This window comes from Pseudomonas sp. GW821-FHT09C08 (assembly GCF_059418125.1).
This window is the reverse complement of record NZ_JBWKPG010000005.1, coordinates 504,681-560,671: the sequence shown is the minus strand read 5'-3', so window position 1 is coordinate 560,671 and position 55,991 is coordinate 504,681. Positions and strand designations below refer to the sequence as shown.

Genomic DNA, 55,991 nt, shown 5'->3' with positions numbered 1-55,991 from the left:
CGGTCGCACCATGATGACCCTGGGCCTGACCGGTAAAGTCGTGCCTTACTCCGCTGGCATGGGCCTGATGCCTGGCGGCGTGTTCCGCGCGCTGTACCCGAACGAGCTGCACGGCGTGAGCGTCGACGACTCCATCGCCAGCATCGAACGCATCTTCAAGAACGATGCCGAGCCGCGTGATATCGCCGCAATCATCATCGAGCCGGTACAGGGCGAAGGCGGTTTCTACGTCGCGCCTAAAGCCTTCATGAAGCGCCTGCGCGAACTGTGCGACAAGCACGGCATCCTGCTGATCGCCGACGAAGTGCAAACCGGTGCCGGCCGTACCGGGACCTTCTTCGCCATGGAACAGATGGGCGTTGCTGCCGACCTGACCACCTTCGCCAAATCCATCGCTGGCGGCTTCCCGCTCGCCGGTGTGTGCGGCAAGGCCGAGTACATGGACGCCATCGCCCCAGGCGGCCTGGGCGGCACCTATGCCGGTAGCCCGATCGCTTGCGCCGCGGCCCTGGCCGTAATGGAAGTGTTTGAAGAAGAGCACCTGCTGGACCGCTGCAAAGCTGTCGGCGAGCGCTTGGTGTCTGGCCTCAAAGCCATTCAAGCCAAGTACCCGGTGATCGGCGAAGTGCGTGCCCTGGGCGCGATGATCGCAGTCGAGCTGTTCGAAGACGGCGACAGCCACAAGCCAAACGCTGCCGCTGTTGCCTCGGTGGTTGCCAAGGCGCGTGACAAGGGCCTGATCCTGCTGTCCTGCGGCACCTACGGCAACGTATTGCGCGTACTGGTCCCGCTGACCTCGCCGGACGAGCAGTTGGACAAAGGCTTGGCGATTATCGAAGAGTGCTTCTCCGAGTTGTAATCACAAGCTGCTCTGATCGACAGAAAAAACCCGCCTTGGCGGGTTTTTTGTGCCCATTGCGGCACATTCAGGTGTTGTTCATTGTACGTAGGTGCCTGCATTGTCTAAGGTGCAAGCATTGCCGATGGAGCGTGCAGATGACTGCTGTTGATTTACCCGCTGTACCCCGAGTGTTGATCGCCGAGGCAGACCCTTGGTCACGGGATCTGCTCAAGCAAGTGTTACTGACTGTGCGCTGTGACGCACGGTTGGACGTGTGTGCCGATGGGCAGCAAGCGGCCACGCTGCTGCGCGAAAAGGCCTACGACCTGATCCTGGCGGATTGGGAGCTGCCCGGCATTGATGGCCTGAGCTTGTTGCGTAGCGTGCGCCAGAAGCGCCGTACGCCGGCCTTGCCGTTTATTCTGCTGAGCAGTCGCAATGACAGCGCCAGCGTGCGCGAAGCCTTGCCCCTGGCGCCCACCGCCTATCTGACCAAACCGTTGAACATGGAAGGCCTGACCCAGCGCCTGCAAGACCTGCTGCTCAACGAAGGCGAGAGCGTGTATTGCGAGATTCCGCCGCTGGCGCCTGGCATGACCTTGCCTGTCTTCCTTGAGCGCCGCCGTGATGCCTGCGACGGCGCGCCATTGCGCGTCGACGTCAAGGCGGCCGTGCAGCACAGTCTCGGCGCCGACGGCCTGGACCTCAAGCGCCTGGAAGACCAGGTGCGCATGGACCCGCAAATCACTGCCGTGCTGATCGCCGCTGCCAACAGCGCCGGCCACCACGGCACCCCGGTACAGACCCTGCCTGCGGCGCTGCACAAGCTGGTGGCCGGACAGAGCATGAACCTGATCCTGGGGTTGGCCCTCAAGCACAACGTGGTGTTGGGCGACCCGGCGCTGGTGGCCTATGCCGAGCGCCACTGGCAACTCTCGCAGGACACTGCCGACTACGCCCGGCGCCTGGCGCGCATGCTGGAGCTGGATCACGAGCGCTGCTACACCGCCGGCATCCTGCATCGGCTGGGCGATCTGGCCTTGTTGCGCTGCCTGGAAGACTGGCGACAGGGCGGTGGTGCGCTGGATGACGAAGCGATTGGTGAGTCGCTGTATGCCTTTGGCGCCGCCTATGGCTCGGCGCTGCGTGCACGCTGGCGTTTGCCGCTGGAGCTGCGTCAATTGATTGCGGCGATCTATTCCCTGGAAGGCGGGGTGTATGCGCGGGACGCGCTGGTGGTGAACCTGGCCGCGCAAATGGCGCGGTTGACCGAGCATGAAGGGCTGGAAGCTCTGGCCGCGAGCAAGACTGCGCGGTTGCTCAAGGTGGGCCTGTCCGAACTGACCCGAGTGCGCAAATCCTGAAGCCCGCGCCCCCTCTTTAGGAGCCGGCTTGCCGGCGATAGCCGTGGTAACTGACACACCGAAATCGCCAGCAAAGCCGGCGCCTACAGTTGATCGGGGTTAGCCCGCGATCACGCGGTTCTTGCCCAGCCGCTTGGCCTCGTACATGGCGGCATCGGCGCGGGCGAACAGGCTGTCCAGGGTCGAGTCTTCCTCTTTGAGGCTGGCCAGGCCCTGGCTGATCGTCACGCTGAAGGCCTGGCCTTCATAGCTGAAGCTCAGCTCCTGAATCTCCCTGCCCAGGCGTTCGGCCACTTGCAGCGCCATTTCTGGTGCGCAGCCTGGCAGTACAGCGGCAAATTCCTCGCCGCCAATGCGCCCGAACAAGTCGCCACGGCGCAATACACCGCGACCGCTTTCGGCGATACGCCTGAGCACCTGATCGCCTTCCAGGTGGCCGTAGGTATCGTTGACGTCCTTGAAATCATCGATGTCCAGCAGCAGGAAAGCCAGCGGCGCCCCCTGGGCGCAGGCGCTGTCGAAGGCCTGGTTGGCGCACTCGAAGAAGTGCCGGCGGTTGCTGCTCTGCGTCAGCACGTCGGTGGTGGCGAGGCGATGCAGCTCTAGTTCCATTTGCTTTTTTTCAGTGATGTCCTCGGCCATGCCCACCACGATCACCGGTTCGCCGGGCTCGACCTGCTGGTTGATGTAGCACTTGTCGCTCAGCCAGCGGATCTGGCCATCCGCGGTGATGATGCGGTACTCGCGGTCCTCCACGGCACCTTGCTCCAGCACGCGGGCCATGCTGTGCTCGGCGTAGTCGAGGTCTTCGGGGTGGATACTGTTGCGCCATTCCCGATGGTCGGCCAGCAGCAGGCCGGCGGAACGGCCGAAAATACGCTCGTAGGCCGGACTCACGTACAGCACGCGGCGCGTTTCCCAATCGATGGCCCACAGCACAGCGTTGACGCTGACCAGCAGCGAACTCAGCAACTGCTCGCGCTCACTCAGCCGCTCGACTTCACCCTGGGCATGCATCAGCGCCAGCAGGGTCGCCGCCGCTGCTGGGCGCGGATGCTCAGCAGTGGGGGCGTCGTGTAAGTAGGACTTTTCGTGAACCATCGGCACAACTCTCTCTGGGCGCGCCGCAGGATGGAGCAGCGGTCACTACAAGGGGCCACCATGATGGCGAAGTGTTCATTGAGAGAGGGGAATTGCAGTGAAGTTCCGTCAACTGGACCGATTGACGGTGACCGAGAAATGACGCCAAAAAGCTGATTGGCGGGAGGGAAGGCCCTCCCGCCGCACTCTCAGACGGCTGCAGGACGCAGCGAGTAGGTCTTCAATTGGTGGGCAAAATCGCGCAGGGATTGGATGCCGCTGGCCTCGGCTTCATGCACCCATTCCTTGATGGCTGCGAGCATATCGTGGCCATTGGAGCTGGTCTTGAGCCAGATCTGTTGCAGTGCCAGGCGCTTTTCGTAGATCACCTGAAGCGCATGGCTGTGCTCCAGCATGCTCTGGATGCGCACGTGGTGGCGGTCATCCAGCAAGCTGGTCTCGCGGGACAACAGGCGCTTGGCGCGATGGAACTGGTGGCGCACCGAGTGATCGACCTTTTCCAGCTCCTGCTTGACCAGCGGGCCAATCACCAACTTGCGGTACTGGGCCATGATCTGGAAGCGGTTGTTGAGGATCGCCATGGCGGTGTCCATGTCCAGGTGGCCCTTGCCCTCGACGCGGTGCGCGATCGGCGCGACACGCTGCACCTTGGCCAGGCGCAGGAAGCTGAACACTTTGATCCACGCCCAGCCGAGGTCGAACTCCCACTTCTTCACCGACAACTTCGCCGAATTGGGGTAGGTGTGGTGGTTGTTGTGCAGTTCTTCGCCGCCGACGATGATGCCCCACGGCACCAGGTTGGTGGCGGCGTCGCGGCATTCGAAGTTGCGATAGCCGACGGCATGCCCCAGGCCGTTGATCACGCCGGCGGCCCAGAACGGGATCCACATCATCTGGATCGCCCAGATGGTGATGCCGATGGTGCCGAACAGCAGCAGGTCGATCACGCCCATGATCGCCACGCCCAGCAGCGGGTAGGGCGTGTAGATCTTGCGTTCGATCCAGTCGTCCGGGCAGTTCTTGCCGTAGATGCGCAGGGTTTCAGGGTTTTCTGCCTCGGCGCGGTACAGCTCGGCGCCTTTGCGCAATACGGTGGACAGGCCCTTGATCACCGGGCTGTGCGGGTCATCGACGGTTTCGCACTTGGCGTGGTGCTTGCGGTGGATAGCGGTCCACTCGCGGGTGTTCTGCGCCGTGGTCAGCCACAGCCAGAAGCGGAAGAAGTGTTTCAGGCCAGCATTGAGTTCCAGGGAACGATGGGCTGAATAGCGGTGCAGATAGACGGTGACCGCGACGATGGTCACGTGGGTCATCAACAGAGTGACTGCCACCAGTTGCCAGGCTGACAAGTCAAGAAAACCGTTGTACCACATAGGCTGTATGGCCCTCAGAAAAAGAAAAGAACAGCTCACGCATTATCACTAAGCCTACAGAGAAAACCAGCAGCCCTTTCAGATAGGAGTGACTGGATGTTTCTTATTCTATAATCCGCAGCCTTTGTAGGGCGATTGTGTTTTTTGGGTAAGGATTACTGACCATATGCTGTTTTCATACCGAGGTGCCCTGCGTGCAGGGCTGGTATACCTGCTGGTTTCCATTGTGTGGCTCCAGCTCAGCAACCATTTATTGATCAACTTTCTCGATGAACCGCGGGAGTTGGGGCGCTGGCTGCAGGTGCGCGGGTACGTGTGGGTCGCCGTGAGTGCACTGGCCATCTACCTGATGTGCGCGCGATTTGCCCGCGCGCATCAGTTGCAGCAGCCACTCAAGGAAAACCGCGAACGCCTGCGCCAGGCCGCCGCAGTGTTTGATTGCACGCGTGAAGGCGTGCTGGTGACCGATGCCCAGGGGCTCATCGTGCACGTCAACCGGGCCTTCATGGAGATCACCGGCTATCGGCGCGAAGACGTCATGGGCCAGCAGCCCAGCCTGTTCAAGTCCGGACGCCATTCGTCGCATTTTTACCAGCAGATGTTCCAGAGCCTGGAACGCACCGGCGAATGGAGCGGTGAAATCTGGAACCGGCGCAAAAGCGGTGAAATTTATCCACAGTGGCAAACCATCCGTGTGATCCACGATGACCAGGGCAGCGTCAGCCATTACGTCGCGGTGTTTTCCGACATCAGTGCCATCAAGGATTCCGAGCACGAACTGGCCCACCTGGCCCATCACGACCCGCTGACCGACCTGCCCAACCGCCTGCTGTTCACCGACCGCGCCGAGCAGGCGCTGGCCTCGGCGCAACTGCACAAGCGCGGCTGCGCCCTGCTGCTGATGGACCTCGACCACTTCAAGATCATCAATGACAGCTTGGGCCACAACGTCGGCGACCAATTGCTCAAGCTGGTCGGCGAGCGGCTGCAGGGCCTGTTCGGGCCCGGCGTGACCCTGGCGCGGCTGGGCGGGGATGAGTTCGCCGTCCTCGCGGAAAGCTGCTCGCAGGTGGTCCAGGCGGCCGCATTGGCGCAGCGCATGCTGGAGGCGATGAAACAGGCGTTCATTTTCGACGGCCACCAATTGTTTATCAGCGCGAGTATTGGCATCAGCCTGTTCCCCAACGACGCCCTGAGCGCCGAACAGCTGCTGCGCAACGCCGACTCCGCGTTGTTCAAGGCCAAGAGCGCCGGGCGTGAAGGCTACGCGCTGTACACCGAAGAACTCACCGCCCATGCGCAGAACCGTGTGGAAATCGCCAGTGAGCTGCGGCGTGCCCTCGACCAGCAGGAACTGCGCGTGTACTACCAGCCGGTCCACGATCTGCACACCAGCCGGCTGATCGGCGTCGAGGCGCTGGTGCGCTGGCAACACCCGGAACGCGGATTGGTGCCGCCGGGCGAATTCATCCCCATCGCCGAGCGCACCGGGCTGATTGCCGACATCGATGGCTGGGTGATGCACCAGGCCTGTCGGCAGATGTGCCAGTGGCTGGCCGAGGGTACGCCGTTGAGCTTTATCGCGATCAATGTGTCCAGCCGCTTGTTTGCCCGGCGCGAACTGTACGAACAGGTCGCCCAGGTGCTGCATCAAACCGGCCTCGACCCGGCCTTCCTGGAGCTGGAAGTCACCGAAAGCGCGGTGATGGACGACCCTGAAGTGGCCCTGGAACAACTGCATCGCCTGCGTGAGCTGGGCTTGCGCCTGGCCATCGACGACTTCGGGACCGGCTATTCCTCGCTGCTGCGCCTCAAGCGCCTGCCGGTGCAGAAGCTCAAGATCGACCAGGGTTTTGTTGCCGGGCTGCCGTGGGACGAGGATGACGCGGCGATTGTGCGTGTAGTGATCGCCCTGGCGAAGAGCATGGGCATGCAAGTGCACGCCGAGGGGATCGAGCAGGTGGAGCAGGCACGGTTTCTGTTGGAGCAGGCGTGCGACCTGGGGCAGGGTTACTGGTTCGGGCGGCCGATGCCGGCGCAGGAGATTGATTGGGCAAGGGCGCCTGCCATTCGTTAGGCACACCGCGGTCAATGTCCGGGCCGAGCTTGCCGGCGATGAGGAACTGTCAGGCGAAATATTCGCTGCCTGACACACCGCCATCGCGGGCGAGCCCGGCTCTCACAGGGTTCAGCGGCGCCTGTGCGTGAGTATTTTCATGGCCAAAGTCCTCGCAACCCCGCGCCCCACCAGAAAATTCTTTCTGGTTATATAAACATTCTTAAATAGTATTTTTAAGAATATCCCTGCTTATCTACTATCGCCCTCACGCCGCAAGCAGTGCCGCCACTGCGAGGCACTATTCATTTCAGGAGCGAGACCATGAGCGCATCTCTACGTAGCGTCGACGGCCAGGACGAAGCAGCCATTTTGCGTGAGATCCAGAGCGCCCTGCGCGATCTGCGGTTTGGCGCGGTGGAAATTACTGTGCACAACGCCCAAGTGGTACAGATCGAACGCAAAGAAAAATTCCGTTTGCAGAACCCGGGTAACAAACCGAGCTAAGCAAAAACGGCGATTCGCATGCTAGACCCGCAACTATAAGAAAAAGCCAACACCCAAGAATTTCAGGAGCCTTCTATGTCGTCGATTCGCCGTTATGCCCTGGCCGCCCTGGCCAGTGCCGTGTTTGCCGGTTCCGCTGTTGCCAAGGACTACGAGTTGCTCAACGTCTCGTACGACCCGACCCGTGAGCTGTACCAGGACTACAACGCTGAGTTCACCAACTTCTGGAAACAGTCCCACCCAGGTGACAACGTCAAGATCCAGCAATCCCACGGTGGCTCGGGCAAGCAAGGCCGGGCAGTGATCGACGGCCTGCGCGCCGACGTAGTGACCCTGGCCCTGGCCGGCGACATCGACGAAATCGCCAAGTTGGGCAAGACCCTGCCGGAAAACTGGCAGACCCGCCTGCCGGACGCCAGCACCCCATACACCTCGACCATCGTGTTCCTGGTGCGCAAGGGCAACCCTAAAGGCATCAAGGATTGGGGCGACCTGATCAAGAAAGACGTTTCGGTGATCACCCCGAACCCGAAAACCTCCGGCGGTGCGCGCTGGAACTTCCTCGCCGCCTGGGCCTACGGCCTGAAATCCGGTGGCAGCGAAGCCAAGGCGCAGGAATACGTGAAAGAGCTGTTCAAGCACGTGCCGATCCTCGACACCGGCGCCCGTGGCTCGACCATCACCTTCGTCAACAACGGTCAGGGTGACGTGTTGCTGGCCTGGGAAAACGAAGCGTTCCTGGCCCTGAAAGAAGACGGCGGCGCCGACAAGTTCGACATCGTCGTGCCTTCCCTGTCGATCCTCGCGGAGCCGCCAGTGGCCGTGGTTGACAAGAACGCCGAGAAAAAGGGCAATACCGAGATCGCGACCGAATACCTCAAGCACCTGTACAGCCCGGCTGGCCAGGAGATTGCGGCGAAGAACTTCTACCGCCCACGCGATGCAAAAGTTGCCGCCAAATACGCCCAGCAGTTCCCGAAACTGGACCTGGTGACTATCGACAAAGACTTCGGCGGCTGGAAAACTGCCCAACCGAAATTCTTCAATGACGGTGGCGTGTTCGACCAGATCTACACGGCGCAGTAAGCCAAACTACCGGTAGGAGCCCGCCTCTCGGCGGGAGCTGGGCTTGTGTGGGAGCGGGCTTGCCTGCGATAGCATCACCTCGGTGCGACTGATACACCGAGGTGCCTGCATCGCGGGCAAGCCCGGCTCCCACAGAAGCGCCAGCTCCTGCAGGAAGCGCGCTCCTACAGTGGTATCTACCCGCTAACCAAGGACTCTTATGTCGCGTCGTATTTCCCCCGTCATACCCGGCTTCGGGCTGACGCTGGGCTACACCGTGGTGTACCTCAGCCTGATCGTACTCATCCCCCTCGCGGCGATGTTTGTACACGCCGCTCAACTCACTTGGGATCAGTTCTGGAACATCATTTCCGCACCGCGCGTGCTGGCGGCGTTGAAACTGAGCTTCAGCACCGCGCTGTATGCCGCTCTGATCAATGGCGTGATCGGCACGCTGCTGGCCTGGGTGCTGGTGCGCTACACCTTCCCCGGACGCAAGATCATCGATGCGATGATCGACCTGCCGTTCGCCCTGCCCACCGCCGTGGCCGGTATCGCGCTGACGGCGCTGTACACGCCGACCGGCCTGGTCGGCCAGTTCGCCACTGACCTGGGCTTCAAGATCGCCTACACCCCGCTGGGCATCACCCTGGCGCTGACGTTCGTCACCCTGCCGTTCGTGGTGCGCACCGTGCAGCCGGTACTCGCCGATATCCCCCGGGAAATCGAAGAAGCCGCCGCCTGCCTGGGCGCCAAGCCGCTGCAAGTGTTCCGCTACATCCTCGTGCCCGCGCTGCTGCCTGCCTGGCTGACCGGTTTCGCCCTGGCTTTTGCCCGTGGCGTCGGCGAGTACGGCTCGGTGATTTTCATCGCCGGCAACATGCCGATGAAAACCGAGATCCTGCCGCTGCTGATCATGGTCAAGCTCGACCAGTACGATTACCACGGCGCCACGTCCATCGGTGTGCTGATGCTGGTGGTTTCCTTTATTTTGCTGCTGCTGATCAACTTGCTGCAGCGTCGCATCGAACACCCATAAGGAGGCGCGGAACATGTCCCAATCGTCTATTTCCGCCGCGTCCTCGGCCAACGCTGCCCGTCGTGGCAGCGCGGTGTCGCGACGCATCCTGATCAGCCTCGGCTGGCTGGTGTTCTTCCTGTTCCTGCTGCTGCCGCTGTTTATCGTGGTGTCCCAGGGGTTGAAGAATGGCCTCGGCGCGTTCTTCACCGCGATCCTCGAACCCGACGCGCTGTCGGCGCTGAAACTCACGGTTATCGCCGTGGTGATTTCGGTACCGCTCAACGTGGTGTTCGGGGTCAGCGCCGCGTGGTGCGTGAGCAAGTACTCGTTCCGTGGCAAGAGCATCCTGGTCACGCTGATCGACCTGCCGTTCTCGGTCTCGCCGGTGATCGCGGGCCTGGTCTATGTGCTGATGTTCGGCGCCCAGGGCTTCTTCGGCCCATGGCTGCAAGACCATGACATCCAGATCGTGTTCGCCTTGCCCGGCATCGTGCTCGCGACCATTTTTGTCACCGTGCCCTTCGTTGCGCGTGAACTGATCCCGCTGATGCAGGAGCAGGGCACCCAGGAAGAAGAGGCCGCGCGCCTGCTCGGCGCCAACGGCTGGCAGATGTTCTGGCATGTCACCGTGCCGAACATCAAATGGGGCCTGATCTACGGCGTGGTGCTGTGTACCGCACGGGCCATGGGTGAGTTCGGCGCGGTGTCGGTGGTGTCCGGCCACATTCGCGGCGTGACCAACACCCTGCCGCTGCACGTCGAGATTCTCTACAACGAATACAACCACGTCGCTGCGTTTGCGGTGGCGAGTCTGTTGCTGATCCTGGCGCTCTTCATCCTGCTGCTCAAGCAGTGGAGCGAGAACCGTATTAATCGCCTGCGTGCCAGTGCGGCTGAGGAATAAGTCATGTCGATCGAAGTCCGTAATGTCAGCAAGAATTTCAACGCCTTCAAGGCCCTGAACAGCATCAATCTGGACATCCAGAGTGGCGAGCTGGTGGCGTTGCTCGGCCCGTCCGGCTGCGGCAAGACCACCTTGCTGCGCATCATTGCCGGCCTGGAAACCCCGGATGACGGCAGCATCGTGTTCCACGGTGAAGACGTCTCCGGCCACGATGTGCGTGATCGCAACGTCGGTTTTGTGTTCCAGCACTACGCGCTGTTCCGCCACATGACGGTGTTCGACAACGTCGCCTTCGGCCTGCGCATGAAGCCGAAAAACCAGCGCCCGAGCGAAAGCCAGATCGCGGTCAAGGTGCATGAGCTGTTGAACATGGTGCAGCTGGACTGGCTGTCGGATCGCTACCCGGAGCAACTCTCCGGTGGCCAACGCCAACGTATCGCCCTGGCCCGCGCCCTGGCGGTGGAACCGAAAGTGCTGCTGCTGGACGAACCTTTCGGCGCTCTCGACGCCAAGGTGCGTAAAGAGCTGCGCCGCTGGCTGGCGCGCCTGCACGAAGACATCAACCTGACCTCGGTGTTCGTGACCCACGACCAGGAAGAGGCGATGGAAGTCGCCGACCGTATCGTGGTGATGAACAAGGGCGTGATCGAGCAGATCGGCTCACCGGGCGAAGTGTATGAAAACCCGGCCAGCGATTTCGTTTACCACTTCCTCGGCGACTCCAACCGCCTGCACCTGGGGGAAGACAAGCACGTGTTGTTCCGCCCGCATGAAGTGTCGCTGTCGCGGCATGAACTCGAAGATCACCATGCGGCTGAAGTGCGCGACATTCGCCCACTTGGCGCTACCACGCGGGTGACCTTGAAGGTGGAAGGCCAGAGCGAGCTGATCGAAGCTGAAGTGGTCAAGGATCACGACAGCCTGACCGGCTTGGCGCGCGGTGAAACGTTGTTCTTCAAGCCCAAGGTCTGGCAAAAAGCCTGAGGGCACCGCAACACCCAATGTGGGAGCGGGCTTGCTCGCGAATGCGGTCTATCAGTACCCCATGTACTGACTGACACACTGCATTCGCGAGCAAGCCCGCTCCCACATTCAGGCCTCGCCAGGCTTTAGATCCCGGCGTACCACCGGCCCCGACCGCTCTTCAATCTCCTGCTTGAGCCCCTGGCGCAGCCCCAGCAAAAACGCCAGCTCCGCCACCACAAACAGCGGCCCCACAATCAGCCCCGAGACGTCATCTACAAACGCCGGCTTCCTGCCCTCGTAATAGTGGCCGACAAACTGAATCACCCAGCCCACCACGAACATCCCAATACCGCTGCTGAGCCACACCAGCGTGCTTTGCGCCGCCAGCACATGCCCGGCCCACACGGATAAACCCATCAGTACCGTCATCAGCACACCCAGTGCCAGTTCCAGGCGCAGGTAAAACCACGCCGAAAACAGCGCGACAAGCACCGCCGGCGACAGCCACAGGCTGCCCACCGGCCATTCGGGACGTGACAGCAGCACGGCCACGGCCACCACGATCAACGGGATGCCGATAAAGTGGCTGGCAATATTGCGCGGGTCGCGGTGGTAGGCAGCGTATTGACTGAGGTGGTCGACGAGGCTTTTCATTGTTGTTCCTCCTGTAGGATGTTTGATCATGCCCTGTCCGCCTGTGACTAACTGTCAGCTGGGCGACAATCTTCGGAGTTCGCATGGACGTAGAGCAATGGCGCTCCCGGTTGGCCACCGGTCACTGGTTCAGCCACCTGCCCGCACCGTTTCAGCATAGCCTGCTGGCGCATGCCCGGTTGCGCCAGCTGGCGCCGGGGCAGTACCTGTTCAAGCGCGGTGATCCGCCCTGTGGCCTGTATGCGGTGCTTGAGGGCACGCTGCGCGTCAGTGCGGTGAATGAGCACGGCAAGGAGGCAGTGTTGAGCCTGGTGGAGCTGCCCTACTGGTTCGGCGAAATCTGCCTGTTCGACGGTTTGCCGCGCACCCACGACGCCTGCGCTGTCGGGCCGTGCACGCTGTTGCAGGTGCCGCAGCAGGCACTGCTGAAAGTCCTCGATGAACACCCCCGTTACTGGCGTGACCTCGCATTGCTGATGAGCCAGAAGCTGCGCCTGAGCTTTATCGGCCTGGAGCAACTGAGCCTGATGCCGGCCTCGGTGCGCCTGGCTCATCGTTTGTTGATGATCGTCGAGGGTTATGGCGATATCGAGCACTCCAGGCGCGTGCTGCAATTGCCCCAGGAAGACCTCGCGGCGATGTTGAGCCTGTCGCGCCAGACCACCAACGCCTTGCTCAAGGACCTGCAAGCCCAGGGCGTCGTGCGCCTGGGGTACGGCGAGATCGAAATCCTCGACGCCCGGCGGCTGCGGGAGGCGGCGCAGACCTGAGGGTGGTAGCCTGCACACCTGATCAATCGAGGTGTGTTATGCGCGTGCTGTTAGTGGAACATGAATCCGAAGAGGCACAGCGGATGGCCCAGGGCTTGAACGAGGCGGGCTACAGCGTGGAAGTCGCCGCCAACGGCATGGCGGCGCAGCGTTTTGTCGAAAGCACCGAGTACGACCTGGTAATCCTGGACGTGATGCTGCCCGGGCTGAATGCCTGGAAATTGCAGCAGGCGATCCGGCAGAAGGGCGCCACGCCGCTGCTGTTCCTGACCACGCCAGGCGGGATTGAAGACCGCCTGCGCGGCCTGGAGCTGCATGAAGATGATTACCTGCTCAAGCCGTTCGAGAGCAAGGCGTTGGTGGCGCGGGTGAAGAAGCTGCTTCGGCGGGACCGGAGCCGGCAACTCTAGTGCCTGAACCATTGCTATCGCAGGCAAGCCAGCTCCCACATTGGCAGGTGTTCACAGATCAAATGTGGGAGCCGGGCTTGCCCGCGATGCGGCCTTGAAGGATCAGGTAAGGGGTGTCTGGTCCGTCGCTTTCGCGAGCAAGCCCGCTCCCACATTGGCAGGTGTTCACCGATCAAAAAGTGGGAGCCGGGCTTGCCCGCGATGAGGTGTTGAAGGATCAGGGTAAGGGGTGTCTGGTCCATCGCTTTCGCGAGCAAGCCCGCTCCCACATTTGGAATGCATTCCCCTGTGGGAGCGGGCTTGCTCGCGAAGGGGCCATCACACACACCACAGATTTACTTAGCGCAAGCCATCCCGAAACTGCCCCGGCGTCATCCCCGTCCAACGCTTGAAGGCGCGGTTGAAGCTGCTGGTATCGGCAAAGCCGAGCAAATGACTGATCTCGGCCAGTGAGCACTGCAGGTCGCGCAGGTGCAGCAAGGCCAGGTTCTGCCGGCATTCATTGAGCAGTGCATCAAAGCGACAGCCTTCATCCGCCAGGTGCCGCTGCAGGCTGCGCAGGCTCAAGTGCAAGGCCTGGGCAACGCGCTCGGCACTCGGTTCGCCGTCGGGCAATTGCGCCTCGATGGTTGCACGGACCTTGCGCTCCCAGGTCAGCGGTTGCAGCTGGGCGAGGGTGCGCTTGAGTACGGTTTCGTTGTGCTCGGCCAGTTCCGGGTTGGCGTCGTCCAGGTGGCTGTCGAAATCGTGCGCGGCGAATTCAATACGGTCTTCCTCGGCGGCAAAGAACACCGGTGCGCGAAAGACCGTGTGCCAAGGCGTGGGATCGGCCGGTGGTGGTCGGCGCAGGTACACCGCCAACGGTGCATAGTCGCGGCCGAGGCGGTTGCGGCAGGTGCGCACATAGATCGCGGCAAACGCGTCGATGGCTTCCAGCGCCGGCGCCGGGCTGCCGGGCGGTTGCAGCAGGCGAAAACGGTAACGCTCGCCGTCGCCGCTCAGCTCAAGCGCGAGGGCGTCGCTGACCACTTGGTGATAGCGCACGATGCGCTCGAACACCTCGCGCAGGCTGCCGCTGGCCACCAGGGCATACCCCAGCGCATGAAACGTGGTGGGGCTGACGAACCGCGACACCCGCAGCCCAATCGCCGGATCGCCGCTGGCCTGCACCGCCAATTCCCACAACCGCGTGGTGGCTGACAGCGGGTAGCGCGCATTCGGGTCGTCCATCTGCTGTGGGTCGAGCCCGGCCTCGGTGCACAGTGCGGCGCTGTCGAGGCCCAGGGCGTCGAGCTGCTTGCGCAGGGCGCGGGTCCAGCTGGCGAGGGACGTGGGTTCGGTCATGACGATTGGCGCTTGCGGTCAACAGGTTGGCGTGTGCGGCTAGCGTCCGGCAAGAGGGCTTGGTGCAGGATGTAGCCATCAATGAACAAGAGGATGGAAGCATGGACGGTACTTCTGCAAGTCCCCAGCAGATGAACGCACAACAACGCTCGGCGCATATCCGTGAAGTGGTGCTCGCCGAAGGCGTCCGGTTGCGCCGGCAGCACCCCTGGCTGCTGCATCAGGACGCGTTGGGCGCGGGCATCCTGGCCTTTGCGCTGCTCGGCATGGTCGGCTCGGCGGCGCTGTATATCACCGGGCATATGGCCTGGTGGGTGTGCCTGCTGCTCAATGCCTTCCTGGCCTCACTGACCCATGAGCTGGAACACGACCTGATCCACAGCATGTACTTTCGCAAGCAGCGCCTGCCCCACAACCTGATGATGGGCCTGGTGTGGCTGGCGCGGCCGAGCACGATCAACCCGTGGATCCGCCGGCATCTGCACCTCAACCATCACAAGGTGTCGGGCACCGAGACCGATATGGAAGAACGCGCGATCACCAACGGCGAGCCCTGGGGCATCGCGCGTCTGCTGATGGTCGGGGACAACATCATGTCGGCGTTCATCCGCATGCTGCGCGCCAAGACCTGGAAGCACAAACTCAGCATCCTCAAGCGCTCTCTGCTGGTGTACGCGCCGTTGGCGCTGCTGCATTGGGGCGCCTGGTACGTCTTTCTCGGCTTTCATGCCGCCAACGGCATCGCCAGCCTGCTGGGCACGCCCATCGACTGGTCGGCCAGCACTGTGCAGATGATGCAGGTCATCGATATCGCCGCCGTGGTGATCATCGGCCCCAACGTGCTGCGCACCTTTTGCCTGCACTTTGTCAGCTCCAACATGCACTACTACGGCGATGTGGAGCTGGGCAACGTGATCGAGCAAACCCAGGTGTTGAACCCTTGGTGGCTGTGGCCGTTGCAGGCGTTCTGCTTCAATTTCGGCAGCACCCACGGCATCCACCACTTTGTGGTGAAGGAGCCGTTTTATATCCGCCAGATGACGGCCAAGGTGGCACATAAAGTCATGGCCGAGATGGGCGTGCGCTTCAATGATTTCGGGACGTTTGCGCGGGCCAATCGGCTTGGCTTTCCACCGCCAGCAGCGTCTCGATCAGCGCCTTCGCCGCAGGCGACAAGCGCACCCCAGCGCGGCTGATCACGCCGCAGCGGTTGCTCAGGCTGTCTAGGGCGTGGGGCAGGTTGCGCCAGTGCAATACGCGCAATTCACCGCGGGCAAAGGCGTCGACGAAGGCTTCTTCGGCGCCTAGGCCAATGGCGTCCGACTGGCGCACGATGCTGGCCAGCGCGGCAAACTGCTCGAGTTCGATGGCAGGCGCAAAGTCGACGCGCCCGCTCAGATTGGCCAACAGCTTGCGAATGCCGGGCGCGATCAGCGGCGTGGCCAGCGGGTAGCCGAACAGGTCGTTGGTGGACAGGCTGTCCTTGGCCAGCAGCGGGTGCCCGTCGCGGCAGAAAAACGCACTGCGGCGCGGCGTCAGGGCCTGGGTCTGGAAATTCGGGTCGGCTTCGAAATGGCGCACATCGGCAATAAAGAATTCGATCTCTTCGCGGTTCAGGCTGCGCCCGAGTTTTTCCCAGTTATCCACCTGCAACGCGGTGCGCACCTTGGGGTAGGTGGTGATAAAACGCGCCATGGCCTGGGGCACCAGGTTCACCGCTGCCACGGCGTCACTGCCCAAGCGCACTTCACCGGCGTCGAGCTTGGTCATGCGCGTGACCTCATGACTGAGCAGCGCCGCGCCTTGCACCAGGCTCAACGCGTGTTGCAGCACCACCTGGCCTTCCGGGGTCGGGCGCAAGTCTTTGTTGGCGCGATCCACCAGCACGCAGCCGAACTCCTGCTCCAGGCCCTGGATGCTGCGGCTGAAGGCCGGCTGGGTGATACCCATGGCATCCGCCGCACGCACGAAACTGCGGTGCTCGTTGAGCGCGATGAAGTAGCGCAGTTGGCGAAGATCCATGGTGTGCCCGGCATCCTGTAGGAGAACCGGGATTTTAAGGCGGCTGCTTATTCCGTCAACGAAGCATTATTGTTTTATCTAGATCTTAAATGCATATCTATAGAGCGGGGGCCGTGCGGTAGGTCGCCGGGCTGAACACCCGCGTTACCACCAGCATCGTCACCACGGTCACGGTCAGCACGACCCAGGCACTGACGAAGCTGCCGGTCAGTTCACGCAGCCAGCCGGTCAGCCAGGGCGAGAGGGCATTGATCAAGAACCCCACGCCCTGCACAAAGGCCGCCAGTTGCCCGGCCTGGCGCGGGTCGCGATGGTGGTCGAGGGTCAGCAGCAGGCTCAGGGCGAAACACGCACCGAGACCGAAACCGCACAAGGCCACCCACAGGTGCGGATAATCCTGCGGCGCGAGGATCAGGCCGAGGTAACCCACGGTCTGCGCCAGCAGGCTGATGCCAAGCAGGGGCCGGCGGTCGATCCCGCGTTGCGCCAGCACCGGCATCAACAGCGCGGCGATCACCTGGAAGATCGTCATGAACGCCAGCAACGAACCGCTGGGCAACACGCCCCAGCCCAGTTGCTGGTAGTAGGCCGGCAGCCACGCCACCATGCTCATGTAGCCGCAATTGACCAGGCCGAAATACAGCGCCAGCAGCCAGGCGCGGCGATTGCGCAGGCCCTGGAACGCCGGCGCCACCTGAGGATTTCGCGCCGCGCCGAGGGGCAACCAGGCCCACAACAGCAACGCCCCCAGCGCCGGCAGTAGCCACACGCCGAGCCCCGCCTGCCATTGCTGGAAGTGCGTGGCCACCACCGGGCTGAGCAGTGCCGCCAGCCCGCCACCGGCCATCAGCGAGGCCGAATACACGCCCATCGCCACCGGCACACGGTGATGAAACTCGCGCTTGATCATCGCCGGCACCAATGCCTGGATCAGCGCCACACCGGCGCCTCCCAGCAGTGCCGTGACCAGCAGTGCCGAACCCTGGCCCATCAGCCAGCGCGCGAGGCACGCCAGCAGGATCATCATCAGGCCCAGGGCGATGCCACGCCGCTCACCCAGGCGTGCCTCCACGCGCACCCCCACCAGCGCCACCAGGCCCATGCACACCACCGGCAGGCTGGTCAGCAGGGCGCTGCTCTGGAAACTCAAGCCGGTGGCCTGGCGAATCTCGCCAAGCAACGGGCTGATCGAGCTGAGGATCGGCCGCAGGTTCAGGCCGAGCACCACCAGCAGGCCCCAGCCGGCGAGGGATTTATTCAGGCTCATGCAGGGTTTTCCACTGGTGGTACAACTGGGTCATCGCCGGGTCCGGCAGGTGCTGGATCGGCAAGCGTTGCTCGCTCAAGGGCAAGCCCACCTGTTGCCCGATCGCCGCCGTCGACAGGCCGAACGGCTCGGCCATTTCATTGCTGGCGGCAAACACTACGCGCTGGACACCGCACAAATACATGGCACTCAGGCACATCGGGCAGGGTTGGCCGCTGGCGTAGATCACACAACCGTCCAGGCGCGCGCCGAGCTGTCGGCTGGCAGCGCGGATCGCCAGTAGCTCGGCGTGGGCGGTGGGGTCCTGGGTCAGATGGATTTCATTCACGGCTTCAACCAGCACTTCGCCATTGCGCGTCAACACCGCCCCAAAGGGCCGGCCACCTTGGGCGACGTTCGCTAGTGCAAGTCGGATGGCGCGTTGCAGGTGCTGATGATCGTCGGTCATGGAGGCCTCTGGGCAGAATGCAGGGGGTGAAGTATGGCCAGCCGCTGAGGTATTCTGAAATTAAATATAACCATGCCAATCAGTGGCAAACGCAATGGTGACAGCGATGTTTGATCCCGTGTTGTTGCGCAGTTTTGTTGCCGTGGTGGACTGCGGCAATTTCACCCGCGCTGCCGAGCGCCTGCACTTGACCCAGTCGACTGTCAGCCAGCAGATCCGCCGCCTGGAAGAAGCGGTGGCATGCCAGTTGCTGGACCGTGACCAGCGCCATGTGGTGGCCACGGCGGAGGGCGAGCGCCTGCTGGCCTATGCGCGGCGCATCCTCGCGCTGCACGAAGAAGCCGCCGATGTGTTGATCAACCAGCAAAGCGACGGCGTGCTGCGCCTGGGCGTTCCGGAAGACTTTGCCGCCGAACGCCTGATGCCATTGCTTTCGGCGTTCGTGCAGGCATTTCCGCGGGTGCGCCTGGAGGTCACCAGCGGCCTTGGTCCGGAATTGCAGCGCCAGTACCGCAGCGGTGAGTTCGATGTGTTGTTGGTCAAGCAGATGGGCGACAGCGCCGACTGCCTGGCCTCGTGGCCCGAGCCGTTGTGCTGGGTCGACAGCCGCAGCACGCCGTCTCTGGGCCGCGATCCGTTGCCGTTGGTGGCCTTCCCAGTGGGCGGGCTGTACCGCAATGAGATGCTCCAACACCTGGAAGTCGGCGGCTGGCGCTGGCGCATCGGGTATTCCAGCGCAAGCCTGGCCAGTGTGTGTTCAGCCGTGGCGGCAGGATTGGGCATCAGCCTGTTGCCCCGCCGCGTGGTGCAGGCCGGGCATGTGATAGTGGCTGCAGACAGCGGCTTGCCGCCGGTGGAAGGTGTGCGACTGGCGCTGTATGGCCGCACGGGCCTGGGGGCGGCGGGACAGAGTTTGCAGCGTCAATTGCTCGATTTGTGTGCAAAAAGCCCCGCTTGAGCCATGCCTTTTCTGAATATTTTTTATGCCTGTAGAGCATCAGAAAACCGCGCGGCGGCGCCAGGCCCCGCAGGACGGGGCTTCGGCGTTTCCGAATGTTTCGTTTATTCAGTTTAGATCTATATATAACTTTAAAGATTACTTTAAGAGATAAGCGTCTGGCCCCGATGATTCAGCCCTCGACGGCCTCAGGCAGGCCTGTCGGTTTTTTTGTTTCAAAACCGTAGGGAGTGAATCAATGGGCAATGTCCAGACCGCCGCCAGTGCACACGAGGCGCAATGGCGCCAGGCACCGAGTGGTGAGTTGGTCGACCTTGGCCGGCCGCACCGCGCGCCGTTGGGGCAATTGCGTCTGCAGAAAACCCCGAAGCGCTTTTCGAGCCGTCGCGAAGGGATCCTGCTCGGGTTGCTGGTACTGGCCCTGCACGGTGCGGTGATTTATTGGGTGAGCCAGAAGCCCACCCCGGTGCTGCCGATTGTGCCGCCGGAAATCCCGCCGATGACTATCGAATTTTCCCAGCCGGCACCGCCGGTGGTCGAGCCGCCACCGCCTGTTCCGCCGCCACCGCCGCCGCCCGTGGTCGAGCCACCGCCACCGGTGGTGGACGAGTTGGCTGCCAAGCCGGCGCCGCCTAAACCGATTCCAAAGCCCAAGCCGAAGCCTGTGCCCAAGCCTGAGCCGAAACCTGCACCCAAGGCCGTCGAGCAACCGCCTGCGCCGCCCACGCCGGCACCTCCGGCCCCGGCGCCAGTGGCTCCGCCTGCACCGGCTCCGGTAACGCCCGCTTCAGCGAACGCGGCGTACTTGAAGAACCCGGCGCCGGAGTATCCGTCACTGGCCCAGCGTCGCGGTTGGGAAGGCACCGTGCTGCTGCGGGTGCATGTACTGGCCAGCGGCAAGCCGGGCGAGATCCAGATCCAGAAGAGCAGCGGTCGCCAGCAACTCGACGACGCCGCACTGGCCGCGGTGAAGCGTTGGAGTTTCGTGCCGGCCAAGCAGGGCGATGTCGCCCAGGACGGCTGGGTCAGCGTACCGATCGATTTCAAGATTCACTAACTATTCGGCTGCGGTGTGTTGCACACGCCGCGACCTGCACAGAGGGAAAACATCATGGCATTAGCATCTCCACTTGAATCCATCGAAAGCGCGGTGATCTGGCTGCTGGTGGTCTTTTCGGTCGCCACCTGGGGCCTGGCCCTACTCAAGGGCGTGCAGTTCGGTCGCCTCAAGGCGCAGGATCGCAAGTTCCATAAACAGTTCTGGGCGGCATCCAGTCTGGACTCGGCGGCAGAACTGGCTGAAACCCAGCCCGGCGCTGCTGCCCGCGTAGCCCAGGCCGGCTATGCCGCGATCCAGGTTGGCGATGCGCCGCATGCTGCCGACCTGAGCCAGGCGATCAACCACCAGGACCGTCTTGAACGTGCCCTGCGCCAGCAGATCGTGCGTGAGCGCCGCTCGCTGGAAACCGGCCTGGCCGTGGTCGCCAGTATCGGCAGCACCTCGCCGTTTATCGGTCTGTTCGGCACCGTGTGGGGCATCATGGAAGCGCTCAAGGGCATCAGCGCGGCCGGTTCCGCCAGCCTCGAAACCGTGGCCGGCCCGATTGGTGCTGCGCTGGTCGCCACCGGTGTGGGGATCGCCGTCGCCGTACCGGCGGTGCTGGTCTACAACTATTTCCTGCGTCGCCTGAAGCTTACGGCTGCCGACCTGGACGACTTTGCCCACGACTTCTACAGCCTGGCGCAGAAGAACTCCTTCCGCGTGCTGCTGCACCCGGCCCTGACCAAAAATGCCGCCGGCAACCCGCAAAAAGTGAAGGAGGCGTCCTGAGATGGCCTTTTCCACGCAAGACAGTGATGAGGTGCTGAGCGAGATCAACGTCACGCCGCTGGTGGACGTGATGCTGGTACTGCTGGTGGTGTTTATCGTCACCGCGCCGTTGTTGACCAACGCGATCCCGATCAACCTGCCCAAGACCGAGGCCGTGGCCCCGGTGGAGCAGAAGGACCCGCTGGTGGTGAGCATCGATGGCGCCGGCAAGCTGTTTATCAACAAGGACGAAATCCAGCCGGACCTGCTGGAATTCAACCTGCAGGCGGCCAAGGCCAAGGACCCCGATGTGCGGGTGCAACTGCAGGCCGATGATGGTGTGAACTACGGCGAAGTGGCGCGAGCCATGGCGTCTATCGAGCGCGCGGGCATTACCAAGTTGTCGGTGATTACCGCACGTTAGCTTCAAATGCCTCGACAATTTTTTGGCCGTCTCCTTGGCAGGGTGCGGCCTTTTTTTTGCTCTTCAACTTGTTGCTTTCAGCGTGCAACTTGTATCTGTCTTTTGGTTATTAATAAATAGCTTCTTATTCCTTAACGAATATAAACCGCGTCCCTATACTGATCAGCAACGTTAAACGCTGCAGGAGGGCACACCCATGCACAGCGAGTCGATTCGTTATCTGATCGTGCCGGGCTGGCAAGGATCGCCAGAAGATCATTGGCAAACCCATTGGCAAAACAGCCTGCCCAACAGCGCGCGCGTGGAGCAGGCCGACTGGCTGACGCCACGCCGCGAAGACTGGGTGGCCGCGCTGGCCGAGGCCATCGCCGCCGACAGCACGCCGGTGATCCTGATCGCCCATAGCCTGGGCTGCATCACAGTGGCTCATTGGGCCGCCACCGCACCCGTGCAGTTTTTGCGGCAGGTGCGCGGCGCCTTGCTGGTGGCCCCGGCCGATGTCGAACGCCCGGCCTGCTCGCCCGCCTTGCGCAACTTCGCCCCAATCCCGACCGACCTGCTGCCGTTTCCCAGCCAGGTGGTCAGTTCCGATAACGACAGCGCCGTCAGTGCCCCTCGGGCGCTGGAGCTGGCGCGCAATTGGGGCGCCGAAGCCGGAATCCTCTCGGGGGCCGGGCATATCAATGTGAAGTCCGGTCACCAGCGCTGGGAGCAGGGCTTCGCCTACCTCTATCGCCTGCAAAGCCGCCTCGAGCATCACGCCCGGCGCACTGCCTGACCTTCTTTCAACGCCCCGTCCCTGAGTGGATTTGGGGCGGGAGCCTGCCATGAGTCTGCATGAAACCTACGGTCAGCCCCTGCTGACCTTCCCCGACGCCGAAAAAAGCCCGCTGAGCATCCGCGCCAAGGCCCTGGTGTTTGTCGATCCGCGCTCGCGCCAGCTGCGCGAAGACCTGGAAAACCTCGCGCCGCGCGCCTTGTCCGTGTTGATTCGCGGCGAGACCGGCAGCGGTAAAGAGCTGTTGGCCCGGCATATCCATCGGGGCAGCGACCGTACTGGCTTGTTTGTCTCGGTCAACTGCGGCGCCATCAGCCCGACTTACGCCGACGCCGAGTTGTTCGGCTACGCCGCCGGTGCCCACAGCGGGGCGGCCAGCAGCCGGGCCGGCTGGTTCGGCTCGGCCAATGGCGGCACCTTGTACCTGGACGAGATTGGCGACTTGCCACTGCCGATCCAGGTCAAGCTGCTCGCAGCCCTGGAGAATCACGAAGTCACTCGGGTCGGCGCCCACCAGCCAAGCCCGGTGGATGTGCGGCTGGTGGCGGCCACCAGCATCGACCTCGCCCAGGCCGTAGCGGCCGGCAAGTTCCATGAGCGCCTGTTCCATTACCTGAGCGAAGGCCAACTGGACTTGCCCGCATTGCGCGAGCGGGTCGGCGACATCCTGTCCCTGGCCGAATACTTCCTGGGCATCTACAGCCAGCGCCTGGACCTGCCGGTGCCGCTGATCAGCGATGCGGCGCAACGGGTGCTGGAACACCACAGCTGGCCGGGCAATACCCGCGAGCTGGAAAACGTCATTCACTTCGCCTTGCTCGTCAGCAGCGGCGACGAGATTCTGCCCGAGCATTTGAACCTGCCGGTAGCGGGCTCGCCGCTGGAACAGGTGCAGCGCATCTTTGCCGCCGCCAGCCCTGCCGAGCAGGAAGCCTTGCGCGCCTTTCTACGTGAGCAAGCCGCTACATGAACAAAATGGAATATCAACGTGAATAAAAGATATTGTTCGGGAATAAAAAATCTAGGTATTGTCCATTCCACGCCGCGATAGCACTTCGCTGGCACACCACATAAAAAACGGTCGTCAGAGACGCCCCGGAATTTCGATAAGGACACTGCATGAAAAAGGTTCTGTTGTTTACCGCACTGGCGGCTGCCCTGACTGCAAGCTTCGCCCAGGCCAACGAGAAACTGGTGGTTGCCGCCACCCCGATCCCGCACGCCGAGATCCTCGAACTGGTCAAGCCAACCCTCGCCAAAGAAGGCGTGGACCTGGAAATCAAAGTCTTCACCGACTACGTACAGCCAAACGTGCAGGTTGCCGAGAAGCGCCTGGACGCCAACTACTTCCAGACCCTGCCGTACCTGGAAAACTTCAACAAGGGCAAGGGCACCAACCTGGTCACCGTGGTCGGTGTGCACGTTGAACCCTTCGGCGGTTACTCGAAAAAGATCAAGAACATTTCTGAGCTCAAAGATGGCGCCACCGTGGCCATCCCGAACGAAGGCTCCAACAGCGGCCGCGCCCTGTTGCTGCTGCAGAAAGCCGGCGTGATCACCCTGAAAGACCCGACCAACGCCCTGGCCACGCCGAAAGACATCGCCAGCAACCCGAAAAACCTGAAATTCAAAGAGCTGGAATCGGCGCTGCTGCCACGCGTGCTGGACCAGGTTGACCTGGACCTGATCAACACCAACTACGCCCTGGAAGCTGGCCTGAACCCAGCCAAGGACGCGCTGATCATCGAAGACGCCAAGTCGCCGTACGTGAACTTCCTGGTTGCCCGCCCGGACAACAAGGACAGCGACGCCATCCAGAAACTGGCCAAGGCCCTGACCAGCCCGGAAGTCAAAGCCTTCATCGAGAAGAAGTACAACGGCGCCGTAGTGCCTGCGTTCTGATGTAACCCAAAACCCCCTTCAAGGTTTGAACGCCGACGGCTACTACAGCGTCGGCGTTTTTTTATGGGCTTCAAAGGCAATCAGGACTGTAGGCGCTGGCTTGCCGGCGATAGCGGTGGGTCAGCCGGCCCATCGGCGACTGAAAGACCGCTATCGCAGGCCAGCCAGCTCCCACAGTTGGGCGGTGGGGGGGCTGGAATCCCTGCCACACAGCGACACTCTGGAGAAACTGCAACCAGCGAACGCCGGCTCTTGCTCAAATCCCAGCCACACAGCAGACCCCCCCTGTGGGAGCCGTCGAGCCCCAGCGAGGCCGCGAAGGCGGTGTGTCAGCCACAGAAGGACCGTCAGTGCCGCCGCCTTCGCCGCCTCGCTACAGCTCGACCTCTCCCACAATCAGGCCGCGCGGCTATTGATCGCCCTGCGCAACGCCACCAACCATTTCACCAGCTCCTGCGGATCAATCGGCTTCGTGTTGTTCATTGTTCATTCCCTCGAATCACAGACCCCCCAACCATAGCTGCCACCCATCAAACCCGCGAATCCGGCGGTTATCTTTTTGGGTGATATCAATATGCTATTTGGGTATTTAAATTTTGCTTTTTATACCTTTAGAGTTCGCGCTACCCGACGTTACCCACGCCGGACTGGATTGCGCCCGCTGCATTACCCTTGCGGCGTCATGGACTCAAGATGACCTTCGATTTCGCTTTTATCCTCAGCACCCTGCCGGCGTTTCTCAAGGCCGTGGGGGTGACGCTGCAAGTGGGCCTGATCGCCATTGCCACCTCGTTGCTGGTGGCGCTCATCAACGCCGCGCTGCTGGTGTTTCGCACACCCTACCTGTCGCGCCTGGTGGCGCTGTACGTCGAGCTGGCGCGTAACACACCGCTGCTGATCCAGCTGTTCTTCGTGTACTTCGCCTTGCCCGCGCTGGGCTTGAATATCTCCGGCTTCTGGGCGGCGATCATCACCATGACGTTCCTTGGCGGTGCCTACCTCACCGAAGTGCTGCGCGCCGGCGTGGAAGCGGTGCCGCTGGCGCAAATCGAGTCCGGCAAGTCCATCGGCCTGTCCGACTGGCAACTGCTGCGCCATGTGATCCTGCCCCAGGCCGGCATCCTCAGCCTGCCGGCGCTGTTCGCCAATTTCATCTTCCTGCTCAAGGAAACCACGGTGGTTTCCGCCGTGGCGGTGCCGGAGATTCTCTACACCACCAAGAGCTACATCGCCCTTTACTACAAGACTTACGAAATGCTCGCCGTGCTGACGCTGATTTGCGTACTGCTGTTTTTGCCGTTGTCGCTGCTGCTCAGCCGCCTGGAAAGGAGGCTCCAGCATGGCCAGTTCGGGTCTTGAGTTGTTGTGGGTGTCGTTGCCGCAACTGGGCAAGGGCGCCGCACAAACCCTGTCGATTTCGTTTCTGAGCATCGCCTTCAGCACCGTCGGTGGCGTGTTGTATGGCGTGCTGCGGACCTTGAACAACACACTGATCAACGCGGTCCTGCGGGTGTACCTGGAGCTGTTTCGCGCGATCCCGGTGCTGGTGTGGTTGTACCTGCTGTTTTTCGGACTGCCGATTTTCTTCGGCCTGAGCATTCCGAGCTTCTGGTGCGCCGTGCTGGTGCTGTCGCTGTGGGGCGCCAGTGAGGTGGGCGAGGTGGTGCGTGGCGCGTTGCATTCGCTGCCCCGTGGCCAGCGTGAAGCCGGCTTGTCGATTGGCCTGTCCGACCCGCAGCTATACGGCTATGTGCTGTTGCCTCAGGCCCTCAAGCGCATGACGCCGCCGACCATCAACGTGTACACGCGCATCATCAAGACCAGCTCGCTGGCGGTGCTGATCGGCGTGGTGGACGTGATCAAGGTCGGCCAGCAAATCATCGAACGCACCTACGAGTCGGTATTGATCTATGGCGTGCTGTTCCTGTTTTTCTTCTTTATCTGCTACCCGTTGTCGGCCGCCTCCAAGGTGCTGGAACGGCGCTGGGCCCAAGCATGAGCGCATTGATCGAGTTTAAGGGTTTCAACAAATTCTTCGGCGAGCAGCAGGTGCTCAAGGGCATCGACTTGAGCGTGCAAAGCGGCGAAGTGGTGGTGATCCTCGGCCCCAGCGGCTGCGGCAAAAGCACCTTGCTGCGCTGCCTCAACGGCCTGGAAGTGGCGCACAGCGGCAGCCTGCGATTCGCCGGCAACGAACTGTTGGACAAAGCCACCGACTGGCGCCAGGTGCGCCAGGACGTGGGCATGGTGTTCCAGAGCTACCACCTGTTCCCGCACATGAGCGTGCTCGACAACATCCTGCTCGGCCCGCTGAAAGTGCAAAAACGCGACCCTCGCGAAGCCCGCGAACAGGCGGAAAAACTGCTCGAGCGCGTCGGCCTGGCCGACAAGCGCGACGCCTTCCCGCGTCAGTTGTCCGGGGGCCAGCAGCAACGTATCGCGATCGTCCGCTCGTTGTGCATGAACCCGCAGGTCATGCTCTTTGACGAAGTCACCGCCGCCCTTGACCCGGAAATGGTCAAGGAAGTGCTGGAAGTGATCCAGGGCCTGGCCCGCGATGGCATGACCCTGCTGATCGTCACCCATGAAATGGCCTTCGCCCGCGCCGTCGCCGACCGCGTCGTCTTCATGGAGGCCGGTCGCATCCTCGAACACAACACCCCCGAAGAATTCTTTACGAACCCGCAAACCGCACGCGCGCAGCAGTTCCTGGAGAAGTTTTCCTTTGTTTCAACACTGCCCAAGAAGAACCAGGAACTGGAGCTGATATGAAAAAGTTACTACTGCCCCTGATTGCCGTCGCATTACTCGCCGGCTGCGACAAAAAGGCCGAAGAGCCTGCAAAACCAGCGGCTACCGCCGTGAGTTCGCTGGACAAGATCAAGGCGCGCGACAAGCTGATTGTCGGCGTATTCACTGACAAACCGCCGTTCGGCTTCGTCAACGAAGCCGGGCGCTATGTGGGCTTCGATACCGACATCGGCCGCCAATTCGCCAAGGACCTGCTGGGCGATGAAAACAAGGTTGAGTTCGTCGCCGTCGAGCCGGCCAGCCGTATTCCGTTCCTGCAAAGCGACAAGGTCGATCTGATCCTCGCCAACATGACCGTGACCCCGGAACGCAAGGAAGCGGTGGACTTCACCAACCCCAACCTGAAAGTCGCGGTGCAGGCCCTGGTGCCTAACGACAGCGCGGTGAAAAGCCTGGATGACCTGGCCACCCGCACCACCATCGTTACCACCGGCACCACCGCCGATATCTGGCTGACCAAGAACCACCCGGACTGGAAACTGCTCAAGTTCGAGAAAAACTCCGAGTCGCTGCAAGCGCTGTCGGCCGGCCGTGGTGATGCGTACGCGCAGGACAACCTGGTGCTGTTCAGCTGGGCCAAGCAGAACCAGGGCTACCGCGTGCTGGAAGAAAAACTCGGCGACGAAGCGCCGATTGCGCCGGCGGTGAAGAAGGGCAACATCGAACTGCGCGACTGGGTGAACGCCGAGCTGGCGAAGTTGGGTGAGGAGAAATTCCTGCTCAAGCTGTACGACCAGTACGTGCGTAAAGAGCTGAGCGATGACACCAAGCCGGAAAGCGTGATTGTTGAAGGCGGCAAGTGGCAGGGTTGATCATTCAGCTGTTGGGTGACTGATCTACCGTCTTCGCGAGCAAGCCCGCTCCCACATCGACCGAGTTCCACCTTTGGAATGCGGACAAATGTCGGAGCGGGCTTGCTCGCGAAGAGGCCTTTCCAGGCCCCTCTTATTCCGGCCAATGCCAAGCCGGTGCATCCAGAATTCCCTGTCCCACAATCCGCGTCTCCCCCAGCACTTTCTCCAGCACAATCGAATTGCACCCTTCATCCTGTTGCAACGCCGCAATCAGCCGGCTGGCATGCGACACCACCCACACCTGGCACTGCTGTGACGCCTGGATAATCAGGCGCGCCAACGCCGGCAGCAGGTCCGGATGCAAGCTGGTTTCCGGCTCGTTCAGCACCATCATGGTCGGCGGCCGAGGCGTCAGCAGCGCCGCGATCAGCAGCAGGTAACGCAAGGTGCCGTCCGACAACTCCGCCGCCGAGAGCGGCCGCAGCAACCCCTCCTGATAAAACTCAAGGGCGAAGCGCCCGCCCTGCAACGGTTGGATATTCAGGCGTGCACCGGGAAACGCATCGCTGACTGCGCGCTGCAAGGCCTCGGGGTCGCCAATCTCGCGAATGGTCTGCAGCGCCGCCGCCAGGTCGCGACCGTCGTGGTGCAGCACCGGTGTGCGCGTGCCCAGTTGCGGTTGGCGCACGGGGGCATCGGCATCGCTGCGAAAGTGATCATAAAAACGCCAGCCACGAATGCTTTCGCGCAACAGCAACACTTCCGGTGAGCCGCGCAGGCTGCCGACCTGGTCGAACAGGCTGTGGTAGTTCGGCGTGTGCTGGGCCAGCACATCCCAGGCGCGGCCCTCGCGGGCGCGCACCATCGGCCCGGAGCGTTGCACCAGCAGGCTGGCCGGGCGGTAGACGTGGCCGGCCCAGATGCATTCCTTCTTCACCTCCGGGTCCAGGGAAAAATACGACAGGGTCTTCTCCGGCAAACCGAGGGAAATCGCGTAGCTGAAATCCTCGGCGGCAAACCCCAGGCGCAGACGCTTCACACCCTGGCGCACGACCGCTTCCACCGGCACCTCGCCGTTGTGCATGCGTCGGCTGATGGTCTCGGGGCCGGCCCAGAAGGTCGAGTCCAGCCCGCCCTCACGGGCCAGTGCATTGATCACTCCGCCCTGGGCGGTTTCGGCCAGCAGGCGCAAGGCGCGGTACAGGTTGGACTTGCCGCTGCCGTTGGGCCCGGTGATCAGGTTCAGCCGGTCCAGCGGCACCACCAATTTGTTGATCGAGCGGTAATTGGCCACCGCGAGGGTCTTGAGCATGGGCATTCAGTCGGCTTGGGAACCATTGGAGTATGGGAGCCTCCATGCAGATAAGGAACCCTGATCTAAGCTCACAGTCGCATACACACTGGCAAGTCGGCATCACGCAAAAGGAGCCTGCATGGGCGGTCGCACTGCAAACATTATTCTGAGCCTTGGCCTCCTGGCGCTGCTGAGCGGCTGTGGCCAGGACAAAGCCGAGCCCAAGCAGCATTCCCGGGTGTTTGTGCAGACCGTACAGCCGGCGGATTTCGCCGCGGCGGTCACGCTCACCGGGGACATCCAGGCGCGCGTGCAGACCGATTTGTCGTTCCGCGTCGGCGGCAAGATCATCCAGCGTACGGTGGATGTCGGTGACCGCGTCAGCGCCAGGCAAGTGCTGGCCAGGCTCGACCCCAAGGACTTGCAGACCAACGTCGATTCCGCCCAGGCCCAGGTCGTGGCCGAGCAGGCGCGGGTCAAGCAGACCGCCGCCGCGTTCGTGCGCCAGGAAAAACTGTTGCCCAAGGGCTACACCAGCCGCAGTGAATACGATTCTGCCCAGGCCGCGTTGCGCAGCAGCCAAAGCGCCCTGGCCGCCGCACAGGCCCAACTGGCCAACGCCCGCGAGCAGCTCGGCTACACCGCGCTGATTGCCGATGCACCGGGGATCATCACCGCGCGCCAGGCTGAAGTCGGCCAAGTGGTGCAGGCCACTGTGCCGATCTTCAGCCTGGCCCGCGATGGCGAGCGCGATGCGGTGTTCAACGTGTATGAATCGCTGCTGGTCGAGCCGCCGCCCGATGCACCGATCACCGTGAGCCTGCTCGACAATCCGAGTATCAAGGCGGTGGGCAAGGTCCGCGAAGTCACACCGGCCGTGGCGGCCAACACCGGCACCGTGCAAGTGAAGATCGCCCTGCAGGCGTTGCCCAAAGGCATGCAGTTGGGCTCGGTGGTGAGCGCCACCGCCAATGGCCCGGCCAAGGCCAGCATCGAATTGCCGTGGGCGGCGCTGACCAAAGACCTCAGCGAGCCCGCTGTGTGGCTGATCGACGGCGACGGCAAGGCGCAACTGCACAAGGTCACCGTGGCACGTTATCTCACCGGCAAAGTCATCATCAGCGACGGCCTCAAGGGCGGCGAAAAAGTCGTGGTGGCCGGCGGGCAGTTGCTGCATCCGGGCATGGTGGTGGAAATCGCCCAGCCGCCGGATCAGGCCCAGGCGCAAGGAGTGCAACCATGAAGCAGTTGACGGTGGTACTCGCTGCCAGCTTGTTGCTGATGGCTTGCTCCAAGGAAGAACCGCCGCCCGAGCCACTGCGCCCGGTGCTGTCGATGGAAGTGAAGTCCGAGGACCAGGAAAACCTCGGTCGCTTCGCCGGCACCATCCAGGCCCGCTACGAGAGCAACCTGGGTTTCCGTGTGCCTGGTCGCATCGCCCGCCGCGCCGTGGACGTCGGCGCCGAAGTGGAGAAGGGCGCCTTGCTCGCCGTGCTTGACCCCACCGACCAGCAAAACCAGTTGCGCGCCGCCCAGGGCGACCTTGCCCGCGTGCAGGCGCAGTTCATCAACGCCCAGGCCAATGCGCGGCGCCAGCAGGAGCTGTTCAACCGTGGCGTCGGTGCCCAAGCCCAGCTGGACGTGGCCCAGACCGACCTGAAGACTACCCAGGCGTCCCTCGACCAGGCCCAGGCCTCGGTCAACCAGGCCAAGGACCAACTCAACTACGCCGAACTGCGCACCGACCACGCCGGCATTGTCACCGCCTGGAACGCCGAGGCCGGCCAGGTGGTCAGCGCCGGCCAGCAAGTGGTGACGCTGGCCCGCCCGGATATCAAGGAAGCGGTGATCGACCTGCCCGCCGGCCTGGCAGAGCGCCTGCCGCCGGATGTGGTGTTCCTGGTGGCCGGGCAACTCGACCCCAGCGTGCACACCACCGCCGTCGTGCGTGAGATCGAACCCCAGGCCCAGAGCGCCACGCGCACGCGTCGCGCGCGCCTGACCCTGGCCGAGACGCCGCCCGCGTTTCGTCTTGGCACCGCGATCAGCGTGACCTTGAGTTCAACCATCGCACCGCGTATCGAATTGCCCATCAGCGCCTTGCAGGAAGTCGACGGCAAGACCCGCATCTGGCTGCTCGACACCCAGAGCCAGACCGTGCAACCGCGTGACGTCACGGTCATCAGCCGTGACGCCAGCAGCGCCTTGCTCAGCGGCGGCGTCAAACCCGGTGAGCGTGTGGTCACTGCCGGCGTGAACAGCCTGAAACCCGGGCAGAAAGTCAAAATCGACGAGGACAGCCCGCGATGAAAGGGAGCTTCAACTTATCCGACTGGGCCCTCAAGCATCAGTCCTTCGTCTGGTACCTGATGTTCGTCGCGCTGCTGATGGGCGTGTTCTCCTACATGAACCTGGGCCGCGAGGAAGACCCGTCGTTCACCATCAAGACCATGGTGATCCAGACCCGCTGGCCGGGCGCGACCCAGGAAGAAACCCTCAAGCAGGTCACCGACCGCATCGAGAAGAAACTCGAGGAACTCGACTCCCTCGACTACGTGAAGAGCTACACCCGGCCGGGCGAGTCCACGGTATTCGTGTTCCTCAAGGACACCACCAGCGCCAAGGCCATCCCGGAGATCTGGTACCAGGTCCGCAAGAAAATCGACGACATTCGCGGCACCTTCCCCCAGGGCCTGCAGGGACCGTCGTTCAACGATGAGTTCGGTGACGTGTTCGGCTCGGTGTACGCCTTTACCGGCGATGGCCTGTCGATGCGCCAACTGCGCGACTATGTGGAACAGGTGCGTGCCGAGATCCGTTCGGTGCCAGGCTTGGGCAAGGTCGAGATGATCGGCCAGCAGGACGAAGTGATTTACCTGAACTTCTCCACGCGCAAACTTGCGGCGCTGGGCATTGATCAGCGCCAGGTGGTGCAGAGCCTGCAATCGCAGAACGCGGTGACGCCGGCCGGGGTGATCGAAGCCGGACCGGAGCGGATCTCGGTGCGCACTTCGGGGCAATTCGCCTCGGAAAAGGATCTGGCCAACGTCAACCTGCGGCTCAATGACCGTTTCTATCGTCTGGCGGACATTGCCGACATCAGCCGTGGCTACGTCGACCCAGCACGGCCCATGTTCCGCTTCAACGGCAAGCCGGCGATTGGCCTGGCCATCGCCATGCAGAAGGGCGGCAATATCCAGTCGTTCGGCAAGGCCTTGCACACACGCATGGATGAGCTGACCGCCGACCTGCCGGTGGGCGTCGGCGTGCACAAGGTGTCGGACCAGGCGGAAGTGGTGGAAGAGGCCGTGGGCGGCTTCACCAGCGCGCTGTTCGAAGCGGTGATCATCGTGCTGGTGGTGAGCTTTATCAGCCTCGGCATGCGCGCCGGGCTGGTGGTGGCGTGCTCGATTCCGCTGGTGCTGGCGCTGGTGTTCGTGTTCATGGAATACAGCGGCATTACCATGCAGCGCGTGTCGCTGGGCGCATTGATCATCGCCCTCGGCCTGCTGGTGGACGACGCGATGATCACCGTCGAGATGATGATCACGCGCCTGGAAAAAGGCGAGACCAAGGAGCAGGCGGCGACTTACGCCTACACCTCCACGGCGTTCCCGATGTTGACCGGTACGCTGGTCACCGTCGCCGGTTTTGTACCGATCGGCCTCAACGCCAGTTCGGCGGGCGAGTACACCTTCACGCTGTTCGCGGTGATTGCCGTGGCGATGCTGGTGTCATGGGTGGTGGCGGTGCTGTTTGCGCCGGTGATCGGCGTGCATATCCTCAGCGCCAACGTGAAGCCCCACAGCAACGAGCCAGGGCGAATCGGGCGTGGCTTCAATTACGGCATGCTGTGGGCCATGCGCAACCGCTGGTGGGCCATTGGCATCACCGTGGGCCTGTTTGTGGCGTCGGTGTTCTCCATGCAGTTTGTGCAGAACCAGTTCTTCCCGTCGTCGGACCGCCCGGAAATCCTCGTCGACCTCAACCTGCCGCAAAACGCCTCGATCAACGAGACCCGCAAGGCCGTCGACCGCCTCGAAGCGATCATCAAGGACGACCCGGACATCGCGCGTTGGAGCACCTACATCGGCCAGGGCGCGATCCGTTTCTACTTGCCGCTGGACCAGCAATTGGAAAACCCCTACTACGCGCAGTTGGTCATCGTCAGCAAGGGCCTGGAAGAGCGCGGGGCGTTGATTGCGCGCCTGCAAAAACGCCTGCGTGATGACTTTGTCGGCGTCGGCAGCTTTGTACAGCCGCTGGAAATGGGCCCGCCGGTGGGGCGCCCGATCCAGTATCGGGTTTCGGGCAAAGACACCGACCAGGTACGCAAGCACGCCATCGAGCTGGCGACCCTGCTGGATAAAAACACCCACCTGGGTGAGATCATCTACGACTGGAACGAGCCGGGCAAAGTCCTGCGGGTGGACATCGCCCAGGACAAGGCGCGGCAATTGGGGCTGTCGTCGGAAGACGTCGCGCAGTTGATGAACAGCGTGGTCAGTGGTGCCTCGGTGACCCAGGTGCATGATGATATCTACCTGATCAACGTGGTTGGCCGCGCCGAAGATGCCGAGCGCGGCACCCCGGAAACCCTGCAGAACCTGCAGATCGTCACGCCCAACGGCACCTCGATTCCGCTGCTGGCGTTTGCCACCGTGCGTTACGAGCTTGAACAGCCGCTGGTGTGGCGCCGCGACCGCAAGCCGACCATCACGATCAAAGCGTCGGTGCGCGACGAGATGCAGCCGACCGACCTGGTCAAGCAACTCAAGCCCGAGATCGACAAGTTCAGCGCCGGCCTGCCGGTGGGCTACAAGGTCGCCACCGGCGGTACCGTGGAAGAAAGCGGCAAGGCCCAGGGCCCGATTGCCAGCGTGGTGCCGCTGATGCTGTTCTTGATGGCCACCTTCCTGATGATCCAGCTGCACAGCGTGCAGAAGATGTTCCTGGTGGCGAGTGTCGCGCCGCTGGGGCTGATCGGCGTGGTGCTGGCGCTGATTCCCACGGGCACGCCGATGGGCTTTGTGGCGATCCTCGGGATTCTGGCGCTGATCGGCATCATCATCCGCAACTCGGTGATCCTGGTGACCCAGATCGATGCCTACGAGCGCGACGGCTACACGCCGTGGGACGCCGTGGTGGAAGCCACCGAACACCGGCGCCGGCCGATCCTGCTGACGGCGGCGGCGGCCAGCCTGGGCATGATCCCCATCGCCCGCGAAGTGTTCTGGGGCCCGATGGCCTACGCGATGATCGGCGGGATCATCATCGCCACGTTGCTGACATTGCTGTTCCTGCCGGCGCTGTATGTGGCTTGGTACAAGATTCGCGAGCCGAAGCCAGAGCAACAGGAAAAACGTGGTTGAAAATGTGGCCGCGGGCTTGCTCGCGAAAGCGGTGTGACAGTCATAGGGGTGTCGACTGATCCGCCGTCTTCGCGAGCAAGCCCGCTCCCACATTTGGAATGCAGTGCCACGCTGCTTTCAGATTTTGCGCCACACACTCGCCAGCCACGGTTGCTGCTCCCGAGGCAACCCGGCCGGCCGATAGTAATGCTCCAACTCCACGAACCCTGCCGCCGTCAGCAAGGCCTGCCACGCCTGCAGGTCGTGATAAGACCCATAGCGCGGCCCATTCCAGCCCTCGCGATTTTCACCGCGGGGATTGGAGCTGAACAACACTCCGCCAGGCTTCAGCGCGCCATGCAGCTGTTTGAGCACGCGCGGCAATTCCTGCTTGGGAATATGAAACAGCACCGCATTGGCGAATATCCCGTCGAAGCGCTCGACCGGCAGGTCCAGCTTGAGGAAGTCTTGCTGCAACACCTCACAACCACTGTCCTCGCGCGCCATCTGCGCAAAGCGCTCGGAGCCGTCGAGGCCGACAGCGATGTGACCCAGGCGGGTAAACGTCTGCAAATCCCGGCCCGGCCCGCAGCCGAAATCCAGCACGGTGAACGGCGCCGTACCCTGGATATGCCGCAACAGCGCGTCGATGTTCTGGCTCACATCGTGGTCGCGGGTGCCTTCGCGGAAATACTCGGCCACGCTGTTGTAGTGGCCGAGGGTGGTGGACGTGATCTGGTCGAGGTCGTCGGGCTTGAGAGGCATGGTGAGCAATACCGGGCACTGAGAGGGCCCGACTATACCCCAATCGGTCGACCCACCCTGTGGCGAGCGGGCTTGCCACGCGCCCGGCTGTACAGCAGCCCCCAATACTCAGCGCTTGTTCAGCACCCGCGCCAACCGGTCGCCACCCAACTGAATCACCGCCACCAGAATCACCAGCAGCACGATGACCGTGAGCATGATCTGCGTGTCAAAGCGCTGGTAACCATAGCGGTACGCAATGTCACCCAGGCCACCCGCACCAATCGCGCCCGCCATGGCCGACGAGTTGATCATGGTCACCAGGGTAATGGTGAAACCGCCGACAATCCCCGGCAGCGCCTCCGGCAACAGCACATGCCAAATGATGTGCCAGCGCCGGCAGCCCATGGCCTGCGCCGCTTCGATCAGGCCGTGGTCGACCTCACGCAGGCTCACCTCGGCGATGCGCGCAAAGAACGGCGTAGCGGCGATGGTCAACGGCACGACCGCTGCCCACACGCCATAGGTGGTGCCGACGATCAGCCGGGTGAACGGGATCAGCGCCACCATCAGGATCAGGAACGGAATCGAGCGGAACAGATTGACGAACGCCCCCAGCGCGCGGTTCAGTGCCGGGGCCTGATAGATCCCGCCCTTGTCGCTGGTGACCAGGAATACCGCCAGCGGAATCCCCACCAGCAACGCGATCAACGAAGACACGCCGACCATCAACAGGGTGTCGATGGCGCCTTGTACTAAACGATCAAACCACATAACCCAGCACCTCCACCTGTTGTGCCCAGTTACCGGCGCGGCTGCGCAGCACGTCGGCGTCGTGCGGTGAGCCATTCACCGCCAGCAGCAATTGCCCCAGCGCGTGGCCCTGGATGCGTTCCACACCGCCCTGCAGCAAGCGCACGCGTCCGCCGAGGGCCGCGAACAAGGCGGCCAGGTCCGGTTCGTCGGTGTCGTTGCCGGTGAACTGCAAGCGCAGCACGACTGCCGCGTCCGCCTGGCCGGGCGTGGGCTGCAGACGGTTTTGCAGCTCTTGCGGCAGCCCGTGTTGCAGCGGCGCCAGCAGGGTCTTGCTGACCTCATGTTGCGGGTTGCCAAACACTTCCCAGACCGGGCCTTGCTCGACGATGTGCCCGTACTCGAGCACCACCACGCGGTCGCAGATTTCGCGGATCACCGCCATCTCATGGGTGATCAATACGATGGTCAGGCCCAGGCGCTGGTTGATCTCGCGCAGCAGGCCGAGGATCGACTGAGTGGTCTCCGGATCAAGGGCCGAAGTGGCCTCGTCGCACAGCAGGATCTCGGGGTCGTGCACCAGCGAACGGGCGATGCCCACGCGCTGTTTCTGCCCGCCGGAAAGCTGCGCCGGGTAGGCCTTGTGTTTGTCCTGCAGGCCGACCAGTTCGAGCAGCTCGCGCACCTTCTGCTCACGCTGGGGCTTGGGCACGCCGGCGACCTTGAGGGGCAGTTCGACGTTCTGCCACACGGTCTTGGCCGACATCAGGTTGAAGTGCTGGAAGATCATGCCGATGCGCCGCCGCAGCGCCACCAGGCGGTCTTCATCGAAGTCACCGATGTCCACCTGATCGATCAGCACTCGCCCGCTGCTCGGTTGCTCCAGGCGATTGATGGTGCGGATCAGCGAGGATTTACCGGCGCCGCTGCGGCCGATGATGCCGAACACTTCACCGCGCTGGATCGCCAGGTCGATGCCTTGCAGGGCATGCACGTTGCCGTCATAGGTCTTGCCCAGGTTGATAAAGCGCACGTGCGCGCGGTTCAGGTCAGGGTGCAGTTCTGTCTGCTCGGCGTCCCTGGGCGGCAAGCCCAGGTCGCGCAGTTGAGAGTGGGCGGCGGTCATTTTTTATCTTCCCAGCCCACTTGGTAGAGCTTGCCAAGGGATTTATCCAACGCGGCGCGCACCACCGGCGAGTGCTGGTAGATGTCGACGAACTTGATCACACGCGGGTCGGTTTTGCTCTTGGGCTGGATCACGAACTGGATCACGTATTCCGGGTGGTCGAGGCCGTCGAACAGCAGCGCCGACTCGGCATCGAAGGTCTTGGACAGGCGGATATACGCCGGGTAACCCTGCACCAGGTCGGCATCGTCATAGGCGCGCACCAGTTGCACGGCCTCGACTTGCAGGATCTTGATCTTCTTCGGGTTGGCGACGATATCTTCTTCAGTGGCCTTGTAGCCCACGCCCGGCTTGAGCGTGATCAAGCCGGCCTTGGCCAGCAGTTGCAGGCCGCGACCGCTGTTGATCGGGTCGTTGGCAATCGCCACGCTGGCGCCCTGGGGCAGGTCGTTGATGCTTTTGTACTTCTTCGAATACAGCCCGACGTTGTTGATGATGCCTGGCGCGTACGGCACCAGGTCAAAACCGGCGGCGGCCTTGGCGTTTTCCAGGAACGGGATGTGCTGGAAGTAGTTCACGTCGATGTCGCCGGCGGCCAGGCTGACGTTGGGCGCGATCCAGTCGGTGAACTCCACCAGCTCGACTTTGAGGCCTTGCTTGCCGGCTTCGGCCACGGCGGCTTCGAGCGGAATCGCGAAGGCGGCGGTAGTGCCGATTTTCAACGGCGCATCGGCCGCGAACACAGCCGAGCTGAACAAGCCGAAGGCCAGGACCAGTGCTTTGACTGGGTGAGTGAGGAGCGTCTTTTTCATAGTGGTTTTCCAGTCATAAGGTGTCGATGTTAATAACGCGATCAACTGTAGGAGCCGGCTCCTCCAGGGTTCAGTGGCGGTAGCTGGAGCCGGTGTGCTGTTCGGGCAGGCGGGCAGTGCCGTGGAAGACTTTTTCCCGCAGCGTCCCTTGCGCATATTCGGTTTTGTACGACCCGCGCTTCTGCAACTCGGGCACCACCAGGTCGATGAAGTCGACGTAGCTTTCCGGGGTGACGATGCGCGTGAGGTTGAACCCATCCAGGCCGGTTTCGCTGATCCACGATTCCAGCTCGTCGGCGACTTGTTCGGGCGAGCCGACCAAGGTGATATAGCGACCGCCCAAGGCGTGTTGTTCAAGCAATTTGCGCCGGGTCCAGTCGTTGTTTTGCAGATTCTTGGTGGCGGATTGAATCGCGTTGCTCTTCACGTACTGGATCGGTTCGTCGAGTTCGTACTGGGCAAAATCAATCGCGGTGGACGCCGAGAAATGCGCCACGCCCGCCTCCGGGCTGGCGTAGCTCAGGTACTCGGCGTGCTTCTTCCAGGCGAGTTCCTCGGTCGCGCCCACGATCACATTGAGGCCCATGAACACCTTGATGGCGTCCGGGTCGCGCCCGGCCTCGACCGCGCTGGCGCGCACCTTGTCCACCTGGACCTTGGTCGCGGCCTTGTTCTGCCCGCTGATGAACACGCACTCGGCGTGGCGCCCGGCGAACAGCAAGCCACGCTCCGAACTGCCGGCCTGGAACAGCACCGGCGTGCGTTGTGGCGAAGGCTCGCAGAGGTGATAACCCTCCACCTGGTAGAACTCGCCATGGTGCTCGACCTTGTGCACCTTGCCCGGCTGCGCATACACCCGCGCCTGTGGGTCGTTGAGCACCGCGTCGTCTTCCCAACTGCCTTCCCAGAGTTTGTAGAGCACCTCCAGGTACTCATCGGCCTGGTCGTAGCGCCGGTCATGCTCGACCTGCTCGGTAAGGCCCATGGCCTTGGCGGCGCTGTCGAGGTAGCCGGTGACGATGTTCCAGCCGACCCGGCCACGGCTCAGGTGGTCGAGGGTGGACATGCGCCGGGCGAACAGATACGGCGGCTCGTAGGTGAGGTTGGCAGTCAGGCCGAAACCGAGGTTCCGGGTGACCGCCGCCATCGCCGAGACCAGCAGCAGCGGGTCATTCACCGGCAGTTGGATCGACTCCTTGAGCGGCACATCGATGGAGTTCTGGTAGACGTCGTACACGCCGACGATGTCGGCGATGAACAAACCGTCGAACAGCCCGCGCTCCAGGGTTTGCGCGAGGTCGGTCCAGTACTCGACGGTTTTGTATTGGGTCGAGGTGTCCCGTGGATGGGTCCACAGGCCGTGGTTGATATGCCCGATGCAGTTCATGTTGAAGGCATTGAGCAGGATCTTTTTCTTCGCCATCAGATGGTCCCCCGCAGTGGCGGGTTTTCATCGTTGAGGTAGTAGTTGCCGACCGCGTGGTACTTCCAGCGCACCGGATCGTGCAGGGTGTGCACGCGGGCGTTGCGCCAGTGCCGGTCGAGCCCATGCTCGGCGAGGGTGGCCTGGCTGCCGGCGAGTTCGAACAGCGTGCTGCCAGCGGCCAGGGAAATCTCGGTGCTCAGGGCGCGCACTTCAGCGACGGCGATGGAGGCTGCCGCCACGGTCTCGGCGTTGCTGTCGGCCTGGGCGCGGTCGAGGCATTCGCCGGAGCGCTCCAGCAATGCCTCGGTGGCGTGCAGGCGAATACTCAGGTGGCCGAAGCTCTTGAGGGTCAGCGGGTCTTCGGTGGCCTTGTCGTTACCGGAGTCGATCCACGGGCGGGTCTTGGTGCGCACAAAATGTAGCGCGTCCTCGAAGGCGGCGCGGGCGATGCCGGTGTCGATGGCGGCGTGGAGGATCTGCGCCAGCGGGCCGACGGTGGTCGGGCGCTCGAAGGCGCTCTGGAACGGGATCACGTCTTGCGCGGCGACCCAGACGTTATCGAACACCACCGAACCGCTGCCGGTGGTGCGCTGGCCGAAGCCGCTCCAGTCGTCGATCACGCTCAGGCCTTCGCTGTCTCGGGGGACAAACGCCAGTTGCTGTACGCCGTGTTCATCCACCACTGAAGTAGGGATGCGCTGGGCGTAGATCGCGCCGGTGGAGTAGAACTTGCGGCCGGTGATGCGAAAGCCGTCGCCGTCGCGGGTGATTTTGGTGACGCGGTCATGGGCGGTCTTGGTGCCCAGTTCCGCCAGGGCATTGCCGAAACGCTGGCCCGCGAGCACTTCGGCGTACAGGCGGCGTTGCTGCGCCGGCGTGCCGTTTACGCGCAGCACTTCCAGGGCATAGAAATGGTTTTGCGGAATCTGGCCCAGCGAGGCGTCGGCCTGGGCGATCAGTGCGATGACCTTGGCCAGCGTGACGTTGGACACACCGGCGCCGCCGTATTCCTTGGGCACGCTGATGCCCCACAGGCCGGAGCGCGAAAACACGTCCAGCTCAGGCAGCGGCAGGCGGCGCTCGCGGTCGCGCTGGGCGCTGTCGCGGCGGAAGTCTTCGGCCAGGTCGCTGGCGACAATAAGGGCTTGTTCGTCGCTGGTGATAACCGCGACGTGATGAGAAAGGGTCATGCGTATTCTCCAGAGGTCTGGTCGGTTAAATCCAGGAGTGACGAGCCGGCAAGGTGCCGTTCAGGCGATAAGCGCCCACCGCGTGATACTTCCAGCGCACCGGGTCGTGCAGCGTATGCACGCGGGCATTGCGCCAGTGACGGTCGAGGTTGAATTCGGCGAGGGTGGCGCGGCTGCCGGCCAGTTCGAAGAGCTTTTCGCTGACCAGCAGCGACACTTCAGTGGTCAGCACCTTGGCTTCGGCGACGGCAATCGACGCACGGGCGGCGGACTGCGCGGTGATCGGCGCGGCACTGATCTGGTCCAGCACCTGGCCGGCCTTGCGCAGCAGCGCTTCGGCGGCGTGCAGTTCGATTTTCAGCTTGCCGATATCGGCGATCACGTACAGGTCATCGCTGGCCCGTTCGACCTTGGCGTCGATCCACGGGCGCGAGCGCTCACGCACGAAGGCAATGGTGTCATCCAGCGCGCCACGGGCGATGCCGGCATCGATGGCAGCCTGGATCAGCTGCGACACGGCGCCCTGGATGGTCGGGGTTTCGCCGAGGCGCCAGTTCTCGACCACCAGCTCGGCGTCCACCGGCACCCGGTCCAGCAGCACGGTGCCGCTGGCGGTGGTGCGTTGGCCAAAGCCGGACCAGTCGTCGACGATGCGCAGCCCCTCGGTTCCACGGCGCACGAACGCCATGACTTGCTTGCCGTCATCGTTGAGCGCCTTCACCGCAACCCAATGCGCAAACAGCGCGCCGGTGGAGTAGAACTTCTGGCCGCTGATCACGTAGCCGTCACCCTCGGCGGTGATGCGGGCCTTGAGTTCCAGGGTGTTCCTGGTGCCGCGCTCCGGGCCGGCGTTGCCGATGCGCCAGCCGTCGAGCACGCTCTGGAACAGCTGTTTTTTCTGGCGTTCGGTGGCGGCGCCCTGCAACACGTGGAGGATGCCGAAATGGTTCTGCGGGATCTGTCCGAGGGCCGGGTCGGCCGCGCTGATGATCGCGAACACGTCGGCCAGGGTGGTGAATGACACCTGTGGGCCGCCGTATTCGCGGGGAATGGAAATACTGCCCAGCCCACTGCGGGTGAACTGCTCGATCTGTGCCCACGGCAACTTGCGTTGCTGGTCGCGCTTGGCGGCTTGCAGGCGCGCAGCCTGGGCCAGCTCATGGGCGGCGTTCAGCGCCTCTGCATCGTTGCGCAGCACGACGGCCGGCAACAACAGAGGGGCTACGTCCAGATCACTCTGGGGGGGTGTTAGAGCCAAGTTAGACATCAGCGCCGCTCCTTGGCTGCACGTAATGCCCTGGCGTTATGCACCGGGGTAATTCTGACCATACCGACCTCGCATTCAATGAAATAACAACAGGAAAATCAGGAATGTCCGGTGGTCCGGTGCATATACCCTAAGCGTGTTAAATATTTAAATAAACTAACTTTTGGGAATATGCATAGAAGGTCTGTCACCCAGGTTCGCAGGGTGAACCGAGAGGGCGTGGCTGATAGCTCTGCGCGGCCCCGCCGGGGCGGGCGGGTACCCAGGCGGCGATCCTCAACGTGCGGGCGGGCGCCCAGCGGGAATTGTTGCCGACGCGGTCCAGAATGCAGTACGTCACCTCCAGCCGGCAGTCGTCGCCGGCTTCGACAATCACCGTCGACGGCACCCAGACCTGCACGGCCAGGCCGACGGCCTTGGCCTGGATGCTTGGCAGGTCCATGCGCACATCGCCCCAGCGCAGGGTAATGGCATCGCCGGTGGTCATGTGCTGGTAGGGTTCGATGGTCAACGGAATGCCGCGCCGCACCTGGCTGCTGTTGACGCCGTAGCGGCGGATCGTCTCGGGCAGGCCGACGGGGGCGAGGTTGTGGTTTTCGTCGCTGTACAGCTGTGCAGGCTGCCCGCCCGGGCATTGGGTCTTGACGCGCACCTGCGTGGTCGCCGAGCGCGCAGGGCCATGGCCGATCTGCATGACCTGATAGTGCACCTGCGCCGGGCCGTCCTGCACAAAACTTTCTGGTACGCGCAGGCGCGTCGACGTGCCGACCTTGCCGGCCGTGACTCGCCGTGAAGCCGCAAAGCAGTTGTTCCAGAACAGCTCGATCAGGTCGCCTTCATCCATGCCGGGGTACGGCGCGATATCGACCTGCAGCTGAGTGGCGGCGAGGGCATTGATACCGTTGCGAAGTGCCTGGGGCAACGTCGGGGCGTTGAGCATGGCCGGGGTGGCGGTGCGCGTCATAAGTAATCTCCTTGATGCAGCCAGCAGCAATCGTTCCGGCCCCTTGGCGCGGGTGCGCACGGGGTCGAAATGAACGATTCAGAAAATAGCCGGGATAGGATCCAATCCTCTGAGTGCTAGATAAGAGGGTTGGCCAAGGGGCGTCAATGGCGGCAAAGGGCTAAACGGCGGGTTGCTGCAGATTCAGAAGGGTCTGACTGTGAGGGGGATTTCAGCGGGTGTGTGGCGGGGCGTTTTACTCGTTCAAACGAGGACTTCGCGTAGGAACGCGCTCAGGGGGGAGCAGGGCTTGCCCGCGATGCAGGCACCTCGGTGTATCCTTCGCACCGCAGTGATGCTATCGCCGGCAAGCCAGCTCCCACACAAGCCCGGGAGGCTGTCAGTGGGCGAGGAATTTGCTCAGGAACTGCTTCGTGCGTTCTTCCCTGGGGTTGGCGAACAACGCCTTGGCTTCGCCTTGCTCCACGATCACCCCCTTGTCGAAGAAGATCACCCGGTTGGCCACGTCACGGGCAAAACTCATCTCGTGGGTGACGATCACCATGGTGCGGTTTTCCTCGGCGAGGCTGCGGATGGTTGCCAGTACTTCGCCGACCAACTCCGGGTCGAGCGCCGAGGTCGGTTCGTCGAACAGGATCACTTCCGGCTCCATGGCCAACGCGCGGGCAATCGCCACGCGCTGTTGCTGGCCACCGGACAGACGCCGAGGGTAGGCGTCTTCCTTGCCCGCCAGGCCAACCCTGGCCAGCAGCTTGCGTCCCAGGGCCTCAGCGGCTTCGCGCGGCATCTTCTTGACCACGGTCGGCCCTTCGATGACGTTTTCCAGCGCGGTGCGATGGGGGAACAGGTTGAAGTTCTGGAACACAAAGCCGACGTGCTGGCGCAGGCGTCGCACCAGGGTTTGCTGCTGGTTGATCGGCTTGCTGCTGTCGATCTCGATGTCCCCGACCTTGATGCGGCCGCTGGTGGGTTGCTCGAGGAAATTCAGGCAGCGCAGGAAGGTGGTCTTGCCGGAACCGCTGGGGCCGATGATGGCGATGACTTCGCCTTCCTTGACCTCAAGGTCGATGCCGTTGAGTACCACCTGACCCTTGAATTGTTTGGTCAGTTTTTCAACCACGATCATGCTTCAGGACTCCAGGTCATGCCGGTTGACCCGGTCTTCCAGACGATTTTGAAAATGCGCCAGGATGCTCGCCAGGATCCAGTAGATCAGGGCTGCAGAGAGATACATGGTGAAGATTTCGAAGGTGCGCGCCGACACCAGTTGCGCCTGGCGAAACAGCTCGGGCACCTGGATGGTGGCCGCCAGCGCGGTGTCCTTGACCAGCGAAATAAAGCTGTTGCCCAAGGGCGGCAAAGCCGTGCGCATTGCCTGCGGCAGGATGGCCCGGCGCAGGGTCTGCGCACGGGTCATGCCGATACTGGCCGCGGCTTCCCACTGGCCACGCTCGATGGAGCTGATGGCCGCGCGCAGGATTTCACAGGCGTAGGCGGCCATGTTCAGCGAGAAGCCGATCAGAGCCGCCGGGATCGGATCCAGCTCGATGCCCACTTGCGGCAAGCCGTAGTAGATCAGGAACAGCTGCACCAGCAAGGGCGTGCCGCGAAAGAACGACACGTAGACGCGGGCAAGCAAGCTCACTGACTTGAAGCGCGACAGGCGCATCAAGGCCAGGCCGAAGCCCAGCAGCAAGCCGAAAAACATCCCGCCAAGGCTAAGAATCACCGTGTAGTACGCGCCCTTGAGTAGAAAGGGCGCGGAGTCCAGCGCGAGTTGGAAACCTGCTTCCATTATTGAGTGACGTCAGCGTTGAAGTACTTCACGGACAGCTTCTTCAAGGTGCCGTCGGCGCGCAGCTTGTCGAGGGCCTTGTTCACCGCGTCGAGCAGTTCAGGCTCGCCTTTGCGCAGGGCAATACCGGCTTCCTGGCGGGAGAAGGCATCGCCGGCGGTGGCGGTGTCCGGGGCTTTCTTGGCGTATTCCAGAGCGGCCAGGCGGTCGATCAGAATGGCGTCGATGCGGCCGATGCGCAGGTCCTGGAACTTGGTAGGGTCATCGTTGTAAGTCTTGATGATGGCTTTAGGCTGGTTGTCCTTGAGCCATTGCTCGTAGTTGGTGCCCAGGCCCACACCGACTTTCTTGCCGGCCAGGTCGTCGGCGGTCTTGATGCTGTCGACATTCTTCTTCAGCACCAGCGCTTGAATACCGGAGACGGTGTAAGGCTTGGAAAAATCGTATTTCTTCTTGCGCTCTTCAGAGATGGTCACCTGGTTGACCACGGCGTCCAGGCGCTTGGATTCCAGGGCGGCGAGGATACCGTCCCATGGCGTGGCTTGCAGTTTGACCTTCACGCCCAGCTCTTTGGCCAGTGCCTCGGACAGCTCGACTTCGAAACCGCTGAGCTTGCCGCTTTCATCGACAAAGCTGAACGGTGGGTAGGTGCCTTCGAGACCGATCTTGATCTCGCCGGCTTTCTTGATGCTGTTCAACTGCTCGCCGGCCACTGCCTGGCCGAGCAGGCCAGCCCCGAGTGCCAGGCCCAAAGTGCCAACCAACAACGTGCGACGCAATACAGAAATAGTCATGAAGAGCCCCTGTGTTTTTTATGTTGAGCGAAGCAGGTGACGCAGTAGTCGTATCCTGCCTTAAAGCGCGTAGCGCGTCTTCGCCTACGGCGCGATGATAGAGCGGGTTTTTAAGACTTGAAAATAATATAAATCTAAATTGATATTCGATTATCGAATATGCGAGCTATTTAATGTGGGAGCGGGCTTGCCTGCGATAGCGGTGCAAAGGTCAGCACATCGGTAGCTGACAGAGCGCCATCGCAGGCAAGCCAGATCCCACATTTTTTAGTCCGCGTTAATTCAATTGAATACCGAGTTGTAGGCAAACAACGCCGGCGCCCCGCCGGTATGCAGGAAAATGATCGGACCCTCTTCAAAACGCTGACGCCCGATCCCATCCAACAAGCCGGCCATGGCCTTGCCAGTGTAGACCGGGTCCAGCAGCAGGCCTTCCTGGCTGGCGAGCAGCTTGATGGCCGCCAGCGTACCGGCGTTCGGCTCGCCATAACGGGGGCCGAAGTATTCATCCCAGAGAATCACCTTGAACGCCTCGGGCACCGTTACGCCCAGCAACTCGGCGGTGCGTTCGGCCAGGCTCTGCACTTTCGGAAACTGTGCTTCTTCGGTACGCGACACGGTGACGCCAACCACCGGCAGGTTCGGCAGCACGTCGCTCAAGGCCAGGGCGAGGCCACTGTGGGTACCCGCACTGCCGGACGCCAGCACCACGGCGGAAAATTCGATGCCGCTGTCTTCAATTTGCGCCGCCAGCTCAAGGCCGGCGCGCACGTAACCCAAGGCGCCGAGGGCGTTCGAGCCGCCGATCGGCACCAGGTACGGCTTCTTGCCGTTGCTGCGCAGACGGTCGGCGAGGGCATTCAGTTGGTCGTCGACATTGTCGAGGTTTTCCACCAATTCGACCTTGGCGTCGAAGAGGTCCAGCAGCAGGCGGTTGCCGTTGCCCAGGTAGTTGGGGTCTTCGGTGCCGGTGGGGTTTTCCAGCAGCGCTACGCAACCCAGGCCGAGCTTGGCGGCGAGGGCGGCGGTCTGGCGCACGTGGTTGGACTGGATCGCGCCGGCGGTCACCAGCGTGTCGGCACCCTGGGCGAGGGCATCGGCCGCCAGGTATTCGAGTTTGCGCAGTTTATTGCCGCCCATGGCCAGCGGCGTGGTGTCGTCGCGCTTGACGTAGATGTCCCTGCCCAACCAGGCCGACAGCCGCTCGAGTTTTTCCAGGGCAGTGGCACCGCCCAGCAGTTCCAGGCGGTTAAAACGGTCGAGCTGTTGTTTGATCATGGCTACGCACGGTGACTGAATGATTGGCCGACTATAGGCAGGCACTTTTCATCGGGCAACCGCCAATCGCTTATTCCGTGAAGTTCTTAGCATCGCACCATTGGTTCTTAAGGGCGGCCAGGGTGCATACCGTAAAGTGATGGCCATTTCGTCAGGAGTGAAGACCGTGAGTGAGCGTTCCAGTCATTGGCAATTACAGACCATCGTCAGCCAACTGCGCGGCGCCCGGGACCAGTGGCGAACGCGCAATGGCCGCTTGAGCGGCGAGCATGGCGGCCGCGAGTTGCCGTCCCGCGAGGCCGTCGCGCAGATTCTCGAAGCACTGTGCGGTGCGCTGTTCCCCATGCGCCTGGGGCCGGTGGACCTGCGTGAAGAAAGTGAAGATTTCTACGTCGGCCATACCCTCGACGTCGCCCTGAATGCCTTGCTGGCGCAGGCGCGCCTGGAGCTGCGCTACGCCGCGCGCCAGGGCGGCCAGGATGACAGCGCGGTCGACGCCCTGGCCATCCGCCTGATCCAGGATTTTGCCCTGGCCTTGCCGTCCCTGCGCAGCCTGCTGGACACCGACGTGCTGGCCGCCTATCACGGCGACCCGGCCGCGCGCAGTGTGGATGAGGTGCTGCTGTGCTATCCGGGAATCCTCGCGGTGATTCACCATCGCCTGGCGCACCATCTGTATCGCGCCGGTTTGCCGCTGCTGGCGCGGATCAGCGCGGAAATCGCCCACTCGGCCACCGGTATCGATATCCACCCGGGTGCGCAGATCGGCCCGAGTTTCTTTATCGACCACGGGACCGGCGTGGTGATTGGCGAAACCGCGATCATCGGCGAGCGGGTGCGTATCTACCAGGCCGTGACCCTGGGCGCCAAGCGCTTCCCGGCGGATGAGGATGGGCAGCTGCAGAAAGGCCACCCGCGTCACCCGATTGTCGAGGATGACGTGGTGATCTACGCCGGGGCAACGATCCTGGGGCGGATCACCATCGGCCAAGGCTCAACGATTGGCGGCAATGTGTGGCTGACCCGCAGCGTGCCGGCGGGGGCGAATATCACCCAGGCGAATCTGCAGCATGATGATGGGGCGCAGAAGTAAAAAAACTGCACACATCCCCTGTGGGAGCGGGCTTGCTCGCGAATGCGGAGTATCTGTCAATGAATCATCGGCTGACCCGGCGCATTCGCGAGCAAGCCCGCTCCCACAGTTGGAAAGCATTCCAGACCTGAGCGGATTTCTCCCGAAAATCGCTGAACGTTTTACCTCCCGCACCCGTCATACCAGTCCTTGAGCTAGTGTAGGAATTATCTACCACTCAGCCCTGCGATTAGTCCCAGACCGCCTATCCATGTTTAACTTGAATGTTCGTTCAAGTTAAACCGGTGGTTCGCTGCCCGCTCACAACAGGAGGCTTACCTTTGCTGAGTCCGTTTTTTACAGCCACATCTCCCGCCCGAGGGGTGCATCGTTCATGAGTGCATCGTCGACCCCAGCCAGCGGCCTGGTGCGCATGAATGCGCCCGTCTTCTACTTTGCTGCAACCTTCATCTTGCTGTTCGGCATCACTGTCATCGCTATCCCGCAACAGGCCGGCGCCTGGCTGCTGGCCGCGCAAAACTGGGCGGCCAATACGGTCGGCTGGTACTACATGCTGGCGATGACCCTGTATCTGGTCTTCGTGGTGGTCACCGCGCTATCGGGCTACGGCAAGATAAAACTCGGTGCCGACCACGACGAGCCCGAATTCAGTTACCTGTCCTGGGCCGGCATGTTGTTTGCCGCCGGGATCAGCATCACGCTGTTCTTCTTCTGCGTCTCCGAGCCGCTGACGCACCTGGTGCAACCGCCCCAGGGCGCACCGATGAATGCCGACGCCGCGCGCCAGGCCATGCAGATCCTGTTCCTGCACTGGGGCCTGCATGGCTGGGGCGTGTTCGCCTTTGTCGGCATGGCCCTGGCGTACTTCGCCTACCGGCATAACCTGCCGCTGGCGCTGCGTTCGGCGTTGTACCCGCTGATCGGCAAGCGCATCAACGGCCCCATCGGCTATGCGGTGGATGGCTTCGGCATTATCGCCACGGTGTTCGGCCTGGGGGCCGACATGGGCTTTGGTGTACTGCACCTCAACTCCGGCCTCGACTACCTGTTTGGCATTGCCCATACCCAGTGGATCCAGGTTGGATTGATCACCCTGATGATGGGCGCGGCGATTCTGGTCGCGGTCGCCGGCGTCGACAAGGGCGTGCGAGTGATGTCCGACATCAACATGCTGCTGGCCTGTGCGTTGCTGCTGTTCGTGTTGTTCGCAGGTCCCACCCAGCACCTGCTCAACACGCTGATCCAGAACATCGGCGACTACCTTGGCGCGTTGCCGACCAAGAGTTTTGACGTGTACGCCTATGACAAACCGAGCGACTGGCTCGGCGGCTGGACGGTGTTCTACTGGGCCTGGTGGATCGCGTGGTCGCCGTTTGTGGGCCTGTTTATCGCGCGGATTTCCCGTGGCCGGACCATCCGCGAGTTCGTCTTCGGCGTGCTGCTGATCCCGCTGGGCTTCACCCTGGCGTGGATGTCGATCTTCGGCAACAGCGCCATCGACCAGGTGCTCAATCACGGGCTGACGGCCCTCGGTCAGTCGGCCATCGATGACCCGTCGATGAGCCTGTACCTGCTGTTGGAAACCTACCCGTGGAGCAAAACGGTCATTGCGGTCACCGTGTTTATCAGCTTCGTGTTCTTCGTGACCTCGGCCGACTCCGGCACCGTGGTGCTTTCGACCCTGTCGTCCAAGGGCGGCAACGCCGATGAAGACGGGCCGAAATGGCTGCGGGTGTTCTGGGGCGCGATGACGGCGCTGGTCACCAGTGCGCTGCTGTTTGCCGGCAGCATCGACTCGTTGAAATCAGCCGTGGTGCTGACCTCGTTGCCGTTCTCGATGATCTTGCTGCTGATGATGTGGGGGCTGCACAAAGCCTTCTACCTCGAGTCGCAAAAGCAGATCGCGCAGTTGCACTCGTTGGCGCCGATCTCGGCCTCCCGCAAGGGCCGTGGCGGCTGGCGCCAGCGCTTGAGCCAGGCCGTGCATTTCCCGTCACGCGATGAGGTGTACCGCTTCCTCGAATCGACGGTGCGCCCGGCGATCGAAGAAGTGACGGCGGTGTTCGTCGAGAAGGGCCTGAGCGTGGTCACTCAGCCGGACCCGGCCAACGACAGCGTCAGCCTCGAAATCGGGCATGGCGAGGAGCATCCGTTCATCTACCAGGTGCAGATGCGCGGCTACTTCACGCCGTCGTTCGCCCGGGGTGGCATGGGTTCCAAGGAGATCAATAACCGTCGCTATTACCGCGCGGAAGTGCACCTGAGTGAGGGCAGCCAGGACTACGATCTGGTGGGCTACACCAAGGAGCAGATCATCAACGACATCCTCGACCAGTACGAGCGCCACCTGCAGTTCCTGCACCTGGTGCGCTGACCTGTAACTCCTCGCAAAGCCCCGTTCTACGGGGCTTTCTTAAATATAATTTCATTCGTCAAACCCTCGGTTTGACGCGCAACTGTCATCTGGCCACTGCGTAATTGTGTGAAGCGTTTGACGCTTTCATTTCAAAACAGTGACGGAGACCGGTAACAATGAAGACGTTATTAAGCCCTATGGTGGGTGCCGCCATGGCGAGCTTTATGCTGTCCGCCCATGCCGATTTTATCGATGACAGCCACGCCGACGTGACCCTGCTCAATCGCTATCTCAACCAGCAGGGGCGTGATGTGGTCAACAGCAACGCCAAGGCCCACAGCATTCGCGATTGGGGCCAGGGTTTCGAGTTCAACTTCAAGTCGGGATACACCGAGGGGCCGGTGGGTTTCGGCTTGGATCTGCAGGCGTTCTACGGGCTGAAACTGGATTCCGGTGGCGACCTCAACGACAAGGATCACCAGGGCCGCTACCCCGGCAGCATGTTCCCGCTGGACAACGGCAAGTCCGCCGACCAGTTCGGCGTGCTCAGCCCGACGTTCAAGATGCGCTTCGCCCAGGACGAGCTGCGCGTCGGCACGCTGTACGGCAACAACCCGGTCCTGGCCAACACCGACGGGCGCCTGTACCAGCAGACCAATACCGGCGTGCAACTGGTGTCCAAGGACCTTACCGACTTCACCTTCACCGGCGGCGATATCCTCAAGACCAAGATCCGTAACGAGACCGGCGACCAGGGCATGATCACCGCCGGCGGCACCAAGGAAAGCGATCGCTTCCTGTTCGGCGGTGCGGACTACACCGGCATCCAGAACACCACCGTCAGCCTGTGGTACTCCAATCTTGAGGACTACTACCAGCAGTTCTTCCTCGGTGCCAAGCGCCATGACGCTTTGTCGGTCGGCGCGATCGACACCGATGTGCGGGTGTTCCGCAGCCTGGGCGTGGGCGGCAACGCCGACGGTGACAAGGACTTCGCGGCGGCGGGTCTCTACGGTGACGGCGTGAACAAGGGGCGCATCAACCAGACCACCGCCAGCTTGCTTGAGAGCTACAGCCTGGACGGCCATACCGTCGGCCTGGGTATCCAGAAAAACAGCGGCGACAGCGACTTTCCCTACCTGGATTCCGGCTTGAACAGCGGCGACAACCGCCAGGGCCCAGGTTCAGGTGCCGACACTCCGGCCTTGACCAACATGCAGTTGAACAAATTCCAGCATGCTGGCGAACGCACCTGGCTGGCGCAGTACAAATATGACTTCGGCAAACTCGGCCTTACCGGCCTGACGTTCTCCGCGGCGTATGCCCACGGCGATGACATCCGCACCGCACAAGGCACCACCAGTGAATGGGAACGTAACGTTGCCGTGGCGTATCAAGTCCCCACCGGCACCCTCAAAGGGCTCGGTGTGACCTGGAAAAATGCCCACGCCAGCCCGGACATCAGCGGTGCCACCGTGCAAGATGAAAACCGCTTTTATGTCAGCTATGTCGTTCCACTCTGGTAGGCAATTGCTGTAAAACGGAAAGGCAGACTTAAGCGATTCAGCTGGTTAAAAGGCCTGGGAATAACCTTATTCCCAGGCCTTATTTGCCTACGTCCAAGAGAGGATTCGATGACTTACATTGCTGCCGAAAACCGCTATGAATCTATTCCGTATCGCCGCGTAGGCCGCAGTGGACTGGTGCTGCCGGCACTGTCCCTGGGGCTGTGGCACAACTTTGGCGACAGCACCCCGATCGACACCCAGCGCGCCCTGTTGCGCACCGCGTTCGACCTGGGGATCAACCACTTCGACCTGGCCAACAACTACGGCCCGCCGTACGGCAGCGCCGAGATCAACTTCGGCCGTTTGCTGCGCGAAGACTTCAAGCACTACCGCGACGAGTTGATCATCTCCAGCAAGGCCGGCTGGGACATGTGGCCCGGCCCCTACGGCCAGGGCGGCGGTTCGCGCAAATACGTGCTGGCCAGCCTCGACCAGAGCCTGCAACGCCTGGGCGTCGACTATGTGGATATTTTCTACTCGCACCGGTTTGATGCCGACACCCCCCTGGAAGAAACCGCCAGCGCCCTCGCCACCGCCGTGCAGCAAGGCAAGGCGTTGTACATCGGCATCTCTTCCTACTCCGGGGTAAAAACCCGCGAAATCGCGGCGCTGCTTAAAGAGTGGAAAGTGCCGCTGTTGATCCACCAACCTGCCTACAACTTGCTCAACCGTTGGGTGGAAAAAGACCTGCTGGACACCACCGAAGAACTCGGCGCCGGGGTGATTGCGTTCACACCGCTGGCTCAAGGGCTGCTGACCGACAAGTACCTCAACGGCGTGCCGGCCGACGCACGAGTGAATCGTCCGGGTGGCGGTTCGTTGCAGGCCAAGCACCTGTCCGAAGCCAACATCGCCCATGTGCGCGCGCTGAATGAAATCGCCCAGCGCCGTGGCCAGAGTCTGGCGCAACTGGCCCTGGCCTGGACCTTGCGCGACCCACGGGTGACTAGTGCGCTGATCGGTGCGAGCCGGCCGGAGCAGATCATTGAAAACGTCGGGGCGTTGAAGAACCTGAGCTTCAGTGCCGAAGAACTGGCGGAGATCGATCGGTTCGCGCAGGAAGGCGGGATCAACTTGTGGGAGAAGCCGTCTACTGCTGAGTAATCTGCAGTAGTCGGTCACTGTGGGAGCTGGGCTTGCCGGTGAGGGTGGTGGGTCAGTCGATGAAGATGTTGGCTGATCCACCGCTTTCGCAGGCAAGCCAGCTCCCACAGTTGATCTTCAGTGGGGCGAATTTTTTCGGCACGATTCAAATCACTGTGGGAGCCGGGCTTGCCCGCGATGGCGGTGGGTCAGTCGATGAAGGTGTTGGCTGGGCTACCGCTTTCGCAGGCAAGCCAGCTCCCACAGTTGATCTTCAGTGGGGCGAATTTTTTCGGCACGATCCAAATCACTGTGGGAGCCGGGCTTGCCCGCGATGGCGGTGTGTCAGTCGATGGAGGTGTTGGCTGATCCACCGCTTTCGCAGGCAAGCCAGCCCCACCCTCGATCTTCTGTGTGATCTAGAACGGCACGTCCCCAAGAATCGTCGCCCGGTGCATCACTCGCCGTTGCGGCCGGTAGTCATCTACCGCGTAATGCTGGGTCACGCGGTTGTCCCAGAACGCCACGTCATTTTCCTGCCAACGCCAGCGAATGGTGAACTCCGGGCGGGTCGCGTGAGCAAACAGCAGCTTCAGGATCGCTTCGCTTTCGGCAGGTTCTAGCTCATTGATCCTGGTGGTAAACCCATCGCTCACAAACAACGATTTACGCCCACTCACCGGATGCGTGCGCACCACCGGATGCGACAGCGGCGGGTTTTTTTTGCGGGTTTCTTCCCAGCGCGCCAGGTCTTCGGCGGTGTTGCCGAAGCGTTCCAGCGGGAAGGATTTGGTGAAGTCGTGGGTGGCAGTAAGCCCGTCGAGCAAGTGCTTCAACGGCTCGGACAGCGCCTCATACGCCGCGATGCCACTGGCCCACAACGTGTCGCCACCAAACGCCGGCAGCAGTTTGGCGCTGAGCACCGCGCCAAGCGCCGGGGTGGGCAGGAAGGTCACGTCAGTGTGCCACACCGCGTTGTCACGCACGTCGGTGACGGCGGTGTCGAGGATCAGCACTTCGGGCTGTTCCGGCACATTGGGGTAGATCGGGTGGATGTGCAGGTCACCGAAATTCGCCGCGAACCGCGCCTGTTGCTGCGGGGTGATCGGCTGGCCACGGAAGAACAGCACCGAGTGCGTGAGCAACGCCTGTTCGATGGCGTCGCGCTGTTCGACGTTCAGCGGCTGGGTGATATCGACGCCACTGATCTGGGCGCCCAGGGCGGTGCTTAATGGCGTAACGGTCAGGCTGCTCATGCGGTTCTCGTCAATAAGTGCTTAGTGTGCCTGGCCATGCCAAGGCACCAATTTGCGCTGCAGGGCGCGCAGGCCCATTTCCATGGCGAAGGCAATCAGCGCTATCACCAGGATCCCCAGTACCACCACATCGGTGACCAGGAACTGCGCCGCCGACTGCACCATGAAGCCCAGGCCACTGGTGGCCGCGATCAGCTCGGCAGCAACCAATGTCGACCAGCCCACCCCCAGGCCGATGCGCACGCCGGTGAGGATGTCGGGCAGGGCGCTCGGCAGGATCACATGGCGAATCAACTGGGCGCGGGTCGCACCCAGCGACTGCGCCGCGCGCAGTTTGGCCGGGTCGACGGTGCGCACACCGGTCGCGGTGGCGATGGCAATCGGGGCAAAGATCGCCAGGTAAATCAGCAGCACCTTGGACAGTTCGCCGATGCCGCACCAGATCACGATCAGCGGCAGATACGCCAACGGCGGAATCGGCCGGTAGAACTCGATCAGCGGGTCGAGAATGCCACGCGCAATACGGTTGGCGCCGATGGCAATGCCCACCGGCACGGCGGTCAGCACTGCAAAGCCCAGGCCCAGGCCGATACGGCTGAGGCTCGCGCCCAAGTGCTGCCATAGGGTGGAATCCATGTAGCCCGTGGTCGCCAGCAGCCAGCCTTTTTGCAGCACGGCAGACGGCGGCGGCAGGAACAGCGGCTCGATCAGGCCGGTGGCGGTCACGGCCCACCAGATGGCCAGCAAGGCTACCAGGGTCAGCAGGCTGATCCAGCGCGTGCTCAGGCTGCGGCGCACGGGGATAACGGTGTGCGTCACCGGCTTGGCCGCGGTGGCGGGAAGTTCGTAGCTGCTCATGCGGACACCTGCCGTTGCGAGAACACTTTGCCCAGCACGTGTTCGCGGGTTTCGATAAAACGCGGGTCGGATTTGATCGCCCGCGCCGACTCACCGGCGGCGTAGCGTTGGCCAAAGTCCAAGTGCAGGCGTTCGACGATCTGGCCAGGGTTGGGCGCCAGCAGGATCAAGTCAGTGGCGAGAAATACCGCCTCTTCGATGTCATGGGTGATCAGGAATACCGGCTTGGCCGTGCGCCGCCAGACTTGCAGCAACAGCTCCTGCATCTGCTCGCGGGTGAAGGCATCGAGGGCGCCGAAGGGTTCGTCCATCAGCAGCACGCGCGGGTCTGCTGCCAAGGCGCGGGCCAGGCCGACGCGCTGTTTCTGGCCGCCGGAGAGCTGCCAGATGCGGCGGCTGTCGAAACCGGCGAGGTCCACCAGTGCGAGCATTTCCCGGGCGCGCACTTCGCGTTGTGCCTTGGCCACTCCGGCCAGTTCGAGGCCGAAGCCGACGTTGGCGAGCACGTCCTGCCAGGGCAGCAGGGCGTCGTCCTGGAACACCACGCCACGTTCGGCGCTCGGGCCTTTGACCGGCACGCCATCAAGGGTGATGCGCCCGGCGGACGGTTCGACAAAGCCGGCAATCAGATTCAACAGCGAAGTCTTGCCACTGCCGGACGGGCCGAGGGCTACCAGCAATTGCTGGGGCCCGAGCTCCAATGAAATATCAGACAGTACCGGTTCTGTGGCGCCTGGGTACTGTGCGCTGATGCGCTCCAGTTGTAGCAAGGCCATCGCGATGAACTCCTGAATCAGTTAGTGATGAACTTGGCGCTGACGTAAGGGGCGTAGTCCGGCAGCACGGCGTCGACCTTGCCTTGCTCCTTCAAGAACGCTGCAGTGTCGGTCACCGCCTTGGTGGTCGGGGCGCCCAGCAGGGTCACCTGGTCAGCCGCCAATGGATAGACGTTGCCTTGCAGCAGCAGCGGGATATCACTGGCCTTGGCGCCGGAGAGCTTCACCAGTTTGTCGACGTTGCCTTTGTCAGCGATCCAGGCTTGTGGGTCTTTGCGGTACGCGGCGTAGGCGTCCAGGGTGACCTTGGCGAAGGCCGTGACGATTTCCGGGTGCTTCTCGGCAAAATCCTTACGTACGATCCACGCATCGAAGGTCGGCGCGCCGAACTTGGCCAGTTCGCCGGAGGTGATCAGCACCTTGCCGTTTTCCTTGGCCACGCCTAGGGCGGGGTCCCATACGTAAGTGGCATCGATGTCACCGCGCTTCCAGGCGGCGATGATTGCCGGCGGGGCGAGGTTGAGGATGGTCACTTTCGAGGGGTCGATGTTCCAGTGCTTCAGCGCGGCGAGCAGGCTGTAGTGACCGGTGGACACGAACGGTACCGCGACTTTCTT

At 62.4% G+C, this 55,991-nt stretch carries 53 protein-coding genes (2 of these 53 cut by a window edge); 29 read left to right on the top strand and 24 right to left on the bottom strand.

Annotated elements, in window-relative coordinates; translation table 11 throughout:
• Window positions 1-859 carry the 3' portion of a 4-aminobutyrate--2-oxoglutarate transaminase gene (gene gabT, locus AC07OJ_RS20470; protein WP_065899543.1) on the top strand. 419 nt of this gene lie to the left of the window's left edge, so only the last 859 of its 1,278 coding nucleotides appear in the window; the start codon falls outside the window, past its left edge; its stop codon occupies window positions 857-859.
• Window positions 860-996: 137 nt separating this feature from the next.
• Complete coding sequence (locus AC07OJ_RS20465; protein WP_065899544.1) at window positions 997-2,205, top strand: HDOD domain-containing protein; 1,209 nt, start codon at window positions 997-999, stop codon at window positions 2,203-2,205.
• A gap of 99 nt (window positions 2,206-2,304) precedes the next feature.
• Here AC07OJ_RS20465 and AC07OJ_RS20460 read toward each other — a convergent pair whose 3' ends face one another.
• Window positions 2,305-3,306 (bottom strand): sensor domain-containing diguanylate cyclase, encoded by a 1,002-nt coding sequence (locus tag AC07OJ_RS20460; RefSeq protein WP_065899545.1) that lies wholly within the window; start codon window positions 3,304-3,306, stop codon window positions 2,305-2,307.
• 188 nt (window positions 3,307-3,494) lie between these two features.
• Window positions 3,495-4,679 (bottom strand): delta-9 fatty acid desaturase DesA, encoded by a 1,185-nt coding sequence (gene desA / locus AC07OJ_RS20455; protein WP_065899546.1) that lies wholly within the window; start codon window positions 4,677-4,679, stop codon window positions 3,495-3,497.
• Window positions 4,680-4,845: 166 nt separating this feature from the next.
• Between desA and dibA the strand changes: the two genes are divergently transcribed.
• The 6 genes from dibA (at window position 4,846) to AC07OJ_RS20425 (ending at window position 11,216) form a co-directional block, all read left to right on the top strand.
• Window positions 4,846-6,756: a phosphodiesterase DibA gene (gene dibA / locus AC07OJ_RS20450; RefSeq protein ID WP_495095054.1), complete on the top strand. Its 1,911-nt coding sequence runs from the start codon at window positions 4,846-4,848 to the stop codon at window positions 6,754-6,756.
• Window positions 6,757-7,059: 303 nt separating this feature from the next.
• A complete protein-coding gene (gene oscA, locus AC07OJ_RS20445; protein WP_003170956.1) occupies window positions 7,060-7,242 on the top strand; it encodes a sulfur starvation response protein OscA in 183 nt (60 codons plus the stop codon).
• Window positions 7,243-7,317: 75 nt separating this feature from the next.
• Complete coding sequence (locus AC07OJ_RS20440) at window positions 7,318-8,328, top strand: sulfate ABC transporter substrate-binding protein (protein ID WP_053137687.1); 1,011 nt, start codon at window positions 7,318-7,320, stop codon at window positions 8,326-8,328.
• Window positions 8,329-8,527: 199 nt separating this feature from the next.
• The gene (cysT, locus tag AC07OJ_RS20435; RefSeq protein WP_065899548.1) at window positions 8,528-9,346 is read left to right on the top strand and encodes a sulfate ABC transporter permease subunit CysT; all 819 of its coding nucleotides are present in this window, start codon (window positions 8,528-8,530) and stop codon (window positions 9,344-9,346) included.
• Window positions 9,347-9,359: 13 nt separating this feature from the next.
• Window positions 9,360-10,232, top strand: coding sequence for a sulfate ABC transporter permease subunit CysW (gene cysW, locus AC07OJ_RS20430; protein ID WP_065899549.1), 873 nt, complete (start codon window positions 9,360-9,362; stop codon window positions 10,230-10,232).
• A 3-nt stretch (window positions 10,233-10,235) separates the two neighbouring features.
• Entirely contained in the window at window positions 10,236-11,216 is a 981-nt protein-coding gene (locus AC07OJ_RS20425; protein WP_065899550.1) for a sulfate/molybdate ABC transporter ATP-binding protein, read from the top strand.
• Between the two features lie 108 nt (window positions 11,217-11,324).
• On the opposite strand, the gene AC07OJ_RS20420 is transcribed toward AC07OJ_RS20425, so the two are convergent.
• Window positions 11,325-11,852: an Mpo1 family 2-hydroxy fatty acid dioxygenase gene (locus tag AC07OJ_RS20420; protein WP_106805469.1), complete on the bottom strand. Its 528-nt coding sequence runs from the start codon at window positions 11,850-11,852 to the stop codon at window positions 11,325-11,327.
• Between the two features lie 83 nt (window positions 11,853-11,935).
• Here AC07OJ_RS20420 and AC07OJ_RS20415 point away from each other — a divergent pair, with 83 nt between their 5' ends.
• The gene (locus AC07OJ_RS20415) at window positions 11,936-12,622 is read left to right on the top strand and encodes a Crp/Fnr family transcriptional regulator (protein ID WP_106805468.1); all 687 of its coding nucleotides are present in this window, start codon (window positions 11,936-11,938) and stop codon (window positions 12,620-12,622) included.
• 38 nt (window positions 12,623-12,660) lie between these two features.
• Complete coding sequence (locus AC07OJ_RS20410) at window positions 12,661-13,032, top strand: response regulator (protein WP_065899553.1); 372 nt, start codon at window positions 12,661-12,663, stop codon at window positions 13,030-13,032.
• Window positions 13,033-13,371: 339 nt separating this feature from the next.
• On the opposite strand, the gene AC07OJ_RS20405 is transcribed toward AC07OJ_RS20410, so the two are convergent.
• Window positions 13,372-14,376: an AraC family transcriptional regulator gene (locus AC07OJ_RS20405; RefSeq protein WP_065899554.1), complete on the bottom strand. Its 1,005-nt coding sequence runs from the start codon at window positions 14,374-14,376 to the stop codon at window positions 13,372-13,374.
• A 101-nt stretch (window positions 14,377-14,477) separates the two neighbouring features.
• On the opposite strand from AC07OJ_RS20405, the gene AC07OJ_RS20400 reads away from it, so the two are divergent.
• The gene (locus AC07OJ_RS20400; protein WP_495095053.1) at window positions 14,478-15,572 is read left to right on the top strand and encodes a fatty acid desaturase; all 1,095 of its coding nucleotides are present in this window, start codon (window positions 14,478-14,480) and stop codon (window positions 15,570-15,572) included.
• Here the strand turns inward: AC07OJ_RS20400 and AC07OJ_RS20395 are convergent.
• The 3 genes from AC07OJ_RS20395 to AC07OJ_RS20385 all read right to left on the bottom strand — a co-directional run bounded on the left by AC07OJ_RS20395 (window position 15,463) and on the right by AC07OJ_RS20385 (window position 18,113).
• Window positions 15,463-16,398 (bottom strand): LysR family transcriptional regulator, encoded by a 936-nt coding sequence (locus tag AC07OJ_RS20395; RefSeq protein ID WP_083221306.1) that lies wholly within the window; start codon window positions 16,396-16,398, stop codon window positions 15,463-15,465. The two genes, AC07OJ_RS20400 and AC07OJ_RS20395, sit on opposite strands and share 110 nt — an antisense overlap.
• Before the next feature lie 97 nt (window positions 16,399-16,495).
• Complete coding sequence (locus AC07OJ_RS20390) at window positions 16,496-17,665, bottom strand: CynX/NimT family MFS transporter (RefSeq protein WP_213552148.1); 1,170 nt, start codon at window positions 17,663-17,665, stop codon at window positions 16,496-16,498.
• Window positions 17,652-18,113 carry a nucleoside deaminase gene (locus AC07OJ_RS20385; RefSeq protein WP_495095052.1) on the bottom strand — a complete coding sequence of 154 codons (462 nt, stop codon included), beginning with the start codon at window positions 18,111-18,113 and terminating at the stop codon, window positions 17,652-17,654. The genes AC07OJ_RS20390 and AC07OJ_RS20385 overlap by 14 nt, the downstream gene beginning before the upstream one ends.
• A 106-nt stretch (window positions 18,114-18,219) precedes the next feature.
• On the opposite strand from AC07OJ_RS20385, the gene AC07OJ_RS20380 reads away from it, so the two are divergent.
• The 11 genes from AC07OJ_RS20380 (at window position 18,220) to AC07OJ_RS20330 (ending at window position 27,608) form a co-directional block, all read left to right on the top strand.
• A complete protein-coding gene (locus AC07OJ_RS20380; protein ID WP_495095051.1) occupies window positions 18,220-19,071 on the top strand; it encodes a LysR family transcriptional regulator in 852 nt (283 codons plus the stop codon).
• Between the two features lie 238 nt (window positions 19,072-19,309).
• Window positions 19,310-20,128 carry an energy transducer TonB gene (locus AC07OJ_RS20375; RefSeq protein WP_065899560.1) on the top strand — a complete coding sequence of 273 codons (819 nt, stop codon included), beginning with the start codon at window positions 19,310-19,312 and terminating at the stop codon, window positions 20,126-20,128.
• Between the two features lie 51 nt (window positions 20,129-20,179).
• Window positions 20,180-20,902 (top strand): MotA/TolQ/ExbB proton channel family protein, encoded by a 723-nt coding sequence (locus AC07OJ_RS20370; protein ID WP_106805733.1) that lies wholly within the window; start codon window positions 20,180-20,182, stop codon window positions 20,900-20,902.
• A 1-nt stretch (window position 20,903) separates the two neighbouring features.
• A complete protein-coding gene (locus AC07OJ_RS20365; protein WP_010565408.1) occupies window positions 20,904-21,305 on the top strand; it encodes an ExbD/TolR family protein in 402 nt (133 codons plus the stop codon).
• Between the two features lie 196 nt (window positions 21,306-21,501).
• Window positions 21,502-22,083 carry an alpha/beta hydrolase gene (locus AC07OJ_RS20360; protein ID WP_065899566.1) on the top strand — a complete coding sequence of 194 codons (582 nt, stop codon included), beginning with the start codon at window positions 21,502-21,504 and terminating at the stop codon, window positions 22,081-22,083.
• A 49-nt stretch (window positions 22,084-22,132) separates the two neighbouring features.
• Window positions 22,133-23,053: a sigma 54-interacting transcriptional regulator gene (locus tag AC07OJ_RS20355; RefSeq protein ID WP_495095050.1), complete on the top strand. Its 921-nt coding sequence runs from the start codon at window positions 22,133-22,135 to the stop codon at window positions 23,051-23,053.
• A gap of 149 nt (window positions 23,054-23,202) precedes the next feature.
• Window positions 23,203-23,985 (top strand): MetQ/NlpA family ABC transporter substrate-binding protein, encoded by a 783-nt coding sequence (locus AC07OJ_RS20350; protein WP_063033612.1) that lies wholly within the window; start codon window positions 23,203-23,205, stop codon window positions 23,983-23,985.
• A 693-nt stretch (window positions 23,986-24,678) separates the two neighbouring features.
• Complete coding sequence (locus AC07OJ_RS20345; protein ID WP_057725386.1) at window positions 24,679-25,344, top strand: amino acid ABC transporter permease; 666 nt, start codon at window positions 24,679-24,681, stop codon at window positions 25,342-25,344.
• Window positions 25,325-25,984, top strand: a complete 660-nt coding sequence (locus AC07OJ_RS20340) for an amino acid ABC transporter permease (protein ID WP_032884905.1) — start codon at window positions 25,325-25,327, stop codon at window positions 25,982-25,984. Before AC07OJ_RS20345 ends, AC07OJ_RS20340 begins: the two co-directional genes overlap by 20 nt.
• A complete protein-coding gene (locus tag AC07OJ_RS20335; protein WP_065899568.1) occupies window positions 25,981-26,757 on the top strand; it encodes an amino acid ABC transporter ATP-binding protein in 777 nt (258 codons plus the stop codon). Before AC07OJ_RS20340 ends, AC07OJ_RS20335 begins: the two co-directional genes overlap by 4 nt.
• Window positions 26,754-27,608 (top strand): transporter substrate-binding domain-containing protein, encoded by an 855-nt coding sequence (locus tag AC07OJ_RS20330; RefSeq protein WP_495095049.1) that lies wholly within the window; start codon window positions 26,754-26,756, stop codon window positions 27,606-27,608. Before AC07OJ_RS20335 ends, AC07OJ_RS20330 begins: the two co-directional genes overlap by 4 nt.
• Window positions 27,609-27,741: 133 nt before the next feature.
• On the opposite strand, the gene AC07OJ_RS20325 is transcribed toward AC07OJ_RS20330, so the two are convergent.
• Window positions 27,742-28,902, bottom strand: a complete 1,161-nt coding sequence (locus AC07OJ_RS20325; protein ID WP_106805457.1) for an AAA family ATPase — start codon at window positions 28,900-28,902, stop codon at window positions 27,742-27,744.
• Window positions 28,903-29,023: 121 nt separating this feature from the next.
• On the opposite strand from AC07OJ_RS20325, the gene AC07OJ_RS20320 reads away from it, so the two are divergent.
• The 3 genes from AC07OJ_RS20320 to AC07OJ_RS20310 are packed head-to-tail and all read left to right on the top strand — an operon-like array spanning window position 29,024 to window position 34,256.
• A complete protein-coding gene (locus AC07OJ_RS20320; protein WP_495005388.1) occupies window positions 29,024-30,127 on the top strand; it encodes an efflux RND transporter periplasmic adaptor subunit in 1,104 nt (367 codons plus the stop codon).
• The gene (locus tag AC07OJ_RS20315; protein ID WP_106805455.1) at window positions 30,124-31,194 is read left to right on the top strand and encodes an efflux RND transporter periplasmic adaptor subunit; all 1,071 of its coding nucleotides are present in this window, start codon (window positions 30,124-30,126) and stop codon (window positions 31,192-31,194) included. The genes AC07OJ_RS20320 and AC07OJ_RS20315 overlap by 4 nt, the downstream gene beginning before the upstream one ends.
• Entirely contained in the window at window positions 31,191-34,256 is a 3,066-nt protein-coding gene (locus AC07OJ_RS20310; protein WP_065899572.1) for an efflux RND transporter permease subunit, read from the top strand. The genes AC07OJ_RS20315 and AC07OJ_RS20310 overlap by 4 nt, the downstream gene beginning before the upstream one ends.
• A gap of 117 nt (window positions 34,257-34,373) precedes the next feature.
• Here the strand turns inward: AC07OJ_RS20310 and AC07OJ_RS20305 are convergent, their stop codons facing one another.
• From AC07OJ_RS20305 to AC07OJ_RS20250, 12 genes are all read right to left on the bottom strand, one after another.
• Window positions 34,374-35,000, bottom strand: a complete 627-nt coding sequence (locus tag AC07OJ_RS20305; RefSeq protein WP_495095048.1) for a class I SAM-dependent methyltransferase — start codon at window positions 34,998-35,000, stop codon at window positions 34,374-34,376.
• A 108-nt stretch (window positions 35,001-35,108) separates the two neighbouring features.
• Window positions 35,109-35,753 carry a methionine ABC transporter permease gene (locus tag AC07OJ_RS20300; protein WP_495095047.1) on the bottom strand — a complete coding sequence of 215 codons (645 nt, stop codon included), beginning with the start codon at window positions 35,751-35,753 and terminating at the stop codon, window positions 35,109-35,111.
• A complete protein-coding gene (locus AC07OJ_RS20295) occupies window positions 35,743-36,858 on the bottom strand; it encodes a methionine ABC transporter ATP-binding protein (protein ID WP_106805453.1) in 1,116 nt (371 codons plus the stop codon). Before AC07OJ_RS20295 ends, AC07OJ_RS20300 begins: the two co-directional genes overlap by 11 nt.
• On the bottom strand, window positions 36,855-37,670 hold the full coding sequence (locus AC07OJ_RS20290) for a MetQ/NlpA family ABC transporter substrate-binding protein (protein ID WP_065899576.1): 816 nt from the start codon (window positions 37,668-37,670) through the stop codon (window positions 36,855-36,857). The genes AC07OJ_RS20295 and AC07OJ_RS20290 overlap by 4 nt, the downstream gene beginning before the upstream one ends.
• Window positions 37,671-37,740: 70 nt before the next feature.
• Window positions 37,741-39,093: an LLM class flavin-dependent oxidoreductase gene (locus AC07OJ_RS20285; RefSeq protein WP_495095046.1), complete on the bottom strand. Its 1,353-nt coding sequence runs from the start codon at window positions 39,091-39,093 to the stop codon at window positions 37,741-37,743.
• Entirely contained in the window at window positions 39,093-40,286 is a 1,194-nt protein-coding gene (locus tag AC07OJ_RS20280) for an SfnB family sulfur acquisition oxidoreductase (RefSeq protein ID WP_495095045.1), read from the bottom strand. The genes AC07OJ_RS20285 and AC07OJ_RS20280 overlap by 1 nt, the downstream gene beginning before the upstream one ends.
• A 25-nt stretch (window positions 40,287-40,311) precedes the next feature.
• Complete coding sequence (locus tag AC07OJ_RS20275) at window positions 40,312-41,553, bottom strand: SfnB family sulfur acquisition oxidoreductase (protein WP_495095044.1); 1,242 nt, start codon at window positions 41,551-41,553, stop codon at window positions 40,312-40,314.
• A gap of 187 nt (window positions 41,554-41,740) precedes the next feature.
• Window positions 41,741-42,517: a hypothetical protein gene (locus tag AC07OJ_RS20270; RefSeq protein ID WP_065899580.1), complete on the bottom strand. Its 777-nt coding sequence runs from the start codon at window positions 42,515-42,517 to the stop codon at window positions 41,741-41,743.
• A gap of 379 nt (window positions 42,518-42,896) precedes the next feature.
• Window positions 42,897-43,643: an L-cystine ABC transporter ATP-binding protein TcyN gene (tcyN, locus tag AC07OJ_RS20265; protein WP_201143319.1), complete on the bottom strand. Its 747-nt coding sequence runs from the start codon at window positions 43,641-43,643 to the stop codon at window positions 42,897-42,899.
• Window positions 43,644-43,646: 3 nt separating this feature from the next.
• Complete coding sequence (tcyL, locus tag AC07OJ_RS20260; protein WP_065899582.1) at window positions 43,647-44,312, bottom strand: cystine ABC transporter permease; 666 nt, start codon at window positions 44,310-44,312, stop codon at window positions 43,647-43,649.
• Complete coding sequence (tcyJ, locus tag AC07OJ_RS20255) at window positions 44,312-45,106, bottom strand: cystine ABC transporter substrate-binding protein (protein WP_106805449.1); 795 nt, start codon at window positions 45,104-45,106, stop codon at window positions 44,312-44,314. Before tcyJ ends, tcyL begins: the two co-directional genes overlap by 1 nt.
• Before the next feature lie 282 nt (window positions 45,107-45,388).
• Window positions 45,389-46,384 (bottom strand): D-cysteine desulfhydrase, encoded by a 996-nt coding sequence (locus tag AC07OJ_RS20250; RefSeq protein ID WP_495095043.1) that lies wholly within the window; start codon window positions 46,382-46,384, stop codon window positions 45,389-45,391.
• Between the two features lie 166 nt (window positions 46,385-46,550).
• On the opposite strand from AC07OJ_RS20250, the gene epsC reads away from it, so the two are divergent.
• From epsC to mgrA, 4 genes are all read left to right on the top strand, one after another.
• Complete coding sequence (gene epsC, locus AC07OJ_RS20245; protein WP_201143320.1) at window positions 46,551-47,477, top strand: serine O-acetyltransferase EpsC; 927 nt, start codon at window positions 46,551-46,553, stop codon at window positions 47,475-47,477.
• A gap of 412 nt (window positions 47,478-47,889) precedes the next feature.
• A complete protein-coding gene (gene betT, locus AC07OJ_RS20240; protein WP_162946137.1) occupies window positions 47,890-49,851 on the top strand; it encodes a choline transporter BetT in 1,962 nt (653 codons plus the stop codon).
• 179 nt (window positions 49,852-50,030) lie between these two features.
• Window positions 50,031-51,359, top strand: coding sequence for an OprD family outer membrane porin (locus AC07OJ_RS20235; protein ID WP_083221307.1), 1,329 nt, complete (start codon window positions 50,031-50,033; stop codon window positions 51,357-51,359).
• A gap of 108 nt (window positions 51,360-51,467) precedes the next feature.
• Complete coding sequence (gene mgrA, locus AC07OJ_RS20230; RefSeq protein ID WP_010214105.1) at window positions 51,468-52,505, top strand: L-glyceraldehyde 3-phosphate reductase; 1,038 nt, start codon at window positions 51,468-51,470, stop codon at window positions 52,503-52,505.
• Window positions 52,506-52,903: 398 nt separating this feature from the next.
• Here mgrA and tauD read toward each other — a convergent pair whose 3' ends face one another.
• The 4 genes in view from tauD to tauA are tightly spaced (at most 21 nt apart) and all read right to left on the bottom strand, a layout consistent with a single transcriptional unit that may run on beyond the window.
• Window positions 52,904-53,740, bottom strand: a complete 837-nt coding sequence (tauD, locus tag AC07OJ_RS20225; RefSeq protein WP_495095042.1) for a taurine dioxygenase — start codon at window positions 53,738-53,740, stop codon at window positions 52,904-52,906.
• A gap of 21 nt (window positions 53,741-53,761) precedes the next feature.
• The gene (tauC, locus tag AC07OJ_RS20220) at window positions 53,762-54,598 is read right to left on the bottom strand and encodes a taurine ABC transporter permease TauC (RefSeq protein ID WP_201143321.1); all 837 of its coding nucleotides are present in this window, start codon (window positions 54,596-54,598) and stop codon (window positions 53,762-53,764) included.
• Window positions 54,595-55,374 carry a taurine ABC transporter ATP-binding subunit gene (gene tauB / locus AC07OJ_RS20215; protein ID WP_120447387.1) on the bottom strand — a complete coding sequence of 260 codons (780 nt, stop codon included), beginning with the start codon at window positions 55,372-55,374 and terminating at the stop codon, window positions 54,595-54,597. The genes tauC and tauB overlap by 4 nt, the downstream gene beginning before the upstream one ends.
• Window positions 55,375-55,391: 17 nt before the next feature.
• Window positions 55,392-55,991, bottom strand: partial view of a taurine ABC transporter substrate-binding protein gene (gene tauA / locus AC07OJ_RS20210; RefSeq protein ID WP_495095041.1) — the 3' portion only. Its footprint extends 378 nt past the window's final position; only the last 600 of its 978 coding nucleotides appear in the window; its start codon lies off the right edge, out of view — the gene reads right to left on this strand; it ends in the stop codon at window positions 55,392-55,394.

Excerpts from the sequence above, each read along its gene's own strand:
- AC07OJ_RS20465 (WP_065899544.1), top strand. The coding sequence starts at position 997 with ATGACTGCTGTTGATTTACCCGCTGTACCCCGAGTGTTGATCGCCGAG.
- AC07OJ_RS20460 (WP_065899545.1), bottom strand. The coding sequence starts at position 3,306 with ATGGTTCACGAAAAGTCCTACTTACACGACGCCCCCACTGCTGAGCAT.
- desA (WP_065899546.1), bottom strand. The coding sequence starts at position 4,679 with ATGTGGTACAACGGTTTTCTTGACTTGTCAGCCTGGCAACTGGTGGCA.
- dibA (WP_495095054.1), top strand. The coding sequence starts at position 4,846 with ATGCTGTTTTCATACCGAGGTGCCCTGCGTGCAGGGCTGGTATACCTG.
- oscA (WP_003170956.1), top strand. The coding sequence starts at position 7,060 with ATGAGCGCATCTCTACGTAGCGTCGACGGCCAGGACGAAGCAGCCATT.
- AC07OJ_RS20440 (WP_053137687.1), top strand. The coding sequence starts at position 7,318 with ATGTCGTCGATTCGCCGTTATGCCCTGGCCGCCCTGGCCAGTGCCGTG.
- cysT (WP_065899548.1), top strand. The coding sequence starts at position 8,528 with ATGTCGCGTCGTATTTCCCCCGTCATACCCGGCTTCGGGCTGACGCTG.
- cysW (WP_065899549.1), top strand. The coding sequence starts at position 9,360 with ATGTCCCAATCGTCTATTTCCGCCGCGTCCTCGGCCAACGCTGCCCGT.
- AC07OJ_RS20425 (WP_065899550.1), top strand. The coding sequence starts at position 10,236 with ATGTCGATCGAAGTCCGTAATGTCAGCAAGAATTTCAACGCCTTCAAG.
- AC07OJ_RS20420 (WP_106805469.1), bottom strand. The coding sequence starts at position 11,852 with ATGAAAAGCCTCGTCGACCACCTCAGTCAATACGCTGCCTACCACCGC.
- AC07OJ_RS20415 (WP_106805468.1), top strand. The coding sequence starts at position 11,936 with ATGGACGTAGAGCAATGGCGCTCCCGGTTGGCCACCGGTCACTGGTTC.
- AC07OJ_RS20410 (WP_065899553.1), top strand. The coding sequence starts at position 12,661 with ATGCGCGTGCTGTTAGTGGAACATGAATCCGAAGAGGCACAGCGGATG.
- AC07OJ_RS20405 (WP_065899554.1), bottom strand. The coding sequence starts at position 14,376 with ATGACCGAACCCACGTCCCTCGCCAGCTGGACCCGCGCCCTGCGCAAG.
- AC07OJ_RS20400 (WP_495095053.1), top strand. The coding sequence starts at position 14,478 with ATGGACGGTACTTCTGCAAGTCCCCAGCAGATGAACGCACAACAACGC.
- AC07OJ_RS20395 (WP_083221306.1), bottom strand. The coding sequence starts at position 16,398 with ATGGATCTTCGCCAACTGCGCTACTTCATCGCGCTCAACGAGCACCGC.
- AC07OJ_RS20390 (WP_213552148.1), bottom strand. The coding sequence starts at position 17,665 with ATGAGCCTGAATAAATCCCTCGCCGGCTGGGGCCTGCTGGTGGTGCTC.
- AC07OJ_RS20385 (WP_495095052.1), bottom strand. The coding sequence starts at position 18,113 with ATGACCGACGATCATCAGCACCTGCAACGCGCCATCCGACTTGCACTA.
- AC07OJ_RS20380 (WP_495095051.1), top strand. The coding sequence starts at position 18,220 with ATGTTTGATCCCGTGTTGTTGCGCAGTTTTGTTGCCGTGGTGGACTGC.
- AC07OJ_RS20375 (WP_065899560.1), top strand. The coding sequence starts at position 19,310 with ATGGGCAATGTCCAGACCGCCGCCAGTGCACACGAGGCGCAATGGCGC.
- AC07OJ_RS20365 (WP_010565408.1), top strand. The coding sequence starts at position 20,904 with ATGGCCTTTTCCACGCAAGACAGTGATGAGGTGCTGAGCGAGATCAAC.
- AC07OJ_RS20360 (WP_065899566.1), top strand. The coding sequence starts at position 21,502 with ATGCACAGCGAGTCGATTCGTTATCTGATCGTGCCGGGCTGGCAAGGA.
- AC07OJ_RS20355 (WP_495095050.1), top strand. The coding sequence starts at position 22,133 with ATGAGTCTGCATGAAACCTACGGTCAGCCCCTGCTGACCTTCCCCGAC.
- AC07OJ_RS20350 (WP_063033612.1), top strand. The coding sequence starts at position 23,203 with ATGAAAAAGGTTCTGTTGTTTACCGCACTGGCGGCTGCCCTGACTGCA.
- AC07OJ_RS20345 (WP_057725386.1), top strand. The coding sequence starts at position 24,679 with ATGACCTTCGATTTCGCTTTTATCCTCAGCACCCTGCCGGCGTTTCTC.
- AC07OJ_RS20340 (WP_032884905.1), top strand. The coding sequence starts at position 25,325 with ATGGCCAGTTCGGGTCTTGAGTTGTTGTGGGTGTCGTTGCCGCAACTG.
- AC07OJ_RS20335 (WP_065899568.1), top strand. The coding sequence starts at position 25,981 with ATGAGCGCATTGATCGAGTTTAAGGGTTTCAACAAATTCTTCGGCGAG.
- AC07OJ_RS20330 (WP_495095049.1), top strand. The coding sequence starts at position 26,754 with ATGAAAAAGTTACTACTGCCCCTGATTGCCGTCGCATTACTCGCCGGC.
- AC07OJ_RS20325 (WP_106805457.1), bottom strand. The coding sequence starts at position 28,902 with ATGCTCAAGACCCTCGCGGTGGCCAATTACCGCTCGATCAACAAATTG.
- AC07OJ_RS20320 (WP_495005388.1), top strand. The coding sequence starts at position 29,024 with ATGGGCGGTCGCACTGCAAACATTATTCTGAGCCTTGGCCTCCTGGCG.
- AC07OJ_RS20315 (WP_106805455.1), top strand. The coding sequence starts at position 30,124 with ATGAAGCAGTTGACGGTGGTACTCGCTGCCAGCTTGTTGCTGATGGCT.
- AC07OJ_RS20310 (WP_065899572.1), top strand. The coding sequence starts at position 31,191 with ATGAAAGGGAGCTTCAACTTATCCGACTGGGCCCTCAAGCATCAGTCC.
- AC07OJ_RS20305 (WP_495095048.1), bottom strand. The coding sequence starts at position 35,000 with ATGCCTCTCAAGCCCGACGACCTCGACCAGATCACGTCCACCACCCTC.
- AC07OJ_RS20300 (WP_495095047.1), bottom strand. The coding sequence starts at position 35,753 with ATGTGGTTTGATCGTTTAGTACAAGGCGCCATCGACACCCTGTTGATG.
- AC07OJ_RS20295 (WP_106805453.1), bottom strand. The coding sequence starts at position 36,858 with ATGACCGCCGCCCACTCTCAACTGCGCGACCTGGGCTTGCCGCCCAGG.
- AC07OJ_RS20290 (WP_065899576.1), bottom strand. The coding sequence starts at position 37,670 with ATGAAAAAGACGCTCCTCACTCACCCAGTCAAAGCACTGGTCCTGGCC.
- AC07OJ_RS20285 (WP_495095046.1), bottom strand. The coding sequence starts at position 39,093 with ATGGCGAAGAAAAAGATCCTGCTCAATGCCTTCAACATGAACTGCATC.
- AC07OJ_RS20280 (WP_495095045.1), bottom strand. The coding sequence starts at position 40,286 with ATGACCCTTTCTCATCACGTCGCGGTTATCACCAGCGACGAACAAGCC.
- AC07OJ_RS20275 (WP_495095044.1), bottom strand. The coding sequence starts at position 41,553 with ATGTCTAACTTGGCTCTAACACCCCCCCAGAGTGATCTGGACGTAGCC.
- AC07OJ_RS20270 (WP_065899580.1), bottom strand. The coding sequence starts at position 42,517 with ATGACGCGCACCGCCACCCCGGCCATGCTCAACGCCCCGACGTTGCCC.
- tcyN (WP_201143319.1), bottom strand. The coding sequence starts at position 43,643 with ATGATCGTGGTTGAAAAACTGACCAAACAATTCAAGGGTCAGGTGGTA.
- tcyL (WP_065899582.1), bottom strand. The coding sequence starts at position 44,312 with ATGGAAGCAGGTTTCCAACTCGCGCTGGACTCCGCGCCCTTTCTACTC.
- tcyJ (WP_106805449.1), bottom strand. The coding sequence starts at position 45,106 with ATGACTATTTCTGTATTGCGTCGCACGTTGTTGGTTGGCACTTTGGGC.
- AC07OJ_RS20250 (WP_495095043.1), bottom strand. The coding sequence starts at position 46,384 with ATGATCAAACAACAGCTCGACCGTTTTAACCGCCTGGAACTGCTGGGC.
- betT (WP_162946137.1), top strand. The coding sequence starts at position 47,890 with ATGAATGCGCCCGTCTTCTACTTTGCTGCAACCTTCATCTTGCTGTTC.
- AC07OJ_RS20235 (WP_083221307.1), top strand. The coding sequence starts at position 50,031 with ATGGTGGGTGCCGCCATGGCGAGCTTTATGCTGTCCGCCCATGCCGAT.
- mgrA (WP_010214105.1), top strand. The coding sequence starts at position 51,468 with ATGACTTACATTGCTGCCGAAAACCGCTATGAATCTATTCCGTATCGC.
- tauD (WP_495095042.1), bottom strand. The coding sequence starts at position 53,740 with ATGAGCAGCCTGACCGTTACGCCATTAAGCACCGCCCTGGGCGCCCAG.
- tauC (WP_201143321.1), bottom strand. The coding sequence starts at position 54,598 with ATGAGCAGCTACGAACTTCCCGCCACCGCGGCCAAGCCGGTGACGCAC.
- tauB (WP_120447387.1), bottom strand. The coding sequence starts at position 55,374 with ATGGCCTTGCTACAACTGGAGCGCATCAGCGCACAGTACCCAGGCGCC.